The following is a 57,334-nucleotide window of genomic DNA, read 5'->3' as shown; positions in this document are numbered from 1 at the left end:
ACCGGATACCCCTTCCCGTCCTCTTCGGCGCGAGCAACAGTACGTGATCGCTGGTTCGTTCGGGTGATCAGCCGCCGATCCCCGGACAGCGGGCGCGCCCTTCGCCAGGATGCTCGGCTGGAGCCTCGTGTCACCATTTCCCAGGGGGGACAGCACTTGACGCGGTTGACCAAGCGTGCGTTGTTGATCGGCACCGAGAACTACGCCGAGCAGCGATTCGGTTCGCTACCCTGCACGCGCGCCGACACGGAGTTGTTCGCCCAGGTGCTGCGCCACCCGTCGATCGGCGCGTTCGACCTCGTCGAGGTCCTGCAGGACGCCGACGCGAACACCGTGCGCGCGACCATCGCCGACTTTCTCGCGGACTCGCGGCACGATGAGCAGGTCGTGCTGTACCTGAGCGGGCACGGGACCTCGTCGGCCGCCGCCGACGGCAGGTTCTTCTTCCTCGCGGCCGACACCACCGCCGAGCGGTTCGAGGACACCGCGGTCAGCGCGGACTTCGTGAACGAGAGGCTGGAGCAGTGCGCGGCCGCGCAGAAGATCGCTGTGCTCGACTGCTGCCAGAGCGGCGGGTTCACCCGGGGTTTCGCCACCAGCAAGAAGCCGCGCAAGGAGGTCGTGGACGCTGGGCCCCTGCTGCGCAGCCGCGGGGTGTACGTGCTGTCCTCTTCCAGCGCCGACGAGGCGTCCTTCGGTGGCGGCGTCGACCAGGACGGGAGTCCGGCACCGTCGCTGTTCACCGGTGAGCTCGTGCGGGCGCTGCTGACCGGTGTCGCGGACCGCGACGGGGATGGCCGCATCGGTGTGGACGAGCTGTTCCAGCACGTGTCGGAGCGGGTTCGCAGGCAACAAGCGGGCCAGACGCCGGAGAAGTCGTCGTTGGGCGTGAACGACGAGATCATCGTGGCGAAGGCGTGGCGCGGATCCGCGCTGCGACTCGACCCGGTGACGCCCGCGTCCAGGCAACCTCCCGCGCTGCCCACCGCGGTTGCCGAGGGCACGGTGTCCGGCAGGGATCCTTGGCAGGTCCTCCTCGAGTACTACCAAGCCTGCCTGCGTTCCGACGAGGCCCGGCCCGAGCTCATGTTCGCAGGCCAGGCAGGCGACGCGTTCGTCTGCGTCGGCGGGCACGAACGGGTCCTGTCCGGCGACCTCGGGCCGAGCGGGCAGTGCGAGGTCCCGCCCGGGGCCGAGCACCTGGTCGACCTGGTTGTCGAGGAGGACGCGGAACTCTGGTACGGCTACCCGGCTGTCGCGTTCCTCAGTGACGGGAACCGGAAGGCGAACCGGAACACCAGGATCGCGCCGATGTTCGTCCGCCGTGTGGCCGTCGTGCGGACGCCGGGAGGAGTTGTGCTCGAACCCTTCGGACCGGTCGAACCGCACCGCGCGTTCGCGAGCACCTTCCTCAGCGAGGAGGAGGCGGCGGAGTTCGTGGACACCTACACGCCGTCGTGGCACGCGGGATCGCACAGCCAGCTCGTCAAGGACGTCAACCACCACTTGCGTGAGTTGTTCGGCATGCGTGACGTGCAGAGGTTGGACCCCTCGGCGATGGCAGCGGACCTCGACCTCAGCACACCCGTCAGCGGCGCCAGGAACACGGCTCTGCTCTTCACCACCACGCGCGAGGTCAAGGCCACCGAGGGTCTGCTGAAGGACTTGGCCTACATCGACGGCAAACGCGGATCCATCGCCGAGACCGCGCTCGGCGCCCTGCTCCCGCACACGCGCAGGGACGTGCGTGCGCGGGAGTGGCAACCGGTCACCCCCCTGCAGGCCAACGAGGCACAACACCGGGTGATCGCGGCCGCGATGACGACCGTGCTCACCGTGGCCACCGGCCCGCCGGGCACCGGGAAGAGCCAGCTCGTCGGCAACCTGGTCGCCACCGCGGTCGCCAACGGCCAGACCGTGCTCGTCGCCTCGACCAACAACCAGGCCGTCGACGAGGTCGCTGACCGCTGCAACCGGATCGTGCCGGGCTCGGTCGTCCGCACCGGCAGCAAGGGCAAGCGGCAGGTGGAGGCCGACACCCTGGCAGTTCTGATGGGGTCACCGCCGCCCGCGGTCAACTCCACGACCGCGCAGGTGCGCGCGCGGCTCGCGATCGAGCTCCGGGCAGCCGTCACCGCGGAGTTCGAGGCCAAGGCGGGGGTCGAGTCGGAGCTGCTGGAGTCCAGCGGCACCAGGAGCCGCGCGAGGTCGCGGTGGAAGCAGGCGGGCGGGCCCGACCAGCTGCCCGACGAGCGGGAGTGGGCCGCTTGGGAGGCCCGTTCGCGGAAGGTGGTCACCGCGTGGTTCTTCGGCAGGCGCCGCCGCCGGGCGCTGCTGCGCGGGCTCGGCTGGCTGGAGGGAGACGCGCCGCAGACGTGCGCACTGGTCGCCGACCGCTTCGAGGCCGAGCGCGCGTGGCGCACGTTGCACCTCCGCGCCGAGTCGCTGCCGACCGACGCCGAACTCGACACCCGGGCCGCGGACGCCGACCGGCAGGTGCGCGACGCGGCAGCGGAGCGCTTGCGGGTCGCGGTCGCCGAGGGAGGGCGCTCGGGCATCCGCGCGCTGAACGAACTGCTCCAGGCGGATGGTCGTGACTGGAACGAGGTCCGCCGCGTGCTGCCGCACGTGCGCGGGTGGGCGGTCACGAGCCTCAGTGCTCGACGCTTCCCCACGGCTGCCGCGCTGTTCGACCTGGTGATCATCGACGAGGCCAGCCAATGCCTGGTGCCGCACAGCCTGCCGCTGCTGTTCCGGGCGAGGCGGGCGTTGATCATCGGTGACCCCATGCAGCTGCCGCCGGTGCGCAAGCTCGGCCACGAGGACGAACGGCGGGTCAGGTCTCGCATCGGGGTGAGTGCTGCCTGGCTGGAGGGCTTGCGCGCCACCTACCACCGGCATTCCACCTTCCACGCCTTCGAAGCCGCGGCAGGTCGCAGTTTCCTGCTCGACGAGCACTTCCGCTGCCATCCCGAGATCATCGCGCTGCCGAACCAGCGGTTCTACGGTGGCGAGTTGACCGTGCTCACCGACGTCCACGCGCAGCGCGGGGCCGCATTCCCCGCCGTCTCGTGGGCCGACGTCCCAGGTGCGGCCGTTCGACCACCCGGCGGGTCGTGGCGCAACGACGCCGAGGTCGACGAGGTGGTCCAGCGGGTGGACCAGCTGATCGGCCTGCTCCCCGCCGACGCGACGATCGGTGTTGTCACCCCGTTCGCCGGGCAGAAGGACCTGCTGGCGCGCAAGTTCGCCGGTGTCGAGCGGGTCAGGGTCGGTACGGTGCACACCTTCCAGGGCGGGGAGTGCGACGCGATCGTGTTCTCCCTCGTCGTGTCCGCGACCATGCCGCGTTCGACCGTCGGGTGGGTGCAGCGTCAGACCTATTTGTGGAACGTGGCCATCACGAGGGCGAGGGCGCACCTCGTCGTCGTGGGCGACAGGGACCTGTGGGCATCACTCGGGGGTGTCGGCGCCGCGCTGGTCGCCGCCGCTGAGGCGCCACCAGAACCGACACCGGACGGCTCCGCTGACGACCTCTTGCCGCGCCTGTACGAAGCACTGTCCGCACTGGGCACCGGTGCTGTCTCGCTGAACACCCACTTGGACGGCTACGTCGCCGACGGTGTGCTGGACACGGGCGCCCGAAAGCTCGCCGTCCGCCTCGACCTCGCGGCGGACGACGAGCGAGCCCGCCACCTCCGCCTCGCGCTCGCGAAGACCAAGCTCCTCGCCAGCCCTGCGGAGAACCGCTCCGCGACAAGGGTTCCCGCGTGGCGCTTGTACGACGATGCCCCGGTGAACACCTGGCTGCACTGATCGAAGGCATCTAGGGGCCTGCGGTGGGAATGACGGTGGGCCGCTCGACACGTGCGCGAGCCGACCCCTCACTGCGGATGACTCATGCGCGCCGCTCGAGCCGGATCGCGGCCGCGGTGCAGACCAGGGCTATGGCCGCGCAGGCGAACACGGTGGGGTTGAGCCAGGCTGGGATTTCGGCGTAGGTGGTGCCGTTGGCGAAGACGCAGGTGTTTTCCAGGGGGAGCAGGCTGGTTCGCATGTTCTGGAGGTGGGAGTCGGAGGAGGCCAGGCCTTTGGCGCACCATTCCTCGGTCTCGCCGGTCAACAGCATGAACACCCCCGCCCCGTAGGCGAGAAGCCCTAGGACGAACGCCAGAACAGCCCCCACCCAGAGCTTCGTGCGCCCCGCACTTGCCAACCCGTGCCCCCGTCGTGCCCCTCTTACGGCCCCCGGACCCGGCTTCGCGCGCGCACGCCAGTCCTGCCCCAGCCCCCACCCTCTCCGGGGGGCGTCCCAGTGCCAGTCTATCGGTACCCCCCGACAGGTGATCTTGGAACAGGGCGGCACAAGATCCAGATGTGGATAACTTCTGTCGCTGGAACGGGTGAAAGTCGGGTTGGGGCAGGGGAAAGGCGGCGCGCGTCGGGGAAGGGCGCGCGCCGCCTGGGGGTGTGGGTCAGGGAGTGCAGGGGGAGCCGGGGGTGCTGAGCGAGGCTCGGGTGTGGCCGATCACGATGTCGGTGCCGAGGAGGAGTTTGACGTGGATGGCGTTGACGGTGATTCCGTTGGGGCGGGGGAGTTGTTCGTCGGTGGTGATGGTGCCGACCAGGGGGATGGTGATGCGCAGGTTGGGGGTGGGCACGATCCGCCTGCCCGCGACGCGGAGGTTGGACAGGGTGCTGGTGCCCGAGGTGGTGATGGTGCCGTTGGGGGTGCTGGACACGACCGACTCGGCGCGGAGTTCGTCGGCGGTGATGAGGCCGTTGAGCAGGTTGAGGGCCGAGGTGTGCGCGGTGGCGCGGGCGGTGCGCAGGCCGTTGGCGTCGACGGTGCCCGCGGCCTCGTCCGCGATGACGGCGGCGCTGCCGACGAGGGGGATCGGGGTGTCGGCGAGGGTCGAGCCGACCGTGCCGGGGGCCGTGGTGCAGGTCAGGTCGGCGGGTGCCAGCGGCGGGAGGAGCGCGAGCGGGGTGGAGAGCAGGGCGCCGTGGGCGTGGGCGTCGAAGGCGAGGGTCGGGCCGACGACGGTCAGGGTGGTGCAGCCCGGTGGGTCGAGGCCGACGAGCGGGGTGACGTCGTCCGCGCAGGTGCGGTGGGCGCCGACGATCGAGGCGCGGACCGGGACGGTGATGGTGCACGACGCCGCGCCCGCGGGCAGGGTGCCTGCGGCGGCGAAGTCGGCGGCACCGGTCGTCGAGAAGACCATGTCCGCGCAGGTGGTCGCGCGCGGCGGGTTGACGGCGGTCAGACCGGGCGGCACGGCGAACCGGAACGACCACCCCGACTTGGCGCTCAGCTCGCTGGTGTTGGTGACCGTGAAGGTCAGATCGGCGGTCTGACCGACCTCGATCGTGCCCGGCCCGTAGCCGATGTCCAGCCGCGGCGTCACGTCCAGCAGCCGGATGTTGTCGAACGCGCTGTCGTTGCCGTTGCCGCTGGCCTGCTGGTTCACCAACCGCAGGCCGACCGACGTCCCGGTGAACAGCACCGGCGCGTCGCTGTGGAACGTGCCGACCGAGGTCCCGTTGACGACGGTCGTCGCGTCCTCGCACGGGGTGATCGGCCGCTGGAACGTCGGGACCGCGGTGCCGCCGTCGAGCAGGTAGAAGGCGTAGCGGGCGTGCTGGGCGTAGCAGTTCTGCTCGGCGATGTCGACGGAGAACGACACGAAGCGGTTGACCGCGGCCAGCGGGATCGGGGTGACGCTCTGCAGCTGCGTCCGGCCCGCCCCGGGGTCCGCGTGCGTGTAGGCGGTGACGGCGTGGTTGGTCGGACCGGTGCCGTTCGACCAGTCGCCGAGCACCCTGGCCAGGTCCTTCACCCGCGGCCACCACCCGCCGCAGCCCGCGCCGGGCGGGTCGGCGGCCTGGTTGAGCGCGGAGGCGACGATGCCGTTGCACGACCTCAGCCAGACCGGGTCCGCGGTGTAGGTCTGACCGAGCGGACCCGGCCCCACGTAGTCGTCGACCCAGGTCACGGCGGCGCCCTGGCCCCGTTCGAAGTCCTCGGTGAACACCACGACCGGCGCGGTGGGCTCGCCGGGCGCGGCCGCCACCGGAGCGGCACTGGCGGGCGCGGAGATGCCCACGACGGCGGGTACGGCCATCAGGACTGCCGCGACCGGACCACCCCATCGGGGACGGCGGCGCGCTGCGGGGAAAACGTCCACGACAGAACCTCCACTGGCATCAGGGTCGGCACGATCCACCTCGCTTCATCGCGCCGCGCCGGACGCCGGTTGCGGTCGGCGGGGACGCTCACTCCACAGTGGCGGACGTTCACCCGAGCCCGATTCACGTGCGCACCGCGCGCGATCCGGGTTGCGCTGTTCGGGGGCGCCGTCACCCGATGACGTGACTGGCCCGGCCGTGGGACAGTGCGGTATGCCAGTCGAGTTCCCCGCCGTGGCAGCAGGTCCGACGATCCACGACCACCTCCGGCGCAACCTGGACGACTCGGGCAGGCTCACCGATCTCAGCCTGCCCGACGACGCCGCGGTGCGAGCCCGCTCCCGGCTGCCCTGGGCGCCGGGAGCGCAGGACGGCGTGTTCGTCCACCACGCCAGCGGCTCCGGCGGGGAGGACCACGCGGCAGACCTCACCGCGCTCTTGATCGCCGCCAGTGTCGAGCCGTCCCCGCGGCGGTTGCGCGACCTGTACGAGCACACCGCGCAGGTCGAGGTGCTCGACGCCATCGACGACGTGATCGACCGGCTGAAGGACGCCGGTGCGAACCCGGGCGCGATCCACGCGTTGGCGCGCTGGCTGGTCACCACGGCCGCTGACCGGGGCCCGGTCAAGGTCGGCATCGCCCTGCTGGGCGCCACCGGGCTGGACGATCTCCTGGACGTGGTGCGCACGCTCGGTGCCCACGACGAGTTCACGCTGTACGCCGCGGTGGCCGTGTCGAACTCCCTGCCCGATCCGGAGCGCGAGCTCTGGGCACTGGCCAAGGCGGTCGACGGCTGGGGACGCGTCCACTGCGTGGAGCGGCTGCGGGACACCACCGATCCGGCCATCCGCGGCTGGATCCTGCGGGAGGGCTTCCGCACCAGCGTGATGGACCAGTACCTGGCCCACATCGCCGCCACGACCGGCGGGTTGCTGGAAGCGCTGCGCGCCCCGCGGGTCGACCGCGAGGTGTTGACCGCGGCAGGCGCGATCTTCCAGGCCCTGTTCGACATCGGTGGACCGGCCCAGGACATCAGCCACTACACCGACGCCGCCGACGCGATCGAGGCGTACCTGACCCACATGACACGCCAGGCGACCTCACTCACCGACCTCGTCGCCCTCGCCGACATCCACTCCTTCCTGACCGACGACCACTGGTGGGACGACCCCCACGCCAACGGCTGGACCCCGGACCGCCACCAGGCGTGCCTGGACACCGCCACCGCGCTCATCGCCGACCCCCGCTGGACCCGCCCCGTCGAGGACGGCCTCGACTCCCTCGACCCGGCCGAGTTCACCCTGGCCGACCGAGCCGCCCGCGCCCGCGGAACCGACACCTTCACCCAGCACCTGCCCTGGATCGAGCGCGACCCCCTCGACGCCTGGTGGTACACCGCCTGGCTCCAAGCCGACCCCACCCGCGCCGAACAGCTGATCACCCTCGCCGGACACCTCCTCCCACTGGACGACATCGGAACCGGCCCGGCCGACGAACCGGGCCTGGGACAACGGTGGCGTGCGCACAACGCTCTACAGTGGACGATCCAGGCCCTTCAAGACCACCCCGGCCACGGCACCGACCTTCTCATCACCGCCCTGCGCAGCCCGGTCGTCGGCAACCGCACCGGCGCACTGTCCACAGTGTCCACTTGGCCTCCCGACGCCTGGTCGGACGACCTCCGCGCCGAACTCGCCACCGTGGCCACCACCGACCCCAGCGACACCCTCCGCGAGAATGCGACCACCCTGCTCGCCACCACCTGAACCACCTCAACCATTCCGCGTCCGGACCCCGCTTGAGGTCCCACCGACGAATCTATCGACGTTGGCGGCTTGCCCAGAGGGGCAACCGGAATCTGTGGACAACTCAAGGCCATGTGGACAACGGGGAGCTCAGCGGCGGCGCAGCCCGTCGAAGATGATCTCCGCGAGGTGCGCTGAGCGTTCCTGATCCGCCTCCGCGTGCCGAATGGCGGCGAAGGCTCCCGCGACCAGCGCCATGACCTCGTCCACGGTGACATCAGGCCGCACGACACCGGCCGCGTGCGCGCGGTCGAGCAAGGACGCGACCTCGCGGGTGATGTCCGCCGCGACCTCCGGCGCCGCGGTGCGCAGGTCGAACTCGGCCGCCACCAGCGCGCTCTTCACGGCCACGTTCTCCGCCCCCGTGGCCACCATCCGGGACAGCTGGGTGAACAGGGCCGCGGGATCGTCGCCCGCCGCGAGCGCCCTCGCCTCCGCCACCAGCCGTTCGAGCTCGTCGATGGCCACGGCCAGGTACAGGGCTTCCTTGGTCGGGAAGTGCCGGTGGACGGTGCCGGGCCCGACGCCCGCGCGGCGCGCGATCTCGTCGAGCGGGACCCCGAGGCCGTCCCGCGCGAACAGGCGTTGCGCGGTGCGCAAGACCTGCTGGCGGTTGCGGCGCGCGTCGGCCCGCAGGTCCCCGTCACGGGCGCGCTTGGGCGGTGTGCTGGTCATGGCGACCCTAGTGTAACCGGGGCGGCGCACCGTATAGTCCGGAGGCACAAACGGGGCGACGACCCGTTTAGGCCACGAGGAGCGCACGCCGATGACCACACCCGACCCCGGTGACCTGGTTCGACGGATGCAGGAGTGCTTCAACACCCGCCAGTTCGACCAGGCCGACGACCTGCACACCCCCGACTTCTTCAGCCACCCGCTCGGCGCCGGGTTCGAGGCGGGCAAGGCGGCCTGGCGGCGCCTCGTCGCCCACTTCCCCGACTACCGCGTCGTGGCGCAGGACGTCCTGGTCGACCGCGACCGGGTCGCCGTCCGCTCGTCGATCGAGGGGATCCCGACCCCGGCCGACGGCACGCCGCCGATGCTGATCGAGATCTTCCGCGTCGAGGACGGCCGCTTCGCCGAGGCCTGGGGAGTCGACCAGGGGCTGCCGCTGGAGGTCATCCTCGCGGGCTGACGCGACGACGAGAGGGCGCCGCCTGTCGGGTGTGGGCCAGATCCCTGCGCGAGCCGGTCCGCGGGTCTGCGCGTCAGCCCTGGTGCGAGGCCCGGATCATCTCGGTGCGGTCGACGACCTTGATCCGCTCGCGGCCGTGCGGGGCACCCAGGGCCCGCTCGTACGCGTCGAGGTTCTTCCAGCCCTGCCAGGTGGTGAACTCGATGCCGCGGTCGTTGAGGAAGCGGACGACGGCGGTGGGCTCGGGGTGGACGGCGGGGCGCAGGGTGGGGGCGTCGGCGAGCAGCGAGGCGACCGTCTCCGACGAGCAGCCCTTGGTGTGGCCGATGAGGCCGATCGGGCCGCGCTTGATCCAGCCCGACACGTACGCGCCGGGACCAGCGCGTCGTCCATGTCCAGGACGCGGCCCTGGGCGTGCGGGACGGTGCCGGACACGTGGTCGAACGGCAGGTCCGCCAGGTGCGACGACAGGTACCCGACCGCGCGGTAGACCGCCTGGACGTCCCAGTCGTGGAAGACGCCGGTGCCGCGGACGCTGCCGTCGCCGGTCAGCTCGGTGCGCTCGGTGCGCAGGCCGGTGACGTGGCCGCCTGCGCCGAGGATCGCGGTGGGGGAGTGGAAGAAGTGCAGGTGCAGCCTGCGCGGCCGGGTGCCGACATCGCGGATCGCCCACTCCTGCAGGGTCTTGACCACCATGTCGACCTGCTTGGACGCCCGGATCGCGGCGATTGAGCCCTCGTCGAACTCGATGTCCTCGGGGTCGACGATCACCTCGACGGTCGGCGAGTGGTCCAGCTCCCGCAGCTCAAGCGGGGTGAACCTCGCCTGCGCGGGCCCACGCCTGCCGAACACGTGCACGTCGGTGACTGCGCTCGCGGCCAGCCCCGCGTGCACGTTGTCCGGGATCTCGGTGACCAGCAGCTCCTCGGCCGACTTCGCCAGCACCCTGGCCACGTCGAGCGCCACGTTCCCCGCGCCCAGCACCGCCACCGACCGCGCGGTCAACGGCCAGGAGCGCGCCACGTCCGGGTGCCCGTCGTACCAGGACACGAAGTCCGCCGCGCCGTGGCTGCCCGCCAGGTCGACGCCGGGGATGTCGAGCGGGCGGTCGGTGACGGCGCCGGTGGCGAACACGACCGCGTCGTAGAACTGGCGCAGCTCGTCGAGCTTGACGTCGCCGCCGTAGTCGATGTTGCCGAACAGCCGCACCCCCGGCTTGTCCAGCACCCGGTGCAGCGCGTCCACGATGCCCTTGATCCGCGGGTGGTCCGGCGCGACCCCGTACCGGATGAGCCCGAACGGCGCGGGCATCCGCTCGAAGAGGTCCACGCTGACCTCGGCGCCGGACTTGATGAGCGCGTCCACGGTGTAGATCCCGGCCGGACCGGCACCCACCACGGCGACTCGCAACGGACGGCCCACCACGCGCTCCTGATTCCCGACAACGGCGTACCCACCTAGATTAAGGTAAGGCTTACCTAATAAGGGTCGGGCTTGCCGGTGGTGTCCATCACGCGTCGCTGACCAGCACGTACCGTTCGTCCTCGATCGGGTGACCCCAGAGCGCGAGGTCGTCGAGCCCGCGCACGGTGGCCTCTTGGCGCCTACCCAGCACCAGGGCGCGGCACTCGGACGCGGTGAGTCCGGCGCCGGTGAACCAGCGCCCCTCGACGAGCACCAACCGCCCGCCGGGCCGCAGCAACCGTACCCACCGGTCCAGCGCCGCACCCGGATCGGGCAGCGCCCACAGCACGTGCCGCACCAGAACCACGTCGCACGACGCCGGGTCGTACGGCGGTTCGGCGGCGTCCCCGCGGGTGAACTCCACGCGCCCCTTCGCCTTGGCCGCCGCGACGGCGAGCATCCCCGGCGACAGGTCCAGCCCACGCACCTGGTGTCCGGCGTCCGCGAGCAGCACCGAGAGGGTCCCCGTCCCGCACCCGAGGTCGACCACCGACGCGGGCGCGGGCGGCAGCAACGGGAGTAGCAGCTCCGCCCACGCCGCTCGCACGCTGGGATCCCGCAGGCCGTGATCCGCCGCTTCGTCGAACGTCGCCGCTTGCCGGTCCCAGAACTCTTGCACTGTCATGACCGCGATTCTCCTGGCGCGCGTGTGTGTGGTCAGGGCAGCCAGGTGTTGAGGTCGCGGTCCGCGAGGGCACCGGTGGTCGGGTTCTGCGCTATGGGGCGGAATCCGTCGACCAGGCTGACGCGTTCGGTGGGGGACCAGACTTCCAGCCCGTGTTGTGCGGCGACGTACAAGCGGCCGTCGTGGGACCACAGCCTGCCTGGCGGCGCCGCGATGGTTCGCTTGGTCTCGCCGCTGGGGATGGCGACCAGGGTGATGCCGTTCTCGCCCTGGACGGCGATGGTCTCGTCGTCGAGCCAGGCCGTGGGGCGGTTCCAGTCATCGGGGTACGGGCCGACGTCGGTGGCGTCGTGCTTGCCCGCCCGCCACGCGTCGAGGTCGACCAGCAGCTGCGCGCCCACCGGCTGCCAGATCCAGCCGTCGATGACCAGCCACTTCCCGGACGGGCTCACGGTCAGGCCGCCGTGGAAGAAGTCGATGTCGTCGCCGTGGGTGGCGCGCCGCGCTCCGGTCGCCGCGTCGAACAGGCCGAGCTGGTTCCAGTCGGTCGCCGCGACGAACTCCCCGGTGCCGAGGAACGCCACCGGGAAGTCGGTCGACGTCGAGCCGTAGTCGCCCCGGTCGAGTTCCGCGGTGACGGCCCCACTGGCCAGATCCACGACGACACCGCGCGACCCCCGATCGACCACCGCGGCCGCGTACCGCCCGTCGACCGAGGTGTGCAGCCTGGTTCCCTCCGCGGTCCCGACCTTCCAGCGCAGACCGCCTGTGCTGACCAACTCCCCATCAACCAGCGCGATCCACCCTGACGGCAACGCGGCCAGACACCCTTCGGCGATGGGGCCGCCGTCCACTAGCGACATGATCAGGTCAGGGCCCCGATCTGGTCGGTGTACTCGATCCGGTCGACCCACTCACCCGGCCACCCCGCGAGACCGTGCACGGCCCCGACGAAGGCCCCGGTCAACGCCGCGATCGAGTCCGAGTCGCCACTGGTCCGCGCCGCCCGGGTGAGCGCGCGAACCGGGTCGTCGGCGTGCCGGACAGCGCAGTAGAGCCCCGTCCCCAACGCCTCCTCGGCGATCCAGCCCGCGCCGGTGGCCAGGCAGGCGTCCTCGCCGTCGTCCGGGCGCCCGAGCGCGCTGATCACGAGGTCCACGGCGGCGGCGCACTCGTCCCAACCACGGGCGATGAACGCCGCGGGCGTGGTCGCGCCAGGACCCTCCCACAGCGTTCCCAGCCAGTCGGCCCGGTACACGGTTCGCTGCTCCGCGCACCTGTCCCGCAACGCTGCGGCGACCTCGGCGAGCGGCAGTCCGTCCACCAGCAGTCGGGTGGCGTAGGCGGTGAGTTCGGAGGCGGCCAGCGCGGTCGGGTGCCCGTGCGTCATCGCCGCCTGGAGTTGGGAGATGCCCGCGAGGAGGTCGAGGTCGAGCCCGGGCAGCAACCCGACCGGGGTGACGCGCATGTTCGCCCCGCACCCCTTGGACCCCGTGACGGTCGCCTCCACCCACAGCTTGCCCGCTTCCAGCGCCTCGCACGCCCGCAGGCAGGTCATCCCAGGCGCGCGGTTGTTGTCGGGGCTGTTCAGCCAGGTCACGAACCGCTCCCGCAACCTCGGTTCCAGTGCCTGCGCGCTGTACCGGTCGACATCCCGCAGCGCCCACGCCACCGCGAGCGCCATCTGCGTGTCGTCGGTCACCAGCGCGGGATCGCCGACCAACTCGTCCGGCCCGTCCCCGAACCGCCGCCCGATCTCGGCGACGTCGAGGAACTCGGTGGGACGCGCCAGCGCGTCACCGAAGGCCAACCCGTAGAACGATCCACCGACGCGGTCCATGCGCGACACTCTACTGCGGCCGACAACCGGATTGACCGGAAAGTCCCTTGTGGACTACCACAGGCGTCGCCGCACGCGGTGATCACAGGGTGTAGCCGGTGCGGTGGCGCTCGCTCGTTCGGCCGATTGCCGGTGTCCTCCTGGTGGGAGGATTCGACAGATGATCACGGGGGTTCGACAATTCCTCTCACGTCGAGGTGGGGAGGTCGGATGGGTGTCGAGCTGAGCCGTCGGTCGTTCGGGGTGGTCGCGGGGTTGTTGGGGCTTGCGGCGTGTGGGGCGAACACGGGACGGGGTGGGAGCGCGGAGGGGGCGTTGCGGCACTGGTACCACGCCTATGGCGAGGACGGGGTGCAGGACGCGGTGCGCAGGTATGCGGCCGCGTACCCGGGGGCGAGGGTCGAGGTGCAGTGGAACCCGGGGGACTACGACTCCAAGGTGTTGACGGCGTTGCAGACCAGTGGGGTGCCGGATGTGTTCGAGGCGCAGGTCAAGGTCGACTGGGTGCGGCAGAGGCAGGTGGTGCCCCTCGACGACCTGCTCGGTGACACCCGGGGTGACTTCGTGCGGACGCTCCTGGAGTCCCAGACGGTCGACGGGAGGCTCTACGGCATTCCCCAGGCGATCGACACCCAGGTCCTCTACTACCGCAAGAGCCTGCTCGACAAGGCAGGTGTGACCCCGCCCCGGACCGTGGACGAGCTGATCGATGCCGCCAAACGGCTCAACACCGGTGCCGTGCGCGGGCTCTTCGCGGGTAACGACGGCGGGGTCGGCGTGCTCACCGCGCCGCTGCTGTGGTCGGCAGGCCTGGACTTCCTCTCCCAGGACGGCAAGGCCCCCGGGTTCGACGACCCGCGCGCCGCCACCGTGTTCGGCAAGTTGCGCGACCTGAACCAGGCCCTGCTCCTCGGATCCCCGACCGACTGGTCCGATCCCGGCGCGCTCGTCGACGGGCGGGTCGCGATGCAGTGGACCGGCCTGTGGAACCTGCCGAAGATCACCGCCGCGCTCGGTGACGACGTCGGTGTCCTGCCGTTCCCGCGCCTGGACGCCGCGGGCGCGGAGTCGGTGCCGGTGGGGGCGTACAGCGCGATGGTGAACGCCCGCGGTGCCGACGTCGAGGCGGCCAAGGCGTACGTCAGGTGGCTGTGGGTCGAGAAGGCCGAGTACCAGACCGAGTTCGCCACCGCGTTCGGCGCGCACCTGCCCGCCAGGGAGAGCCTCGCCGCGAGCGCCCGACCGCTGCGGGACGGGCCGGGCAAGGACATCGTCGGGTTCGTCACCCGCGGCGGCCGCATCGCCAGCCCGGCCCGCTGGTCCGCTCGCGCCAACACCGCCCTGTCGGACGCGGTCGCCCGGATCGCCAGGCAGGGCGCCGATCCCGCGGCCGAACTGCGCGCGGCCCTGGACGTGGCGAGGGACGAGATCGCGCGGCTGGACCGGTGAGGTCGCGGACCACGCGGACGTTCTGGCTGTTCGTCGGACCGTTCGCGGTCGGGTTGCTGCTCTTCACGTACCTGCCGATCGCCTGGAGCTCGTACCTCAGCTTCTTCGACGCGCGCAACACGGTGACCCCGACCGAGTTCGTCGGCCTCGGCAACTACGTGGACATCCTCACCGACCGCGCCTTCCTCGACAGCATCGGCACGTTCACCGTGTTCGCCGCGTTCATCGTCCCGACCACCGTCGTGCTGTCGCTGGTGCTCGCGTTGCTGGTCAACCGGATCCGGGTCGCGCGGGCGTTCTTCCGGTCGGTGTTCTTCCTGCCGTTCGCGTGCTCGTACGTGGTGGCGTCGCTGGTGTGGAAGATGTCGCTGTTCTCCGGAGTGGACAGTGGGGTGGCGAACACCGTGCTCGGCTGGTTCGGTGCCGACCCGCAGGCCTGGGTCGGCACCGTGGACCCGCCGCTGTACTGGGTCGTGCTCGTCACCGCCCGGCTGTGGTTGCAGCTGGGCTTCTACATGATCCTGTTCATCGCCGCGCTGCAGCGGATCCCCACCCACCTGTACGAGGCGGCCTGGATCGACGGCGCCTCGCCCGGCTGGCAGACGTTCCGGCACATCACCCTGCCCGGCCTGCGCGGCGCACTGGTCGCGGTGCTGACCCTCAACCTCATCAACGCCTACCAGGCCTTCGACGAGTTCTACAACATCCTCGGCGACTCCCGCGGCTACCCGCCGTTCGCGCGCCCACCGTTGGTGTACCTGTACTACACCTCCCTCGGCTCCGGCGGTCAGGACCTCGGTCGGGGGAGTGCGGGCGCGGTCGTGCTGGCGCTGGTGATCGCGCTGGTGACGTTGCTGTCCGGCCGAGTCCTGCGGAGGCCGACATGATGCGACTCCTGCGTTGGCTGGCGTTGATCCCCGCGACGGTGCTGTTCCTGGTGCCGTTCGTGGCCTTGGGTGTGCAGGCGTGGCCCGCGTTGGGGGATGTGTTCTCCTACAAGGAGATCCCCTTCGCGCGGAGCCTGGTGAACTCGACGGTGGTCGCGGTGCTCCAGACCGTCGGCCAGGTGGTGCTGTGCTCGTTGGCGGGTTACGGCCTGGCGCGGATCCCGTATCGCCACGCCCCGAAGGTCTTGTACGCGGTCGTGGCGACGCTGATGGTGCCGACCGCCGTCACGTTCGTCCCCAGCTTCGTCGTGGTGTCGAGCCTGGGGTGGCTGTCGGACCTGCGCGGCCTCGTGGTGCCCGGGCTGTTCAGCGCGGTGAACGTCTTCCTGTTCCGCCAGTACTTCCTGGACTTCCCGGTCCCGCTCGAAGAGGCGGGGCGCCTGGACGGGCTGTCCCGGTGGGGCGTCTACTGGCGGGTCGTGGTGCCGAACTCGACGGGCTTCGTCGCCGCCATCGCGGTCATCGACTTCATCGGCAGCTGGAACCAGTTCCTCTGGCCGCTGGTCATCGCCCAGGACTCCTCGACCTGGACCGTGCAGGTCGCCCTGTCGAGCCTGCTCACCGCGCAGAACCCGCGGACCACCCTGCTGTTCGCCGCCGCCACCGTGTCCATCCTCCCGATCGTCGGGGTCTTCACCCTCTTGCAGCGCTACCTGGTCCGCGGCGTGGCGGAGACCGGCCTCACCGGTCAGTGAGAGCCGGATTGCCTTTCCGGGCAAGTGTTTCGGGCGCGGAGGCTTCGGCCTGCGTTCGGCGCAACATCGTTGGTTCGCGGGGGTGGCCGGTCATACGATGCTGACGTCCCTGTTCCCCTGCGAATGGAAACCCTGTGCTTACAAGGAGAATCGCGGGCGCGGTGGTGGGCGCCGTCGCCGTTGTCGGGTTGACCGCGGTGCCCGCGGCGGCCCAGGTGATGTCGGTCGACGTGACCGGGCAGTGCGCCGACCCGGCGGTGGGGTCGGTGCGGGTGGCGGTCTCGGCCGACGTGGAGAACCCGGCGTACCTCAGCCCGGCCGCCGAGGCGCGGCGGATCACCGGCACCGTCATCCTGCCCGCCGCGGCGGTCGACGCGCTGGTGGCCAAGGGCGCCACCACGGTCGAGGGGAAGGTGAACCTCCAGCTGGCGATCAGCGGGACCTACACCGCCCGGGCCGACAACACCCTGGCCCTCGCGTCGACCCCGATCACCCCCGGCCGCGAGCTCGTCGTCCCGGTGATCGGCTACACCGCGCCGGTCTACTCCAGCTACCTCACCGGCACGAACTACGTCGACGTCACCGGCATCGGTGTCGGCCTGCTGCCCCGGCGTGCCGACACCTCACCCGCCGTGCGGGGCGGGATCAACACCCCGTGCACCATCGCGGAGCCCAAGCGGTGGATGACGATCCGGACCGACAGCATCATCTCCGAGAACCACCCGGCGCCGCGGAACCTGAGGTTCGGCAACATCACCACCGACAGCATCACCGTGTCCTGGGACCCCACCCGCGGACTCATGGGCCCGCCCCTGGGCTACGACATCCTGGTCGACGAGGTGCCCACCCTCCGCCTGATCGGCGCGGGCACCACGACCGGGACCGTCACCGGCCTCAAGCCCAACACGGACTACTACATCCGCGTCAAGGCCGTCGACATGGGCGGCGAGCGCCGCAGCGAGGTGTTCCCCATCCGCACCAAGGACTTCCTCGCCCACCACTACTTCGACATCGGCGGGACGATCGCGATCAAGGACACCGCCCTGCGACTCGTCGGCGAGCAGGCGACCGCGCTCGAACTCGCCACCGGCACCCACACCTCGAACCCGGCCTTCGCCCCCACCCAGGTCCGCCTGGCCACCTACGGCACCGCGAACGTCGAGTTCACCCCGGTGTCCCCGGCCACCGGCACCTTCCGCGGCGGCGTGTTCACGGTGACCACCCGGCAGAAGGTGACCGTCCCCCGCATCACCATCGGCAACCGCACCTACCTCACCCCGAACTGCACCACCACCGTCGACCTCCCCTTGACCTCCGCCCCCGACTTCAAGACCGACGGCACCCCCAACCCGATGACCGGCACCATCACCATCCCCCCATTCCGCGACTGCGGCCAGCCAACCAGCATCCTCAACCGCTTGGTAGCGGGCCCGGGCAACACCGCCGACATCACCTACACCTCATACGCGGGCTGAGGTCCACACAGGACGAACGCCTCGCCTGCCAGACGGGGCGTTCGCCGGTGGAGTCGGATGGTTCGCTGGTCGCCCATAAAGCCACCGCCACTGGCGGGCAGCCTTCATCAGGCGCGTCCCCTGGGTAATGGTTGCCGAGCGCCCTGGTGGCGCGTGATCTTGTTGTCTTCCCACGGACTGTGGGCGCGGCTGAGGACTCCCGTCCAGCGTGAGCGAGTGGGAGTGGGATGTCCTTTGACCCAGGCCCGGACGAATGTCTAGGGGCGGGCGGCCTCGGCGCGGGCCTGGTCGCGGGTGTGCAGGAAGACGCGGCGGGCCTGGCCGGTGAGGGACCAGGGTTCGTTGTCGGCTCGGGCGCCGAGGGCGCGGAACTGGGTGAGGGCGTCGGCGGGGCGGTTGTTGGACATGAGGGCGTGGATGGCCCAGCCGCGTTCCTTGCGGGTGAAGTTGGTCTCCACGGTCTCCGTGGCCAGCCGGGCGATCAGGGCGTCCAGGGCGGCGACGACGTCGGGGGCGCGCCAGCGGTCCTCGGTGTGCTCGAAGGCGCCGAGCAGGGCGATCAGGGCCAGGCGCGGGGACTTGGCGGCGGCGCGGGTGGCGAAGTCGGTCATCAGCTCGTCGGAGCCGTGCCACTTGGCGCACCAGTACTGCAGGGCCTGGATGTGGCCGTAGCGGTGCAGCGGGTCTCTGGCGACCAGCTCGGCCCACACCGCCTCGAACTCCGCGTGCGCGACGGGCAGGCCACGCGCCAGCATGACCTGCGTCCACCACGGCGTCGGGTCCTCCGGCGCGGCCTCGGCGGCCACCCGCGCGGCGTCACGCCCCTCGGTGAGCAACCGCTGGAAGCCCTCGACCTGGTCCGGGGTCGTCTGGTCCGCCTTCTGCGCGCCGCGCACCTCCCAGGCGCGCAACACGGACGACTGCGCCAGCACCGCCGCGTGCCCGGGGTCGTCCGGTCGAGCGGCGCGCCACGCGGTCAGCCACGCGTCGTCCTGCGCGGCCGCGTCCGCGAGCTCGAACACGACATCCGCGCGCGCTTCCCAGTCGCCCCAGGTGGAAGCGACCACCTCCGCGGCGGGCTCCCAGTCGCCGCCGAGCGCGGCCCGGTAGGCGGCCAGCACCCCTGGGTGGTCCGGGATCCGGTTGTCGCTGACTTCCTCATCCGGCACAAGGTCCGGCACCGACTTCTTGCGGGAGAACAACTTCCTCAACGCTTCCCTCCAGAGTGGACCAACGGGCGGTACGGCAACTCCACACCGGACTCGGCGAGCAGCGCCCGCAGGCCCGAGGTGTCCGGCTCCTCGGCGAGCGCCGCCTCGACCAGGGCAGGCAGGACGGTCAGGTCGAACTCACCGGTGTCGAGGCTGGGCAGGAAGGTCCAGTCGACCGACCACCGGCCGTGGCCCGCGTCGATGAGCGCCAGCAGCACCAGCTGGTACAGCTCGCGGCTCAGCAAGACCCGCGCCCGCTCCCGTCGCGCCTGCGGGGTGACGACCGGATCGCCCGGCTTCCGGTCGTGGGGGACGAGGTCGGCGAGGCGGCCCGCGTCGAGTGCGTCCAGCACGGCTCCGAGGCTGGGCGGCCTGCGCACCAGCTTGCCCGCGGCCCGCACCAGCCTGGTGATCTGCTTGACCCACCGGTGGCGGAACCCGACGTGCCCCAGAGTGGCCCAGTCGACCCGCCGCTTGCGGTCGGCGTCGGCGTCCATGGTCAGCATCAGCGACCGGTCCAGCAGCGGCACCGCGTCGTCGAGCAGCTCGATCGCGGGCCGCTCCGCCCACCCGGCCCGCTCCGGCACGGCCATCGCCCCGATCGCGGCGATCCGGTCGGCCATCGGCGGGTGCGAGTCGTACGGCCCGCGGTCGACGTCCTGCGGATCCTGCTGCCGGACGTGGTCGAGCACCGGGTGCGCCTCCGGCGTGGCGCGCAGCTGGGCGAAACCGTCGAACATCGACCGCGGCAGGTACCCGGCCGACCACCCCGCGGCGAGGTGGCGGTGCGTGAAGATCCGCCAGAGGTGGTCGACGACGTGCAGCTCCCGCAGCGCGCTGACGGCCGCGTCGGAACCCGTGATCCGCGCGGACACCGCGTCGGCGGCGAGTTCCTGGCGGCGGCAGAGCGCACTGGACACCCGCGCGTACAGCTTGGTGTAGCCGAGGAACAGCCTGCGCAGGTGCCGTTGCGGCCAGATCTCGGTGGTCATCCCGTCGAGCAGCCGCACCAGGGCGTCCCGGCCGGTCAGCACCACACCGGACAGCCGGGTGTCCCGGTTGGCGTAATGACCCAGCTCGTGCGCGAGGACCGCCGCCAACTGCCGCTCAGTCATCGCCGCCAGCAACGGTGCGCCCACGTACATCCGGCGCCGCAACACAACCAGCCCGAGCACCCTCGTGGTCTCCACCACCCTGGCGTTGACCTCGGCGACCACCCGGATCTCATCCGGCACCCGGGTCCCCACCTCGTCGGCGAGCCGCCGCACCAGCTCCCACAGCCGCGGCTGCTGTCGGGGCGTGACCGGGATCCCGGCCAACTGCTCGTCCACCCGCCGGTCGACGGTGAACACCGCCGCCAGGATCGCGAACACCACCGGTACCACCAGGACCGCGGCCTCCAGTCCGCGCGGCACCGAACTCCGCAGCATCGCGACCTCGAGCGCCACCAACCCACCCAGCAGCCCGAACGCCACCAGGTAGAACCCGGCCAACATCCCCACCGCCACCGCGGCGCGCGCGAACAAGAACATGTCCCCCACAGACCTTCCCCAGTGCCGACCCCCGATGCGGCAGGGCGAGTGTGCCGCACCCACCCGGTAGGTCGCGATAGGGGGTGTTGATCAGGTCGGCCTGGGGGCGGTGTCCAAGCGGGTGAGCAGGGGAGTCAGCAGGGCGTTCAGCTCGCGCACCAGGGTCGTCAGGATCAGGCGGGCGGCTTCGGGGACGGCGTCGGCGGAGTTGGGGGCCGGGGGGAGGTCGGTGAACGGGATGGGGGCCTGGACCAGCAGCGTCGAGCGCAGGTGGGGGACCGTGGCGATGTCGCGGGCCGTGGGGTCGACGTACTGGCCGAACAGGGTGGGCCAGTCGCGCCAGCCGCGGTCGGCCGACCAGTCGCGGGGCCACGCCAGCGCGGCGGGCCAGGGGGCGGCGAGGCTCACCGACGCGGTCAGGGTGCCGTCCCACCCGCTCGGGTCGAGGTCCGCCGACAGCACCCGCGGGTGGCGCCGGAGGTAGCCGGGGTCCACCGCGGGCGGTCCGGCCAGCCGCCACACCGCGCAGGCGAACGGGACCGGGCTGATCTCGCCGAACAGCGGGGCGAGGACGTCCGCGCGCTCCAGCGCGTACCGGTCGAAACCGCCGTCCAACCGCTCCGTCCACAAAGGTCGCACGAGGCCCCCTCCAGAGTCGCCGGATGCCAGCCTACTCCGGTCCGGCCGGTGTGGTATTTCCGCGAATAGCGCTGGAGTTTGCTCCAACTCCAGAAGTTTGCGGCGCGAAACGGGCGGGCGTATAAAGTCCGCATTACCTTCGGAATCTGGGGAGATCATGTCCGACGCGCGAGTGGCATTGGTGACCGGTGGCGGAAGTGGAATCGGCGCGGCGACCGCGGAGCAGTTGCTCCAGCGGGGGTACCGGGTCGTCATCACCGGTCGGGACGGGGAGAAGTTGCGGGCTTTCGCGGCGCGGTTGGGGGACCCGGAGGGGCTGCTGACCGCGCCGGGCGACGCCGCTGATCACGTGGCCGTGCGGGCGGCGGTGCAGCGGGCGGTGTCGGCGTTCGGGCGGGTGGACTGCGTGGTGGCGAACGCGGGGTTCGCGGTGTTCGACGGGCTCGGGGACGGGGATCCCGCGGGCTGGCGCGACATGGTGCTGACCAACGTGCTCGGCCCGGCGGTGCTGATCAACGTCGCGCTGCCCGCGCTGCGCGCCACCAAGGGGCGGATCGTGCTGGTCGGCAGCGTCGCCGGGCACGTCCACTCGCCGGGCAACCTCTACGGCGTGACCAAGTGGGCCGTCACCGGGCTCGCCGAGAACACCCGGCGGATGCTCATCGACGACGGCATCGGCGTCACCCTGGTCTCGCCGGGGGCCACCCGCACCGACTTCTTCGACAAGGCGCCCGGCGGCGTGCCCGACCGCGATTTCCTCTCCGCCGAGAAACTGGGGGAGACGATCGTGTGGGCGTTGACCCAACCCGAGGGCGTTGACGTGAACACCATCATCATCCGGCCCACCGGCATGTTCATCTGAGCTACTTCCACTGCCACATCAACCCGTACACCCCGGGCACGCATTTCGGGAAGTACGTGTGAATGGTGTTCGACGCGTCCGCCAGCAGCCTGCGCCGGTTCTTCTGGGCGGCCGGGACCGAGTCCCGGAAATAGCCGTGGCAGCGGGTGGGCAGCGCGGCGGGGTCGAACCGGACGCGCAGCAGCACGCTCGGCACCGCGTTGCGGAACCGGTGCTCGTGCACCCGCGACGGCACCGCGCTCTCGCCGAGGACGGTGTCGTACTCGACGATGGTCGTCTCGTTCTTCGCCAGCACCCGGCCGAAGCGGATCTCGGCGGCCAGGAAGCCGTTCTCGTGGTCGACCCGCACCTCGCCCAACCGCCCGGAGTGCACCCGGATGTCGGTCGGCATGACGTCGCCCTCGTCGACGCCGTGCACGACCAGGAAGTGGTCCTGGTCCTCCCGCACCGCGCGCAGCACCTGCATGGTCCTGATCAGCCGCAGCGACCGGCTCGCGTCCACGGTGCACGACTCGGTGAGGTTCATCGGCACGATGCCGTTGTTGAACCGCTCGAACGACCCGCCGAGCACCCCGCGGATCGGGGAGTCGTCGCCGTAGAGGCGGGTCCCGGTGACCCCGCTGGGCGCCAGTGGCCGACCGCGGGGTTTCGGCGGGTCGAGCAGGTCGAACAGCGCGTTCGACGGCAGGTTGAGGATCGTCTCCAGCTCCCGCAGCGCCCGCAGCGACTTGGCGCGCTCCGGCCTGCTGCGGCCCTGCTGCCAGTAGCTGAGGGTGGCCAGGCTGATGTCGACACCGCGGTCGGCGAGCCTGCTGCGGATCCGGTCCAGGGTGAGGTCGCGCCGGTGGATGGCGGTGCGCAGCGCGTCGCCGAAGTTCTCCGCGCGCGGCACCGCGCCTGCCTCGCTCTCCTGGCGGAACCCGGTCATGGCGCTCACTCTCCTAGGGCGAGGACGGAGTATCACCCTGATGGCACCGTCGCCGCCACCCCCTCGGGGTGACGGCGACGGTGGGTGAGCGGTGCTGGTCAGCCCACGTTGAGGGTGAGGCCGTAGTACGACAGCGCGTCGCTCAGCGGCTGGAAGTAGGAGGACTTCCCGCTCTGCACGCCGCCGTTGAAGGTGCACTGCTGGCCGGTCGGGCCACCGGAGGTCATGCCCTGGGCCTGGTTGCCGGAGATGTAGGCGCCACCGCTGTCGCCGCCCATGGTGCAGACCGACGAGCTGGCCAGGCCGCGGACCACGGTGTCCGGGCCGCCGTTCTGGTCGGTGTAGGTGACCGTCACGTTGTAGGCCTTGATGGTGCCGCAGGTCCAGCCGCTGGTGGCGCCGGACTTGCAGATCGACGAGCCGACCGAGGCCTTGGTGCCGCCGCGCACCGCGACGTTGGAGGTGGCGCCCCAGGTGCCGACCGTGGTGGCGATCGAGTTACCCGAGTTGATCTTGGCGACGCCCATGTCGACGCTGTTGCTGCCCACCGCGAACCGGGTGGCGGTGCCCTTGGCGAACGCGGCGCCGTTGTTGTAGAGCGACGGCAGGCCCGCGATGCAGTGCCCGGCGCTGACCAGGTACTGCGTGCCCGAGGAGTTGCGGGCACCGAAGCCGACGGAGCAGTAGCCGCTGCCGCCGTTGATGTTCATCTTGCTGCCCGGGTACACCACGGCCTGCGTCTGCAGCGGGGTGCCGGTCCTGACGACCTGCACCGCGGCGCCGAACTTGGCCGCCTCGGCGAGGAACGCCCTGGCCTGCGGCTTCGCCGCGTCGGACACCTCGACCTTGACCACGTCCGCGGCCACGTCGACGCTCCACGACGCCACACCGGCGGGGACCTGCCGGGTCGCGGCCTGGTCGAGCTGCGCCTGCACGCGGCTCAGCGCCGCCTCACCGCGGGCCGGGGCCCGGGTCGCGAGACCGGCCGAGCGCGCCGTGGCGGCCGACGAGGCGTCGGTGGTGTTGACGGTGAGGGTGCCGTTGGCGTCGACGAAGCTGCCGTCGATCCGCAGGCCACCGCGGGTGAGGTCGGCGAGCTTCTGCTGCTGCGCGGCCTCCCGGTCCAACCGGGCCACCGCCGCGCCCTCGTCGATGCCCAGCGACTTGGCCAGCACCGACACCATCTCCGGCTGGTACTTCGGCTGCTGCGCGGGCTGCGCCGCCGTCGCCGAGGAACTGGCCGCCCACAGCACCGCCGGGACGACCGCGCTGACCGCGAGACCCGCGATCAGGCTCTTTCGGAGGGTGATTGCCATAAACCGTGCCTTCCCTGACCGGGTTCACCACACGCAGGGGGGAGGGAATGTCCGAATGACTTGCTTTCACACATTCCCAGTGTGGTGATCCCCGGGCGATCGGGGGGACGCCCGATCGCTGGAAAAGCACTCTCCTACTAGTTCCGCGCCGCCGACAAGACCTGTCGCGGAACGGTTTTTCACAGACAGCCGAGGCTACTCTGAATACACAGAAGGGACCGCCCCGCGGCGGCCCCGTCCCGTGTGGTGCTACCTCAGAAGACCAGCACGGCCAGCAGGATCAGCCCGAGCGCGACGGCGATGATGGTGGGGATCAGTGCGGGCGAGCGGCGGTAGTGGCTCTGCACCGAGGTCGTGCGGAACCAGCTACCCGGCAACCGGCGGCGGTGCTGCTGAACCCGAGGCATCATCTACTCCCAACCCGTGGCGTCTCGTGGCGTCGAGACTGCTTGTCGAACACGATCACCCTTCACGTACCCCCGACCGCGGGCGATCACACATTCGGATCGGGGTGGGAAAGGCGCTGCGGCGGAAATCCGCTTTCGGCGATGGGCGCTGCTGCGGGAACCGGCGGTGGGGGTGGGGTTGATGGCCGGTGTTTGCCGGTTCGGGCAGACGCGGTGCTGGGCAGGTTGACCAACGCGGTCTTGCGCGAGGGGGCCGGACACGGTGCTTCGCGCTCGGGAGAGCCTGCCGTGCGGCGGGCCGTGGTCGGGGGCGTGGGCCGTGCTGAGCAGCCCCCGTTTCCAGCCTTCCGGAGTTCGGGGTCGGGAGCCAGGGTGACATCGAGGGCTGTGGATGGGTCGCGGGGATGTGGACAACTCGCGGTGGGACCATGGACGCCGGTTGAGGGGGGCAGGTGGCGGACAGGGGTGTGCGGGCCCGGCGGATCGCGGCGGGGGCGTTGGTGCTCGGGGTCGCGGCGTGGGCGGTGGTGCAGTTCGGCGTGCCGGGGTGGCTGTCGGACGAGCGGCACCCGCTGCGGCCGGTCCTGGAGGCGGCCTCGTGGGTCGCGGGACTGCTGGGGCTGGCGGTGTCGGTCGCGGCGTTGGCGGTGTCCACACGGGGGCAGCGGGCGGGCTATCGGTCCGGTGTACTCGGTGCGTCCAGTGTCGGTCAGGCGGGCGGTGCGGGTGCTGGGTCGAGCGGATTGGTGTCGGGCGATCCCACCGCGGGGGGTGCCGTAGGAGATTCGGTGCCGGGCGACTCGGCCCTGGGCAACGACCCTGTCTTGGGCAACGACGCCGTCTCGGGCAGCCGTACGGTGTCGGGCGACAGCCTGGCTCCGGGCAGCGGGGCTGCGTTGGGCAACACGATGTCCGGGCATGTCGGCGGGTCGGTGGTGCAGGCGCACACGATCACCGGGGCGGTGACGGTGACCGCGCCGCTGCCGAGGTGGGTGCTGGGCGCGGTGGGGCTCGTGGCTGTCGTCGTGCTGGGGGTGGCGGTGTTGGCGGTGGTGGTCGTGACGGCACCCGCGGACGAGGCGGAGTTGCAGGCCGTGGTCACCGTGAGTCCCGGCAAGTGCGCGGGTGGGTGGGTCGTGCCCACCCCCACGGGTCCGATACCGCTGACCGACCGGCCGGAGGGTGCGATTCAGGCGGACCAAGGGCAGGTAGTGCTGACGTTGCAGGGTTCTGTTCCTGCGGCGGTTGTGTTGCAGTCGCTTCGCGTGGAAGTGGTGTCCCGCAAGCCCGCCGCGTCCGGGGTGCTACTAGACACGCCGTGCGGTGCTGACGTCACACCGCGCAGCTTCGGCGTCGACCTGAACAAGGACAACCCGTCCGCGGTAGGTCTACCGGGCACCGAGGGCGGCCAGACGATCCCCGCGCCGCGGTTCCCGTTCCAGGTCAACGAGTCCGAGGTCGAGCAGTTCGTCATCACCCCCTCCGTCGCCACCGACGAGGTCGAGTGGCGCCTCCACCTCACCTGGACCTCCGGCACCCGCCGCGGCGAGACCACCATCGACGACAACGGCCGCCCCTTCCGCACCACCGGCACCACAGCCGTCACCACCAACTACTGCGCCGACCTCACCGCCATCGAGTGGACCCCCAACTACCTCTGCCTCCGCCTCCAATCGCCCACCGCGGCAGGCTTCGTCGGAACCTGGGAAGGCCCAGGCCCCATCACCATCGCCGCCGATGGAACAGCCGTCTGGAAGACCCCCACCGGCGAGGCCCGCATCCGCCTCTTGTCCGTGATCGGCTACCTAGCCACCGCCGACGTCACCGCAAGCACCACCCCAGAACTCACGCCCGGCGACCGCATCCGCTTCGCGAACAACAACAACGACCTGCGCGCGGTAACCCAACTGGGCAAGGTACTGACCTGGTGCAAACAGGGAGCCGTGTGCCGGTGAGCCCGACGCACGCACCCAGGTGACAGTCCGTGGATGTCAACCGGCAGCTTTGGGCTTCCTTTGCCGAGTGTTTGTTACGGAAGCGGCGGCTCGGTCGAATCAGGGGCGGGGGTCCTTCCGGATGGGGGAGGGGCCTGACACTGGGGAGTGCTGGGGATGCGCCTGTCGTGGTGCAAGGCGGTTGTGGTCGCGGTTGGTCTTGCGTTGGCCGTGCCGGGGGTGGCGGAGGCCGCGCCGCCGTCGAATGATGACTTTGGTGGTGCTACGGCAATCACGGCGTTCCCGTACGCGGGTCCGGTGACGTTCACCGAGGCCACCACCGCGCCGGACGACCCGTGGATATGCAGTTCCAACAACGAGCGTTCCGTGTGGTTCGACTTCACCCCCACTGCGGACGGCGTAGTGCAGATAGGCCTAACGGGCTACGGGTACGGGATGCTGACCGTGTTCACCGGCACGCGCGGGGCGTTGACCGCGGTGCCGAACACCTGCCGCACCTCGAACTACGACGCGAACCTGGTCCCGGTCGTAGGTGGCACCACCTACCACGTGATGGTGATCAGCCCGTTGTGGTCGAACGCGAACCTCGCCTTGACCATCGACAACGTCCAGCCGCCCGCCAACGACAACTTCGCGAACGCGGCTCCCATCACCACGGTCCCCGCCGCCGCCGAGGTAGCACTGGGCGCGGCCACCGCGGAGCCCACCGAGCCCAACCCGTCGTGCGTGCAACAAACCGGCGCGCCGTCTGCCTGGTACTCGTTCACCGCACCGCGCACGGAATGGATCACCTTCGACCAGACCAGCGACGACTACGAGTCCGTGTTCGCTGTCTACACCGGTAACTCTCTCGGCAGCCTCACCGAGGTCTTGTGCGATGCCTACAACCGCCGCGTGTTGGCTGTTACGGCTGGTCAGACCTACCGCGTCCAGGTGAGTAACCGGATCCCTGCCGCTATCCCGACCCGGATCGAACTGGCCGTGGCCCCCGCACTGCGCACCGAGATCGGCCAGCAGCCTCTAGACCCGTCCGTGCTCGACACCGTCACCTTCTCGCAGTACACGTGGGACATCGAGAACGAGGCCATCACCGGCTCGACCTGGACATTCGGCGACGGCACCACCGCCTCCGGCCGCGAGGTGACCCACCAGTTCGCCGCGGACGGCGACTACCAGGTCCGCGTCACGACCACCTCCGCCAGCGGCCGCGTCGCCACCGCCACCCGCGCCGTGGCCGTCCGGACCCACGATGTGCGCGTCGCCGCGTTCACCGTCCCCACCGCGGGCCGCCCCGGGCAGACCAAGCCGATCGAGGTCACCGTGGGCAACACGCGGATCGCCGAGAACGCCACCGTCACGCTGTTCCGCAGCACGTCCACGGGCTTCCAGGAGATCGCGCGCGCCACCCAGTACGTGCCCGCGCGCCCGAACCGCACCGTGACGTTCCCGTTCAACTACACCTTCACCCCCGGCGACGCCACCCTCGGCCGGGTGACCTTCCGGGCCGTGGTGACCCTCGACCAGGGCGTGCGCGACGTCCGGCCGGTCGACAACGAGGCCGTGGCCCCGGCGACCACGGTCCGCACCGGACCGAACGGCCTGGGCTGACCGTGCGACGAGACACCTGGAGAGCCATGACCACGCGAGGAACCCGCCTGCGCCTGGCCGTGACGGCCGCCGTCGCCCTGGCCGCCGCCGCACTGGTGCCCGGCACCGCGCACGCCGCGCCGCCGTCCAACGACGACTTCGACAATGCCATCGCGATCACCCTGCCCTTTACCGAGCAGGTCGACCCGCGCGAGGCCACCCGCGCGCCGGACGACCCGGCGACCTGCGCGCAAGAGGTGTCCGCCTCCGTCTGGTACTCGTTCACCTCCCCTGTGGACACCACGCTGGCGCTGGACTTCCACGGCGGCTGGGCCTACACGCGCGTCTTCACCGGCACCCGGGGCGCGCTGTCGCTGGTGCCGCGCAGCTGCTCCGGGGGGAGTCAGATACGCGAGCTGGACGCAAGCGCGGGGGTGACCTACTACGTCAGCGTCGCCGCTTACCCGTGGACGGCGCCGTTCCAGTTCACCGCCGAGGCGCTGACCCCGCCCGCGAACGACCACTTCGCGAACGCCGAGGTCATCTCGGAGCTGCCCTTCACCGGGACGGTCAAGCTGGCGGCGGCCACGGTCGAGGCGGGCGAGCCGACGGCCACCTGCGACCACAACCCCGGCTCGCCGTCGGTCTGGTACCGGTACACGCCCGCGGTGACCGGGGCGCTGGTGTTGAGCGCGGACGCGTGGGCCGACCACAACGCCGTCGCCGCCGTGTACGCCGGGTCCGAGCGGGCCGAGGTGGCGTGCGTCCACAGCCACACGTCCGTCGTGCGCGCAGAGGCGGGCCGCACGCTGCACATCCAGTTCAACGCGGCGAGCGCGGGCGCCGACGACGTGGTGCTGGGCCTGCGGGCCGCGGCGGACTTGCGGCCCGCGCTGCAGGTCTCGCCCGAAGGCGCCTCGATCCACGACGAGGTGCGGTTCGACAACACCTCCCAGGACCCCGAGGGCTACGGCACGAGCATCGAGCGGCTCGACTTCGGCGACGGCACCGTTGTCACCCCCGACCGCGGTTACGTCTACCACCGCTACGCCGCTGACGGGGACTACACCGCGCGCTTGACCGTCGCCAGCCTCGGCGGCCGCACCGCGACCACCACCAAGACCATCCCCATCCGCACCCACGACGTCGCGATCACCGGCTTCGACGTGCCCACCGCCGCCAGGGTCGACGTCACCAAGCCGATCGACGTCACACTCGCCAACGGCCGCTACACCGAGACCGTCAAGGTCACCCTCTACCGCGGCACCTCGGCGGGTTTCCAACCCGTCACCTCGCTGACCAAGACCGCCCGCCCCAACCGCACCACCCGCTTCCCCTTCACCTACACCTTCACCGCCGCGGACCTGACCGAGGGCACCATCGTCTTCAAGGCCGTCGCCGAACCCACCACCCGCGACGCCCTCCCGAGCGACAACACGGTGATCGCCCCCGCCACCCGCGTCCGCCGAGCCGCACCCCAGGGCGCGAGCTGACCACCACCAGAACGGGAGACACCCCAACCCGGGGCGTCTCCCGTTCGGCTGTCAGGCCGCGGAAGCACAGCCCAGGACACCGGACACCCGGTCCGAGGTGGACACCCGGACGTCCATTCGGGTGATCAACTCCGGTGGGGTGATATGCCGGGGCGGGTGGGGGCGATCGGGTGGGTGGTCCACCTGTCGGTCCCAGTCTCGGAGTTCGCGCATGATGCCTCTCGACCTGTCGCCGTACCGCAGCGAGTTCGCCGGGCCCTCGGTGGGGACGGAGCAGGAGCTGCTCGGGGTGCGGATCGGCAGGAAGGCGTCCGGGGGGTCGGAGATCGCCGACGTGGTGTCCGGTGGGCAGGTGTTGGTGCAGATCACGACCGACATCGGTGGTGGTGGGGACGCGCCGTTCGGGTACCTCGGGTACACCATGGAGATCAAGACCAGCCCGACCGAGGTGACCGACGTCGCGGGGTGGGAGCTGCGCCGCGGCGCCATCCGGGAGGTCATCGCCGCGATCGCCGACATGGTGCTGGTCAAGGGCGGCTCGTTCACCGGGGGGAAGTTGGGCGCGTACGACCTGGTCGTGCACAACGGCGACCACGTCGTCTACGGCGCGGACACCCTGTCGACCGGGGTGAGCGGCAGCAGCAGGCACGCCACCTTCGGCCTGCCCTTCGCGCTCCTGGGCACCGAGCACGCGGCGCTGGTCAGCAAGGCGGGCTGGTACGAGGACTGGTCCGAGGAGTTCGACCTGATCGAGGGCAGCAGCCCGTGGGTCGACCGCGACCGGTCCCTGCGGGTCTACAACTACCTGCGCTCGGTACTGACTCGGCTCGCCAGGCTGACCTCCGACTACTCGCTGGCGGTGCACGACCTGTACGACCTCAAGGGCTTCACGGGCAACCTCTACGACAGCGCGATCAAGAACCGGTGGGGCGTCCTGCCCAGGACCTCCCCCTGGGTGGCGATCGAACTCCTGGCCAAGAGCGACCGCGAGCGCATCCGGCCGACCCTGCTGAAGTGCCCGTCCCGGGTCACCGACCCGGTGATCTGGAGTGCCGCCGTCAGCCACATCACCCAGCACCGGTCGCTGGCGGGCCACACCCCCAAGGCGCCCACCTACACCGAAGAGGAGTTGCCCGGCACCCTGTTCGAGTTCCGCACCGGGATCCCCTTCGCCTTCAAGCACGCCTTCGTCCTCGTCGACGACGAGCTCGGCGGTTTCGACGGCGAGCCGCCGCCGCCCAGGCCGAACGCGCCCCAGGAGCAGGGCGACCTGCACAGCGTGATCAAGGGCCGCCGCCAGTCCACCGAGATCTTCGAGGACTCGGACTCCGACGACAGCAGCTTCGACTGACCGCCCCCGCGCTCGGCCCGGTAGCATCGCCCGCGATGACACAGACCGCGTCGATCGGCGGGTTGCTCCGGGAGTGGCGCCGGATCCGCGACGTCAGCCAGCTCGCGCTCGCGTCGCGCACCGAGATCTCGACCAGGCACCTGAGCTTCGTGGAGACCGGGCGGTCGGCGCCGAGCCGGGCGATGGTGTTGCGGCTGGCCGAGCAGCTCGACGTGCCGCTGCGCGACCGCAACCGGATGCTGCTGGCCGCGGGGTACGCCCCCGCCTACCCCGAGAGCGCCCTGGACACCCCGCGGCTGGAGTCCGTCCGCGCCGCCGTCCGCCGGGTCCTCACCAGCCACAACCCGTTCCCGGCGTTCGTCGTCGACGGCGGCTGGGACATGGTCGACGCGAACGCCGCGGTCACCCTGCTCACCGAGGGCGCCCCGCCGGACCTGCTCGCGCCGCCGTTCAACGTGCTGCGCTACAGCCTGCACCCGCGGGGGCTCGCCGCGCGCATCGTCAACCTGACCCAGTGGCGCCGCTACGTCCTGACCCGCCTGGAACGCCAGCTCCGCGCGGGCCTGGTGCAGCTGACCGACCTGCACCGGGAGCTGCTCGCGTACCCGTCGACCAACTCCCTGGCCGACCCCGGCGACACCCCGACCGACCCCTTCGACGTCGTCACCCCGCTGCGCCTGCGCCACGACGGCCACGACCTGTCCCTGTTCGGCACGGTCACCACCTTCGGCACACCCCGCGACATCACCGTCGAGGAACTCCACGTCGAGAACTTCTACCCCTCCGACGAGGCGACGGAGCGGTACCTGCGCTCCCGTTAGTACCTGTCCAGGAACCCGTACACCGCCGCGAGCCGCCCGTCGTCGTCGACCACGGCGACGTCGAACCCCACCACGATCGCCTCGGCCCCCGCCGCCGGGATCAGTTCCCAGCTGAACCGCGCGACGTTGTGGTGCTCCTCGAAAACCTCCCCCCGCACGAACCGCATCCCGGTGAACCGCGCCTGCGCTTGCGCCACCACCCGATCAACCCCCGCCCACCCCCTGACGTCCACCAGGGGATCCACATACCGCCCTTCCTCGCTCCAGACCCCCTCCACCATCTCCCGCCGAGCCGTCGCGTCCGTCCGGTTCCACACGGCCAGGTACGCGTCCACAACGCTGCTGAGATCGCTCACTCGAACCCCTTGGGTCAAGGCCGACATGACCCCTCAAGTCTCACCAAAGCGCTGCCCCGCGGTCGATTACCTCGCAGGTAATGCGCCCCGGGGAAGCACGGCAGGCAGCGAGTGGTCAAGGCGTGAAGTAGCCGGCGACCAGGGGTTCGTCCACTTCGGCCAGGGTGGCGGGGGACCAGTGGGGTGAGCGGTCCTTGTCGATGATCTGGGCGCGGATGCCTTCGACGAGGTCCGGGGATCGGAGGGCTCGGCTGGAGGTGTGGAAGTCCTGTGCCAGGACGGCTTCCAGGTCTGGTAGCAGCGCCGCGTTGCGCAGGGCTCGCAGGGTCACCTTCAGGGCTGACGGTGACTTTCGCTCGATTTCCCTTGCCGCGGCGATCGCTGCCTCGCCGTTGTCGCGCAGCCGGTCGAGTACTTCCTCGACGGTGTCCGGCGCGTAGCAGTGGTCGATCCATTCCCGTTCCGCCGCCAGCGCGCTGGGTGGGGGAGTGGTCGCGACGGAGGCGATGGCGTCGTCGCGGGATTCGAGTGCTTCCAGCAGGTCCGGCAGCCGATCGCTGGGTGCGTAGTGGTCCGCGAGTCCACAGTGGATCGCGTCAGGACCCGACATCGAGGTGCCCGTCAACGCGATGTGCGTGCCCAACTCCCCGGGGGAGCGGGACAGCAGGTACGTGCCGCCCACGTCGGGTGCCAGGCCGATGCCCACCTCGGGCATCGCGATCCGGGACCGTTCCGTCACCACCCGGTGGCTGCCGTGCGCGGAGATCCCGACACCGCCGCCCATCACCACGCCGTCCATGAACGCGACGTACGGCTTCGGGTACCGCGCGATCAGGGCGTTCATCCGGTACTCGTCGGCCCAGAACGCCAGCGACGCCGCACCACCCGCGCGGGCGTCCTCGTGGATGAACCGGATGTCGCCGCCCGCGCACAGTCCCCGCTCGCCCGCGCCCAGGACGACCACCACCCGCACGGCCGGGTCGGCGCGCCACAGTTCCAGGTGCTCGGTGACCGCCAGCACCATCGCGTGATCGAGGGCATTGAGCGCCTGCGGCCGGTTCAACGTGATCCGCCCAACACCTCCGCGGACGACGAACTCGACATGGCTCACAGCGCCTCCAGCAGGTTCCAGGTCAGCCCACCGTAACCGCTCCAGCCCGGCGGCCTGAACAAACCCTCCGGCGAGTGGTGCCGGTCACGGGTGTCACCCGGATGCCCGGGTTTTGTGCGGTTTTTGTTCAGTTCGGCCACCAGGTGAAACGTTCTTGACCGGCGGTTCCGGCCGGCTACGGTTCGTGCTTGTCGTACCACGTCGGGGACGCACAAAGCAGGGGAGCAGGGATGGGCCACACCGCGCAGACGCCGGTGCACTGGCTTGTCAACCGGGTGCGGGATCGGACGGCCAAGGGGATCGCGGTGGCGGTGGGGGAGCTGATCCGGGATGGGGAGTTGCCGCCCGGTACCCGGTTGCCGACGGTGCGGGCGCTGGCTGCCGGGTTGGGGGTGAGTCCGGCGACGGTCGCGGACTCGTGGGGGCAGTTGCGGGCCGAGCAGCTGATCTCCACCGGTCGACGTCGTGGGACGACCACGCTCGCGCCGCCGGACTCCACTCCGCGCGACTGCTTCCCCGGGTGGTCGGCGATCGACCTCGAACAGGGCCTGCCCGACCCGGTGTTGTTGCCGCCCTTGGAAGATGCCGTCGCGGCAGGGGTGCGCACGGAGCGGCTCAACGGGTTCGAGCACGACTACATCACCCCGCGCCTGCAAGCGGCGGTCGCGACCACCTGGCCGTTCGCACCCGAGGCGTGGACGGTCGTGGCAGGCGGCTACGAGGGCACACTGCTGGCTTGCCAGGCCGTCGCCGCCCCCGGCGAGCTGGTCGCCGTGGAGGAACCGACCGCCCCGCGGGTGCTGGACACGTTGCGGCGCTCCGGCATCCGCGTGATCGGCGTGCGGTGCGACGAGGAAGGCCCGATACCCGCGGCGCTCGCCGAGGCCCTGACGCACAATCCGGTCGCGTTCATCTACCAACCGCGCGCCCACATCCCCTTCGGGCACACCGTCTCCGCCGACCGCGCCGCACAACTGGCCGACGTGCTCGAGACCAACCCCGATGTGTCCGTTGTGGAGGACGACAACCTCGGTCCGCTCGCGTCGGCCCCCGTCGCCAGCATCGGCGCGCACATCCCGGAACGGCTCCTGCTGGTCCGCTCCTACTGCAAGGCCTACGGCCTGGAACTGCGCAGCTGCGTGGTGGCCGGGGCCGAGCACCTGGTCGAGCAGGTCCGGCACAAGCGCGGGTTCGGCCTGGTGTGGGCCAGCCGCATCCTCCAGGACGCGCAGGCGTACCTCATCAACGACCCCGCGACGGGTGTCCTGATCAGACAGGCCAGGGAGCGTTACACCCACCGCCGCACGACGCTCGCGGACGCCCTGCGCGACAGGGGTTTCGACGTCCACTCCCGCGACGGGCTCGTGCTCTGGGTGCCCGTCCCCGATGAGACGCGCGCGATGGTCGCCCTGGCCGGGTTCGGGGTCGCCGTCGCGCCGGGCAGCCGGTGCTACATCGACCCGCCCGCCGAGCACCACATCCGGATCGCCACCAGCCACCTGCCCGACGACCCGCCGCGGGTCGCCGAGCTGGCCGACCTGGTGGCCCGCGCCGCGGCAACCGCACCGCGCGACGAGTTCGACTGACCTGGAGGAACCTTGAGCACGCTGCGCGAGTACCTCGCCCAGAAACGCCGCGCCTGGCTGTCCAAACAGGACACCATCGCCACCGCCGACGTCATCACCCCGACCGCGAAGGTCAGCGCCGAGGGGCGCAGCGGTGTCCGCCGGATCCGCATCCGCGACCACCAGGTCCTCAGCGACAGCGGCCCGGACTACGCGGGCTACGACCTCGGCCCCAGCTCGCCCGAGCTGCAGCTCGGCGTCCTGGGCAGCTGCGTCACGCACATCTTCCTGATCCAGGCAGCGGCCGCCGACCTCGTCCTGGACTCCGTCGAGGTCGAGGTCACCGCCACCATCGACCCGAAGGCGGGCACGCCCGGTTTCGAGGACGTCCCGCCGTCGCCGCAGGACATCTCCTACACCGTCCAGATCGGATCGCCCGCGAGCGACGAGGAGATCGACGCGCTGTTCGCCGCCGTCGAACGGGCCTGCCCCATCTTGAACCTGTTGACCAACCCGCAGACCATCACCGGAACGGTGGTGCGGGTGCCCGCACAAAGTGAGGAAAGCGCACGATGATCAGCAGACGTGGTCTATTCACCGCAGCCGCCGGAGTGGGCGCCACCGCGGTGCTCGCCAGTTGCGGCAGGCTCTCCGGCGACCAGGCCGCCGCCGCGCCCGCCCCCGCGGCGGGCCCGATCTTCTTCGGGGTGTCGGCTCCGCTGTCCGGCGCCTCCGCCGAGTACGGCAAGATCTGGCGCACCGGCTTCGACCTCGCCCTCGACGAGATCAACGGCGCGGGCGGGGTCAACGGCCGCAAGATCGAGCTGCTCTGGGAGGACACCCAGTCCGACCAGAAGCAGTCCGTGCCGGTCGCGCAGAAGTTCGCCGGGGACAGCAGGGTGCTCGCCGAGCTCGGCGACTTCGCCAGCCCCGCCTCGATGGCCGCGTCGCCGGTGTACGAGAAGGCGCACCTCGTGCAGTTCGGCTTCACCAACTCGCACCCCGACTTCACCAAGGGCGGCGAGTACATGTGGAGCACCTCGACCACCCAGCAGGACCACGCGCCGGAGCTGGCCGAGCTGGCGAAGTCGTTGGGCACCAAGCAGGCGGTGTACTACATCAACACCGACTGGGGCAAGACCACCTGGAAGCTCTACGAGGAGCACGCCAAGAAGTCCGGCTTCGAGATCGTGCACAGCGAGGCCGTGCAGGCCGACGGGTCCGACTTCCGCCCGAGCCTGATCAACGGCCGGGACAAGGGCGCCGACGTGCTCGTGTTCATCGCCTACTACCAGGCGGCCGCCCTGCTGACGCAGCAGGCGAAGAACGTCGGACTCGGCCAGGCCAAGATCGCCCTGCCCAGCTCGGCGTACTCCCCGCAGTACATCGCGCTCGGCGGGGAGGCGACCGAGGGCGCCCAGCTGATCGTCCGCTTCCACCCCGGTGACCCCCGGCCGCAGGTGCGCGAGTTCGTCGACAAGTACCAGAAGCGCTACGGCAAGCAGCCCGACGACTTCGGCGCGGGCGCGTACGACGCGCTGAAGATCCTCGCCTGGGCGGTCGAGCACAGCGACGGCACCCGCGAGGGCGTGCGCAAGGCCTTGCTCGAGGGCAAGGACATCCCGAGCCTGCTCTACGGGCCGTTCGCCTTCCGCGAGGACCGCCGGGTGACGACGCCGAAGTCGACGCGGCTCGTGGTCAAGGGTGGCGCCTTCACGCTCGCGGGGGCGTAAGTGCTCGACACCGCCCTGGCAGGCCTGGTCAACGGCAGTTCGTACGCGCTGCTGGCGCTCGGGCTGTCGCTGATCTTCGGCGTGGCGAACGTCATCAACTTCGCGCACGCCTCGGTGTTCGCGGTCGGCGCCATGTCCGGCTGGTGGTTCTCCGTCGACCTCGACTGGCCGTTGTGGACGGTGCTGCTCGGGGTCGTGGCGGTCACCGGCCTGCTCGGGTTGGTGATCAACCTGGTCGCGGTGACCCCGCTGGCGAAGGCGCCGCCGATCGCGGCGCTGCTGTCCACCTTCGCGGTGTCGGTCGTGGTGGACAACGGCGCGCAACTGGTCTTCGGCCCGGAGACGCGGCGGTTCCCGGCGCTGCTGGCCACCGACAACCTCGGCCTGGGCGGACTGCGCTTCGGCACCCTCGACGTGACGATCCTGGTGGTCGCGATCGGGTTGATGCTGCTGCTCGGCTGGTTCCTGCGCGCCACCCGCTACGGTCGGGCGATCCGGGCGGTGGCGCAGGACCGGGACGCGGCGGCGCAGATGGGCATCCCGCTGGCCCGCGTGCAGAACCTCGCGTTCGTGGTCGCCTCCGTGCTCGGCGGCGTCGCGGGCGTGCTGGGCGGGATGTACCTGAACAACATCTCGCCGACGGTCGGGTCGACGGTGGGGATGTCGGCGTTCGCCGCCGCCACCCTCGGCGGGTTGGGCAGCCTTCCCGGCGCGGTCGCGGGCGGATTGTTGCTCGGCGTCGTGGAGGCGTTCGGGGTGTCGTGGTGGGGCGGGAACGCGCGGACGCTGATCACGTTCGCCGTGCTGCTGCTCGTGCTGTGGGTGCGGCCGTCCGGGCTGTTCGGCAAGCGGACACCGCTGGCGGCGGAGCCGATGACGGGGACGTTCTTCGGTGCCGCGCGCACCGTCCGGCTCAAGCCGTGGCAGGTCGCGGTGGCGGCTGTGGCGGCGTATGTGGTGCCCGCGGTGGCGTTGGACGACTACACGGTGCAGATCGGCGTACAGGTCGTCGTCTACGCGATCCTGGCGTTGTCTCTGACGCTGGTGTCCGGGCAGGCAGGGCAGATCTCGCTCGGACAGGCCGCTCCGCTCGCCATCGGCGCTTACACCTCTGCGCTGCTGACTACCGCTACCGGGATGGACTTCTGGTTGAGCCTGCCTGTCGCGGGTGTGGTGGCCGCGGTGCTGAGCGTGGTGTTGGTGTCACCGTCGTGGCGGCTGCGTGGGCACTACGTGTCCATCGCGACCCTCGCGACCGGGCTGCTGGTGGCCGCGGCGGCGGTGAACTTCGACTGGCTGACCAACGGGCCGTCCGGGGTGTCGGCCATCCCGCCGCCGTCGCTGTTCGGGGCCGAGGTGAGCGCGCCGCTAGCGGTGTACTTCCTGGACCTGACCATCCTGCTGGTGGTGCTGCTGCTGGTCGTGCGGCTGCGGCGGTCCACCCTCGGCCGGATCTGGTCGGCGGTGCGCGAGGACGAGGTCGCGGCGCGCTCCAGCGGCATCGCGGCGGCGGACTACAAGTCGCTCGCGTTCGGCATCGGCGGGTTCGTCGCCGGGATCGGTGGCGCGTTGTTCGCGCAGCAGTACGGCTACATCGACCCCAGCGTGTTCGGCATCTCGGTGTCGCTGCTGGCGCTGACGATCGTGGTGCTCGGCGGGCTGAACTCGCCGCTCGGGGCGGTGGTCGGCGCGATCGTGCTGGTCGGGCTGCCGGAGGCGCTGCGGATGCTGGAGGAGACCCGGATGCTCACCTACGGCCTGCTGCTGCTCGCCGTGGTGCTGTTCCGCCCGCAGGGCCTGATGGGGAAGGTGGCGCGATGACGGTCCTGGAGGTCACCGGGCTGCGGCGCTCGTTCGCCGGGCTGCGCGCGGTCGACGGGGTGTCGTTCACGGTCGGGCAGGGCGAGGTGGTGAGCGTCATCGGGCCGAACGGGTCCGGCAAGACGACCGCGCTCAACCTGGTCAGTGGCGTCCTGCGGCCCGACTCCGGTCGGGTCGGGTTCCTGGGACGCGATGTCACCGGGTGGCGACCCGAGCGCCTGGCCGAGGCCGGGTTGTCCCGCACGTTCCAGAACGGGCGGGTGTTCGGCAACCTGTCGGTCGCGGAGAATGTCCTGATTGGACTGACGTCGACGCTGGAGGCCGCCCGACCGTTGGCGCGGTGGCGGAACGTGCCCGTCTTGCGGTGGGCGTCGTTGCTCGCCGAGACGGCGGTGGCACTGGTCGAGCCGCCCTCGGTGCGACGGGAGTCGGCCGAGCGCCAGGCCGAGGTCTCGGCGCAGCTCGACCGGTTCGGCGACCGGCTGACCCCACGCGCCTCCGACGCGGCACACACCTTGTCGTACGCGAACCGGCGCCGGACGGAGATCGCCCGCGCCCTGGCCGCGAGCCCGGCGCTGCTGGTGCTCGACGAGCCGACGGCCGGGATGAACCCGGCGGAGACGGCGGAGGTGCTGGAGCAGCTGCTGGCGCTGAAGGCGACCGGGCAGACGATCCTGCTGGTGGAGCACAAGATCGACCTCGTGATGCGGCTCTCGGACCGGGTGCTGGTGCTCGACGCGGGCGCGGTGATCGCCGCGGGCACGCCGGACGAGGTCCGCACCGACCCCCGGGTCATCGAGGCCTACCTCGGCAAACGACGAACGGTGGCGCGCCCATGAGCCTGCTGGAACTGGACTCGGTGTCGGTGTTCTACGGTCAGACGCAGGCGCTGTACGACGTGAGCCTGGTGGTGGAGCCGGGTGAGATCGTGTGCCTGCTCGGCGGGAACGCCTCCGGGAAGTCCACGACGATGAAGACGATCCTGGGGTTGACCACGCCGCGCACCGGGGAGGTGCGGCTGGCGGGGGAGCGGGTGAGCAGGCTGGCGCCCGCCGGGCGGATCCGGCGCGGGCTGGCCTCGGTCCCGGAGGCGCGGCGGGTGTTCCCGGAGATGTCGGTGGAGGACAACCTGCTGACCGGCGCGTTCACCCGCCGCAGCGGGGTCAGGGCCGAACTGGCGTCGGTGTACGAGTCGTTCCCGCGTCTGGCCGAACGCCGCCGCCAACCCGCGGGGACGCTCTCCGGCGGCGAGCAGCAGATGCTGGCCTTCGGCCGCGCCCTGATGAGCGCCCCGACGCTGATCTGCATGGACGAGCCCACCATGGGCCTGGCCCCGATCTTCGTCGACCGCGTCCTCGACCTCATCGCCGCCCTCAACCGCGACCGCGGCCTCGCCGTGCTCATGGTCGAGCAGAACGCCGAGCTGGCCCTCTCCATCGCCCACCGCGGCTACGTCCTCAACACCGGCCACATCGCGCTCTCCGGCCCGGCCGCCGCCCTCATCGACAACCCCGCCATCCGCACGGCGTACCTGGGCGCCTGACCGGTCAGCAGCCCAGGGTGAGCGGGGTGGTGGGGCGGGCGGTCGCGGGGTCGAGGGTGATGTCGATGTCGTCGGGGCGGGAGACGAGGACGCGGACGGTGTCGGCGCCGGTCCACCGCACACCGTTGAGGGTGGCGGTGTCGGAGTTGACGCAGCCGAGGTCCCACGAGCGGGCAGTGGGCCAGCTCCCGGTGGTCACGCGGAGTTGCCACGACGGGGTCATCCCGGTGTAGCCCTGGGAGACGACGACTTCCCGTTCGCCGTTGGGAGAGGCGTGCCGGGACTGTTCGACGGGCGCGACGGTCATGGAGGCGACGAGCGCGCCGAAGGCCGCCCAGCAGAGCGCGAGCGCCGAGAACGCGCCGATCAGGAACGGCCGCCAGGCGTTGTGGTCGACCACCAACCAGCACACGAACGCCACCATCGCGATCGCGATAGTCCCGAACAGCACCGGCTGGTCCAACCACCCCAGCACGACGTACCCACCCGGTCGCCGCCGCCCGACCACGACGGCCGCGACCACCACCACCGCCACCGCGGCAGGCAAGATCCACTGCCGGTTCCGCACCGAGGTCTCACTCATGGTGACCGGATGCTACGGCAGCACGGGTGCCATCCCCGGCAGCGCCGAAGGCGTGTCCCGACCGCCACCGGAATCCGCCGACGCCGGAAACAGCGGAATTCGAAAAGTGCTTCCGATTCCCGATCCGAGAAGGACTTCGGGCGGACCGAATGGTCGCGGAATCGCGCGCGCGGATACCGGACACCGGGTAACGCGAGCGCGAGCGCGCCGACGTTCCTGGTTGTGAAGGCAGAGGGGTTGGTCACCCGGCTGGTGGCCTCGGTCGTCTACCGGAAGATCGGCGCGTCCGTCCGCCGGGTGCGGGAACTGCGCGAGGGGTACGCGGAACTGCCCGACGACAAGGTGATCGGCGCGGTCCGGGCGATGCTGGACACCCCGAAGGTCGGCCGCGGGGTCGCCGACGACCTCGACGTCACCCGGCTGATGGGCTACGAGGTGGGCGAGGCGGAGGTCGAGGCCGTCGCGCTGGCGTGCGAGTGCTTCACCCGCTTCCCGCCCGCCCCACTGGAACGCGGCGCGCAACCGCACGAGCAGCAGGTGCTGGCCGCGCTGTACCTGGTCGGTGGCGCGCTGGTGCAGATGGACACCGGCGAGGGCAAGACCTTCGCGCTGATGTTCGCCGCGGTGGCGCTGTTGCGCGAGCACCGGCAGGTCGTGATCATCACCGCCAACCCCTACCTGGCCGCCCGCGACGCCGCGGCGTGCGGCAGCTACCTCGGCGCGCTCGGCGTCAGCACCGGCCTCGTCCTGCCCGAGCGCTACCCGACCGAGGACTGGCCGGGCTGGGACGCCTCGGTCGTCTACACCACCACCGAGATGTACCTGTTCACGGTCATGGAGTCGGACATGGCCGCGCTCTCCCGCGACCGGGACACCACCGACGCGGCCGTGCTGCTCGACGAGGCCGACTCGGTCCTGCTGGAGAAGGCGAGCTGCCAGGCGAGCAAGACCCGCACCGTCGCCCCGCACCTGAAGGACTGGCGGATCGCCCTCGACGTGGCCGCCCGGCTGCGCCCGGAGCACGTCGAGGTCACCCCCGGCGAGGTGCAGGCGGTGCTCACCCCGGCGGGCGAGATCGAGGTCGACCGCCAGGTCAGCCCGTCAGCGGCCGACGAGGGGCCGCTGGTCCTGCTGCGCGATGTCGAACTCGCCTACGCCGCGCTGCACCTGGCCGTCGAGGGGCACGACTACCAGGTCAACGACGGGGCGCTGGAACCGCTGGACGCGGGCAGCGGGTGGCCGGTGCTGTTCTCCGCCCCCGGCTGGGCCGCGCCGCTGGCCAAGCACCTCGGAGTCCTGCCGCGGGCCACGACCAGGACCATGCACATCGTCGACGGCATCGACGTGCTCGCCCGCGGCCCGCACGTGGCGGGCGCGTCCGGGACGCTGATCGGCGAGGCGCTGGAGTACCTGCTGATGCTGTCCATCCCGGTGGTCGCCATCGAGCCGAGGGTGCCGCGCAGGCAGCGCGACCTGCCCGACCGGTACTTCCCGACCGCGGCCACCGCGGCCGCCCACGTCGTGCGGACGGCGCGGGAGCACGTGCCGACCCGGCCCGTCCTGGTGCTGACCGGCTCCACCAAGGACGCCGCCCTCATCGCCGCCGAGCTCGCCGCCACCGCGCCCGCCGGGGTCGAGGTCCGCTACGCCACCGCGGAGACCGTGGCCGGTGAGCGCATGTTCGCCGACGCGGGCCGCCCCGGGGTCGCGGTCGTGTCCACCAGGGCCGCGGGCCGCGGCGTGGACATCCGGCTCGACGAGGCGGCCCGCCGGGGCGGCGGGGTGCTGCTGATCATGGTCGGGCACGCGGTCGAGCGGCGCGTCGACCGGCAGATGCTGGGTCGGGTCGGGCGGAGCGGGGATGAGTACAGCGCGTACTTCGTCAACTCTCTCGAGGACCCGCTGATGCGGTCGCTGTCGATCCCGCTGCGCTCGGTGTGGGACGGCGCGGGCGACACCGGCCTGACCGGGCCCCACATCACCAGGGGCCTCGCGTCCCTGCAGCGGGTGCGCCGCCGGGCCCGGCTGCAGGAGTTCGCGTTCAAGGTCAACCGCAGCCGCGCCGACGCGGACGGGCACCTGTTCATCAGCCGCTGGTACCGGAACCTGCAATCCAGCGGCACCCCCACCCAGGTGGGCACGGACTTCGTCGCCGCGCTCACCTCGGCCGTCGCGGAGCGGCTGGTGCCCCAGTTCGGCGACGGCGTGCTGAGCGCCGAGCAGGCCAGGTCCGTCGCCCAGCTCGTCGCGACGCTCACCGGGGTGCCGGACGCCGCGCCCGCGGTCGAGGTGTCGCTCACCGGCCAGGAACGCGACGAGGCCCTGCGCCGCGTCGAACGCGGGCTCGCGGATCTGCTCGTGGAACCTTTGGCGCGCAACGAGTCCGTGTGCCGGGAACGGGACCGGTTCCAGGGAGGTGAGGTCAGGCGGGTCATCGGACCGCGCGTGCGGCGGATGCTGGTGGCGATGACCGCCCGCCTGGTCGACTCCGCGTTGGACGACCCCACACCGGACGGTTGGGCTCGCCTGCGCCGGTGGTACCCCGTTCGGATCCCGGCCGACGTCGTCACCCGTCCCGCGGCGGGGTGGGACGAGCCGGGAAGGGCGCGGGCGCACGAGGTCTACCGCGAACAGGCGCTCGCCTACTACGCCTCGCGCGAGGCCGCTGTCGAGAGCCGATTCGGTCCACTCGGGACGCGAGCCGTGGAGTGGTCGCTCCTGCGCGACGCCGCCGACGCCTGGACGGAGTGGACCACGGCGAACGCCCCGGCCGTGTGGGTCCCCTGGTTCGTGGAGTTCTACCTCCGTTTCGTCCTCCTGTACCTGCGCGATCTCGACGGCCCGGACCTGTCCGCGGTGATCCGGGCCGCGACGCCGCGGTGGCACGAGGCCGACGAGCAGTGGCCGCTACCGCTCGACCACTCCCCGGCGGTCGCCGCGATCGAGCCCGCGGCCGCCGAACAGGGAACCGACGCCGGGTGCTCCGTCCTCGTGGACCCCGCTGGTGGACCTGACAACCCGGAAGCACCGGCCCGGACCGAGGACGTCGAGCCTCTACCTCCCGCCGAGTCCTACGACGAGTGGCTGGCTGAGACCAGGGAGCTGTTCGTGCGGGCCGGTAACGCCATGCGGGCGGCCACCCCCGAGCAGGCGGTCGGCGACTGGGCCGACACCGAGGAGTTCCTGGCGCGGGTGGCGACCGCGGCCGCGCCCCGGCGCACGACGCGGTCGATCGCGTACGAGTCGATCGCCGCGGTGCCCGAGTCCTACCTGTCGGACGCCCTGCGGCGGATCCACCAGGTGCGCAACCGGCACCTGTCGCAGGCCAAGAACGAGTACGCCTACCGGGAGGCCCGCCAGGACGCCGCGGTCGAGGCCGAGGGCAGGCTGATCGAGCAGGTGTACCGCAACCTGCTGCGCGCGGGCGACCCGGACGGCCTGGACGACCTGTTCGCTGGCCGGGAGCACCCGGTCGACACACCGGCACCACGTCCCGACCCGGGCTGGCGGGTGGCCCCACCCCCGACCGGGGCCACGACGCCGCGGTCGGACGCGGTGCCGGTCGACCGGGCCGGGGTGGTCCTGTACTTCGTGGACGCGCTGGTCGCCAGGGAGGGGGACCGGGTCCCGCCGCGCGAGCAGCTGCTGCCCGCGCTCGACGCCATCCTCGACGAGTGCCCGCTGGAGACGCTGGGCGACCCGGCCAGGGTCCGCACCGCGGTGGACAGGTGGGTGCACAGCGAGCAACGCCGCAAGCTCGCCCCCTGGCGCAGGCGCGCGCTCGACCGGTGCGTCCGCGAGTTCCTGGACTTCCTCTTCGAGCGGGGACTCGCCGCGCGCCGTCCACGGGGGTTGCGCGCCTCGGCGACCGCGGCGCTGCGCAGGTTCGCCTCCCGCTTCACCAGCACCAAGGGCGTCATGGGGTTGGCCGCGGCCTTCGGCGTGTTAGCCCTGTCCGGCGTGCTGAGCGCGTTCACCATCGCGGAACCGGTGGCGTTGCCCGCGGGCCTGGACCTGCTGGACCGACTCCTCACCGGCGGGCTGCTCGCCGAAGGCAACGCCCTCGGTGTCGCCATCATCCCGATGGTGCTGGCCGTGGTCCTCCCGTGGACCTTGCACGGGGTCGAGAGCCTGCGCGGCCAGCACGGCATCGAGCGCGCGACCTTCATCGTGCTGCTCGTGCTCGTCGAGGCGTGGACGTTCTGGCGGGTCGACGGCCCGTTGTCCGCCGTGGGCGTGGTGCTCGCCACCGGGTTCGCCGCGGTGACGCTGCGGAACCTGGCCTGGCTCGCCGAGAACATGATCCAGTTGCGGGTGCTCGCGGGCATCGTCGCGATCTGCGTCGCCACCACCGTCCCGGCGTACCTCTCCGGACCCGGCGGCGCCCTGGTGGTGCCCGCGGTGACCGCGGTGTCGGTGCTGCTCCAGGTCGTCACCACCCGGGTGCGGCGCGACGGGGTGCGGGTGAAGTCGCTCGTGGTCGACGGTGAGCAGGGCGACGTGGTCCGCACCGAGCGCCGGGTCGCGATCCGGCTGACCTGGCAGGCGTACGGGCCCGCCCTCGCCGCCGCCTGGCTGACCGGCTGGGCGTTCGACGGGGTGGAGCCCGCCGCGGCCGCCGCGGTGCGGGTCGTGGTCTACGCCGTGGTGCTCGTCGTGTTCGCGATGGCCGTCGCCAAGTCCGCCACCGGCCTCGAGCACTGGCAACGCCGCATGCGCGCGGCCGACCAGGAGTACCTGCCCACCCGCGCCGCCCCCACCCTCGACACCCGCCTGCGCCTGCTGCGCCGCCGGATCCGGCTGCGCGAGATCGCCCTCGCCGCCGTGATCACCGGCGTGCCCCTGGTCGCCCTGGCGGGCACACCCGGTCTCGTGCCACCCGCGGGTCTCACGCCGGTCCTGCTCGCGCTGACCTGCACGACCCTCGCCGTCGTCCTGGTCGACTTCGCCGCCGTCTTCCTGCGCAGCGCCGCCGCCGTCCTCGGCGTCAGCGGCGCGGCCATGTCCTCGGTGGGCGACGGCGAGGACCCCGAGCTCAAGGAAGGCGTGCGGTACGTGCTCAAGCGGACCGCCCGCAAGCTGAGCATCGCCCTGTTCGCCTTCCTCGCGCTCAAGCAGGTCTCCGACGTCCTCAGCGTCTGGGAGCTCGTCGGCGACCTGTGGAAGTGGTTCACGGGGTAGCGACCGGGTTCACCGGCTCACCAGGCCGCGCGGATCTGGGTGGCGTTCTCGCGGAGGAAGGTGTCGAAGGTGCTGGGGGAGCGGGAGGTCAGGGTTGCCACGTCGGTGCTGACGGGGGCGAGGCGGCCGGACGCCACTTCGGCGAAGAGGGTGGCCACGTCGGTGGCGAAGGAGTCGGGGAGGCCGAGTGTGGTGAGGTGGGTGGCGAAGTCGGCGGCGGGGAGGTCGAGGTAGCGGATCCCCCGGCCGACGAAGGCGGACAGCTTCTCGGCGATCTCGCTGTGGGTCAGCGATTCCGGGCCGGTGAGGACGAAGGTCTCGCCGGGGCGCGGGTCGGTCAGGGTGGCGGCCGCCGCGGCGGCGATGTCCTCGCAGTCGACATAGGACACTCCGGCGTCGCCGTAGGCGCCGAGCAGGTGGCCGTCGTGGGTGGTGACCGCGGTGCCGGTGCTGAAGTTCTGCATGAAACCGTTGGGCTGCAGGATGGTCCACGCGAGGCCCGAGGCCTTCAGGTACTCCTCGATCACCCCGTGCGCGCCCTCGGCCAGCTTGCCGCCCACCCGCGCGTGCCACACCGACAGCTTCACCACGTGCGACACGCCCGCCGCCACCGCCGCGTCGATCACGGCCAACTGCTGGCGGACCATCGGCTGCTCACCGGCCGCGGGCACGGCCCCGCCCGCGTTGAGGAACACCCGGTCGACGCCCTTCAACGCCGCGGACAGGGTCGCCGGGTCGTCGAAGTCGCCGACCGCGTACCGGCCGCCCAGGGCGTCGCCCTTGGCCGGGTCGCGCACGAACGCCGTGGTCGGGGTGCCCGCCAGGCGCCGCACCAGGCGGCGGCCGACCGAACCCGACGCGCCGGTTACCAGGATCATCGTTCCTCCACTAACCTGAGGGTGCCTCGAACTACTAAGTCGAGGCTACCTCGAATTAGCCCGGAGCCGACAGTGCCCCCTTCCGGACGCCCCCGCGCGGACGCCCGCGCCAACCGCCTGCGCCTCTTGACCGAGGCCGACGCCGTGTTCCGCGAGCAGGGCACCGGCGCGTCCCTGGAGGCCATCGCCAAGCGGGCGGGCGTCGCGATCGGCACCCTCTACGGCCACTTCCCGACCCGCCGGGCCCTGCTCAGCGCGTTGATGACCGAGCGCAACGAGGCCGTCTTCGCCGCCGGGGACGCCCTGTCCGCCGAACCGCCCGACCGCGCACTCCGCACCTGGATCCAGCTCACCGTGACCCACGCCGCCACCTACAGCGGCCTGGCCGCCCTGCTGGCCGACGGCACCGACGACGCGTCCTCGGAACTGCATGCCTCGTGCGTCCGCATGACCGAGATCGGCGACACGCTCCTGCGCCGTGCCATCGACGCGGGCACGATCCACCCCACCACCACCAGCGCCGACCTGAACACCCTCACCACGGCCTGCGCGCTGGCCCGCGAACACACCACCGCGGAACAGGCGGATCGCCTGGTGGCCATCACCTTCACCGGCCTGCTCGTGCGGACGTCCCAGTAGTGGTTGTGCGCCAACGGTTGTTTATTCCCCACGCCCGGCTGGTGAGACGGCGGTCCCGGCCTGCCTAGCATCGGGAGGAGACCGAGAAGGGGAGTGCGATGGGGACATTTCGCGCGGTGGAGTTCGACGAGTTCGGCGCGCCGGAGGTGCTGCACGTCGTCGAGCGCGACGTGGTCGAGCCGGGGCCGGGGCAGGTGCGGATCAGGGTCCGGGCCGCCGGGGTCAACCCGGTCGACTGGAAGATCCGCTCCGGGCTGCTGGCCGGGGTCAGGGAGACGCCGTTCCCGTACGTCGTCGGCGGTGACGTCGCGGGCGTGGTCGAGGCGGTCGGGCCGGACGTGACCGGGTACGCGGTGGGCGACGAGGTGCTGGCCGCGACCGGCCGGGGTGGCTACGCGGAGGTCGTGATCACCGATGTCGCCACGGTCGCGGCGAAGCCCGCCGAGGTCGGGTGGGAGCTGGCGGCGACGCTGCCGGTGGCGGCCAACACGACGTACGCGGTGTTCGACGAGATCCGGCCGGTGGCGGGGGAGACGATCGTCATCCACGGTGCCGCGGGCGGGGTCGGCACGGTGGCCGTGCAGATCGCGGTCGACCTCGGCCTGCGGGTGATCGCGACGGCGAGCGAGGCCAACCACGACTACCTGCGCGGTCTCGGCGCCGAACCCACCACCTACGGCGACGGCGTCGTGGACCGCGTCCGCGCCCTGGCCCCGGACGGCGTGGACCTGGCCTACGACGTCTCCGGCCACGGCGGCGCGCGGTCCCTGGTGGACCTGGTCGGCGACACCGACCGCGTCGTGACCATCGCCGACTTCGAGGCCCCCGAATACGGCGTCCGCTTCATCCGCGGCATCGACGAGGAGAAGGTCAGCGACCGCCTCACCGCCGCCGCCACCCTCGCCGCCAAGAACAAACTCTCAGTTCCGATCGCCGCGACCTACCCCCTCACCGACGCCGCCGAAGCCCACCGCGTCAGCGCGGAAGGCCACGTGCGGGGCAAGCTGATCCTGCTCCCCTGACCGAACACCGTGCCTCCGCCGGGAAGTGTGTCTCCGCCGGGAAGTGCTCGAACTTCCCGGCGGAGCCCGACTACTGTCCCGGTTGCCAGCCGAGGGCGGGCCCGAGGTGGGTGGCGATGTCGGTGAGGATCTGGGTGTAGTCGGGTGGGTCGAAGGCGAAGGGGAGGGCGAACGCCACCTCCGAGACCTCGCGGAACGCGGCGTGGGCGTGCAGGCGGTCGGCGATTTCCGTTGAGGTGCCTACGATGTCCGGGGCGAACATCATCCGTTGTGGACCCTGGGGCGTCGTGGTTCGAGGGGTGCGGCTTTCCGCGTACGCCTCGTACTTAGCCCGCTGCTCCGCGGTGGCCGAGTCGGTGGGGATCACGACGAGGCCCTGGGAGACGCGCGCTTTGTCGCCTTCTGGGTGGTGGGCGCGGAACTCGCGGATGTGGGACAGCTGGACCTCGGCGAAGTCCTCGGACTGCTCGGCCTTGACCACGCTGCTGGTCAGGAAGTTCATCCCGTTCTCGCCCGCCCACCGCGCCGAACCCAAGCTGCCACCGCCGTACCAGAGTCTGCTGCCGAGACCGGGGGAGTGCGGTTGCACGCGATCGGAGAACACCTCGAAGCCCTCGTCGCCACCGAACGTCGACGCCCTCTCGCCGCGGACCAGGTCGAGCAGCCTGCGCACGCGCGTGTAGCTGAAGTCCTCCGCCTCGGCGGTGTCCGGGTACAACGCTTCCTTCACCGCGTCGTAGTGGATCGGCGGGCCGACGCTCACGCCCGGGTTCAGCCGCCCACCGGACAGGACGTCCACAGTGGCCAGGTCCTCCGCCAGCCGCAGCGGGTTCTCCCAGCCGAGCGGGATGACGGCCGTGCCGAGGTGGATCCGGCTGGTGCGCTGGGACGCCGCCGCCAGCACCGCGACCGGCGAGGAGATGCCGTACTGCAGGTGCCGGTGCCGCACCCACGCGCTGTCGAACCCGAGCCGCTCCCCGAGCTCGATCACCTCCAGCGTCGTCTCGTGCCCCGCCCGCGGATCGGCCCCGTCGAACAGCCCGATCGTCAGGAATCCCAGTTTCCGCAACGCACCCACGCGACCCTCCCACGCTCCCGGTACCGCCGAGTCTGCCCGCGTACCACCACCCGGGCGCGCCGGTTCCACCATTCGGACACCGGATCAGTGAGCCTGGGCAGCGTTGTGGCGGGGAGTCCAGCATGCGAACTCGCGGTCCGCCCGGCCCGGGCTCTGTGAGCATGGGGTACGTGCGCACAGCGGATGATCGGGCGTCCTGGCGGGTGTTGGTGGTGTGCCTGGCGGCGGGGGTGACCACGTTGCTGGACCAGTCGGTGTTGACTATCGCGTTGCCGTCGTTGCGGGAGTCGTTGCACGCTGGGGCGACGGACGTGCAGTGGATCGTGTCCGGGTACTCGCTGGCGTTCGGGTTGGCGCTGGTGCCGGGTGGGAGTCTGGGGGACGCGCGGGGGCGCAAGGGGCTGTTCCTGGTCGGGTTGGTGACGTTCGTGGTGTTCGCGGTCGTGGCCGCGACTGGGGCGAACGCGGGGGTGGTGATCGTTGCGCGGCTGGTTCAGGGTGCGGGCGCGGGGCTGGTGAACTCGCAGGTCATCGGGACCATCCAGGACGTCTTCCACGGGGTCGGCCGTACCCGCGCGCTCGGGATGTACGCGGTCGTCGCCGGGGTGTCGAGTGCGCTGGGGCCCGCGTTGGGCGGGGTGCTGGTGTCGCTGGCCGGACCGGGCGCCGGGTGGCGGTGGTGCCTGCTGCTCAGCGTGCCGTGCGGCGTGGTGACGCTGGTGTTGGCGGCTCGACGGCTGCCCCAGCCGCGGCGGGTCAGTGAGGGGCGGCTCGACGGGTGGGGGCTGCTGTGTGTGGCAGTGCTGACCGTGTCGTCGATGATGCCGTTCATCACCGGGACGCACGTCGGCTGGTGGGTTGCCGGGGTGGTCGGGTCGGTGGTGGCGCTGGTGGTCCTGCACCGCAGGCGGGTACGGACCGGGAAGGTGCCGCTGGTGCACCCCGCGTTGACCCGCTCCGCGCCGTTCGTGCTGGGCACCGTGGTCGCGATGGCCCAGTTCGGGTCCGCGATGGCGGCGAGCCTGGTGCTGGTGCTGTTCCTCCAGAGTGGACTGGGGATGTCCGCGCTGACCGCGGCGGCGGTGACGTTGCCCTCCGCTGTGGCCATGGTGGCGTCCTCCGCGATCGCGTGGCGGGTGGTGCGGCGGATCGGTTCGCACGCCGTCACCTTGGGGACCGGACTGGGGATCGTGATGCTGCTGGCCGGTGCCCTGGTGGTGGCTGTGGTACCCGTGCCGGTGTTACCGGTCGCGCTGGCGGTCGTGCAGCTGGCTTGGGGAGCGGCCAACGGGCTTTCTTTGTCGCCCAACCAAGCCCGGGTGTTGCAGCACGCGCCAGCCGAGGCCGCGGGTGTCGCGGGCGCGATCCTCCAGATGTCCCAACGCGTCGCGGCGGCGGTCTGCCTCAGCGCCATCTCCGGGGTGTACCTGCGGGCTGAGACGCCAGAGGCGGCGTTCATCCACGCGTCATTGGTGTGCGCGGGACTCCTGGTCGGCGCGTTGGTCGCGTGTGTCGTCCTGGCCAGGATCGACGCCAGGTCCACATCGGACGGAGCACCGCGCCCGCCCCGGCTCGTGGCCGGAACGGGCGCGACCGGGAGAGGTCAGGCTCCGGTGTAGACGAGGTTGTTGGGGCTCTTCGGGTCGGTGATCTTGTTCTTGGTGGCGGCCGCGACCAGGGCGTCGCGGACCTGGGCCGGGGTGGCGGTGCGGGTGGTCAGGTACAGCGCCGCCGCGCCCGCGACGTGCGGGGTGGCCTGCGAGGTGCCGCTCACGGTGTTGGTCGCGCTGTCCGAGGTGCGCCACGCCGACGGGATGTCCACACCCGGGCCGAAGATGTCGACACCGTTGCCGTAGTTGGAGAACGAGGCCCGGCGGTCGGTGTTGTCGGACGCGGCCACGGTGATGGCCTCGGGGACGCGAGCGGGGGAGGCCGTGGAGGCGTCCGCGTTGGAGTTGCCCGCCGCGACCACGAAGGTGACGCCCGCGCGGATCGCCTTCTGCACCGCGGTGTCCACAGTGGTGTTGGTGCCACCGCCGAGGCTCAGGTTCGCCACGGCCTTCTTGCCCGCCGCGTCCTTGGCGACCCAGTCGATGCCAGCCACGACACCGGCGATGCTGCCGCTGCCGTTGTTGCCGAGCACGCGGACCGCGACGATGCTGACCTGCTTGGCGACACCGTAGGTGCGGCCGCCGACGATGCCCGCGACGTGCGTGCCGTGGCCGTGTCCGTCCTGCGCGACGGTGTCGTTGTCCACCGCGTCGAAGCCGTTGCGCGCGCGGCCGCCGAACTCGGAGTGGCTGATCCGCACCCCGGTGTCCACCACGTACGCGGTGACGCCGCTGCCGCCGTTGTCCGGGTAGGTGTAGGACTTGCTCAGCGGCAGGTTCCGCTGGTCGACCCGGTCGAGCCCCCACGGCGGGTTGGACTGGGTGCCCTGGATGGACACGACCTCGTCCTGCGCGACGTAGGCCACCGCCGGGTCGGCCGCGATCCGCCGCGCCGCCCGCTCCGACAACGTGGCGGAATAGCCGGACAGCACCGTGGAATAGGTGTGGCTGACCGTCCCGCCGTAGCGCTTGGCGTGCTCCGCCGCCGCCGCGTGCACGGTCCCGTCCTTGAACACCACCACGTACGACCCGCTCACGGCGGTCCCCGACGCGGCCCTGACCTGGCCCTCGGCCGCCGCGGCAGGCGAGGCGAGTGCACCGGCGGTCGCCGCGGCGGCCACCGCGGCAATGGCGAGTTTCACGCGGAAATGAGCAGACATTGAGGCGCCCTCCGGTTCCGGCCCCCCGAGTGGGGCCACCGGGAAAAGCCTGACAGGACTTTCCCCGCGTTTTCCCGGTCGGCTTTCCCATTTCCCACTGTGTAACAGTTTCCGGGGTGCGTGGTCTGCGGCTATGACGCGACCATTGCCGGAAAATCACCACCGCGGCCGCCGTTCGCCGTTTCACGGCATGAGATCACCCGTTCGGAGTCTCCACAAGCGACCCACCACCCCGGGCGGTCCGGCCGGTGTTCGACTCGTGTTCGCCCAGTGGAATAGTGCTGTTCGGGCGCTGGTGGGGACACCGAACGTGGTGGGGGCCGGGCCCGCCGTACCGCCCGATAGGGTGACGGGGTCATGTTCGACGCTCGGTGTGGAGGGGTTTCCGCGATGGCTGTCTCGGTGGATCTGGACAAGCAGCTCGACAAGGCGTACGAGGGCCTGGGTGTGTCCGAGGTGCTCGACGCGCCGGTGGCCGCGCTGGCCGGGGTGAGCGAGGGCGACGCCGAGAAGTTGGCGGCGGCTTTCGGCATCAAGACGGTCCGCGACCTCGGGAGCAACAAGTTCTTCGCGCTCGCCGCGGCGCTGGTGGCGCTGGAGCAGGCCGCCAAGTAGGTCCGCCGGTGATGACGGGGGTGCGGTTCGCGCGCCCCCGTTCTCGCTGTCGCGACCACGACGCCGCGGCAACCGCCTGCGCGGTTGCGGCGCGAATGGTCGACGACGTGGTCACGCCGTCGTCGAGTGCCGCGTCCGTCGGGTAATTGCCTTGCACCGGCCCGTTCGACCCTGGCACGCTATCGGCATGTCAACGCGTAAAGGCTGTGCGGCCCTCGCTAGCTGAGCCTCCCCGGCGCGGCATCGCCCGCGCGAGGCTTCCCCCGCTCTCCACTGCCCGGACGGCATCGGTCCGGAGTGGACAACGCGCCCCAGCCCCCGGCGCAGCCGTGCGTTCACCCTTGCCTGGCATCCACATCGGACTCCGCTCGGCTCCTGTCGCACACCACCGAGATCCGAGCCCTCCGCGGCGATAACGCACGCCTGAAACCCCACCTCGGCCACATCGCCGAGTCCTGCACCGCGCCGATCGACCGGTGGTCGACGCGTGGCCACCCCATGCCCTGCCACACCACCACAACACACAGAAAAGGTGAATCCGTTGAACTACAAGCCCTTGCCCGTCATCGTGCGCGACGTCGACCAGGACCGCGAGTGGTGAGCCCCTGCGCGACCCACCCGATCACCCGGACCCCACGTCGGCAGCCCGCATCCACTCCGGCGTGGGGACCCCGGTGAACTCGTTCCACCAGAGGCAGTACTTGCGCGACTCGGGTCCCACGTACGGCCAGATCGACCTGAGGTCGAACCCGGTGTCCCAGGCGTTCAACACCGCTTCGAGGAAGCCCGTCGCCGCCGCGCTCCGCTCCTCCTCGTCCCCGTCCTTGAGCGTCTGCTCGACGAGGCGGAAGGCCTTGCGCACCGCCGAGTCGTCGAGCCGGTCGAAGACCTTGATGAAGTGCCTACCCGCCTCACCCGCCTGCGATACCGGCAGTTCCTCGGTCAGGTAACTGGGTGTGTACTCGGTGTCCTCGCTGATCTCTCGCAACCATGCGTGCTCGATCATCACACGTCCCTCAGGGCGTTCTTCATGTCCAGAACAACGTTCACGGCGGCCGCCCTATCGCTGGCCGAGGCGGTGGGGTTGTTCCGCAACCACTTCTCGATGCTGCGGATCTCGTTCTGCGCTTTGATGGAGTGGAGTTTCTCGCCTACTTTCTCTCCCGTCTGTCGTTCGTGGCGAACAGCCGCCGCGCTGCTGCCGCTGCCGATACGCGCTCCGTGACGGTACAGCCCGCTCACTGTCTCGGCCAGGTTCGGATCCTGCACGAGCGGTGGTGACATTTCCCTGCGCTTGTCCGCCTTGTAGGCCTCGAAACGGGCGCTGCTCTGCGGATATCCTCGGGAGCCTGGCGGACTGTCTGCCCCGGTGTCACCCGATAGGCGGACAACCACATCGGGTATGCCGTGCTTGGTTTTGCCCTGGGGGCTACTCCGTTCGCCCGCGGCCGGGGCGGGTCGGAGCGGGTGCTCGGCGGACGCCTTCTCCGGCTTCGCCGGGGTACCAGGGGAATCCGTCCGGTTCTGAGCGACCTCTGGCGCCTTCGCCGTTCTGCCATTCTTCGATTCGCTGTTGCCCGTCGTTGTCCGTGCCGCGGAATCGGTGGATCGAGCAGGTTCGCCCGGAGCCGTCCCCGCCTGGCGCGACGTGATCTCGCTCATGGGTGCTCACCCCCGGCGTACAACAACTCCGCGGGATTCCATGCCAGGTTGAGGAAATCCGCGGCCTTCACCACCCGGTCGGCCGGATCGCCGGTCGGGCTGATCCTGGTGGCCGCCCGCTCGAAGTAGGCGGGCTCGACCCGTCCACGGTGGACGATCGGCGTGTCCAGCAGGAGCTCCGGCATCGCCAGCAGCGCGTCCAACTGCTCCCGGCACGGCGCGTCCGGCAGCCGGAGACCCCGCAGGCGCCACTGCCGGGTGTCCGGGTGCGGATCGGGGGAGTCCTCAGTCTCGGCTAGCGCGACCAGTACATCCGACCACCGGTGTTGCCCGGCTTGCCACCGCGGATCGAGTCCACTGTCGACTGTTCTACCAGCGAGGACCCCGTCGCACACCGACCGGAGGTGGCGGGCGAGGCCCTCCGGTTGGTAGTGCTCGACCAGTGCCGGGTATCTCGTGTGGACAGCGTCCTGGATGACGCCGCTGATAGCGCAGTCGAGGACGGGCCGGTCGGTGCCCGCCTTCAACCGGGAGATCCACTCGCGCTCGGGCCGGGGCCTGGCGACCCCGGTCACCAGGGCGATGGTGGTCAGCTCGATCCACAGCACCAGTCGGGGAGTGCTCTCGGCGAGCCGCTCGGCCTCGCGGATGCGTCTGCGGGTGCAGGGTTCGGCGGCGCACCGCGCTGGGCAGGCCGGGCTGCGGGGAGCGCTGATGGCGGGGGTGCGGTCGACGTGGTCGGCGGACTCGCGGGCGTTGCCGAGCGGGACCCGGGTGAGGATCGGGTGGTCCATGCCGCCCGCGAAGAGGGCCGCCTGGCCGGGTGGCAGGGCGACGACGTAGCGGGACTGCTCGTCGGTGAGGTTCATGGTGGCGCCGACCAGGGCGCGGTCGTCGGCGGCAGGCAGCCGGTGCACGATCTTGAGGGCAGAGTTCTTGACCACGTCCGGGGTGACCTTGCTCGGGATCTGCTCGGCGACGATGATCCCCTCGCCGTAGGCGCGGACCTCGGCCAACAGCGTCGCGAACAGCTCGACCGCGTGCGCGGCGGGGCTGCCCGGCTCGACCTTCTTGAGCAGCCGGTGCGCCTCCTCGATCACGGTGACGTGCCGCAGGTGCTCGCCGGACGGGGCGGCCGCGTGGCGCTGCCGCAGGTGTTCGTTGATCCGGATCAGGACCGCGCCGATGAGGAACGCCTGGTCCTGGTCGCTGCCGACGTCCTCCAGTTCCAGCACGGTGTTGCGACCGAGCAGCCCACCGACGTCGAGGGCGTGGCCGCCGTGGAAGAACCGGCCCGGCGTGCCGAGGGTGAGGCTGCCCAGCCGCACATCGATGAACCCGCGCACGTTGTCGGTGATCTCCCGGCCGTACCCGATGTCCTCCACCACGTCCAGCGCGATGTCCCGCGGCTCGCCGAGGGTTGGGTAGCGCGGCGTGACGCCCGCGGTGCGCGGCTCGCCGAGCGCGAGGTCCCAGCCCAGGTCGCGGTAGGCGCGGTCGAGCGCGTGGCTGAGCACCTGGGGGAACGGCTCGAAGGCGTCGAACGCGGCGAGGAACAGGGCCCGGACCAGGTCGATGTGGGTCTGCAGCGGGAAACCCGGCTCGGGTTCGAGCGGGTTGAGGCAGCCGGGGACGGCCAGCGGGTCGCCGGGGCGGATCGCCAGCACCGGCGGGTCGAGGTCGCGCAGCCGTCCGGCCATGCCCGCGTACTCGGCCTTCGCCGGTTCGATCACCAGCCAGGGGACCGGTCGCGGTGCCCGCGCCAGTTGCTCGAGGATCGCCCGGACGGTCTGGGACTTGCCGGAACCGGTGGCACCGCTGACGAAGGTGTGCCGGTTGAGGGTGTCGAACCCGACCCGCAAGGCCCCGGCGGGTAGGCCGTCGTGGTCGAGCACCTGTCCGACGAGGACGGTCTCGGCGTCGGCGACGTGCTCCGGCGTGACGTCGAAAGTGGACCGTTCGACGAGCCGGATTCCCGGGATCTCCGCGGTGGGGACCTGCGCCAGGCTGGTCACCAGGCGCGGGTCGGCCAGGAACGGCTCGTGCTGGGTCGCGGCGTCGAGCCCGTGCACCGGTTTGGTGGGGATGAGCGCGTACGGGGTGCCCCGGAAGTCCTGCCCCGCCACGAGCAACCCCGCCACGGCGGTGGCGGACGACTCGTCGGCACCGCCTGCGAGCAGCCTGACTCGCCACAGGCCGGTGGAATTGCCCGCGCTGACCTCCCGGTAGCGGCGCGCGAGCCGCTCGGCGTTCACCAGGTCTTCGGGGTTGGAGGCGTAATCGCGGCCGTACTCTCCTGATCGGCCAGCCAGGCGGCCTCACGGTCCATGTCCTCCCCGGACACGGCCTCGGCGAGCAACAACCACGCGAACGGCCCGTGCCACGCGGCCAGCAGGCTCCGTTCCAGCCCGGGCGGCGGTTCCGCGCTGTGATCGGGGTGCAGCGCGGGCACCAGGGCGTCCACGACACCTGCCACGGGCACCCACCAGGGCATCGACTCCAGGTCGGCACGCAGGCCGTCCGCGTCGATCGGGCTGCCCCGCGTGCCGGGCGGGAACACCAGCGCCGACGGGTGGTCGTCCGACGCGGCGGTGGTGGACACGGCCACGGTCACCCGCGCACCCGCCCGCTGCCGATACCACCCGACCAGCAGCGGCTCCCCACTGACCAACCGCTGGTGGTACGCCGCCACCACCGCCGGATACCGCGGGTGCGCCACCGGTTTCCTGCCCGACGCCCGGTACACCTCCTCGACCCGGCACAACGTCCCCACCGGCCCCGACCACCCCGTCATGGGCGTTGCCAAGGGGACTTCCCGGTGGCCAGGAGGGCGATCTCCGGGTTCAGCTCGACCGGGCGTACCTGCCGTGGGGTGCCGTCGGTGGAGGGGTCGATGACGAGCATGGCGTAGTCCGGGAGGTTCTTGATGACCTCGGGGTCGACGCGGTGTTCGTGGACTCGTTGGCGGGTCTCGCCGTCGGACCAGCTCTCGGTGGTGGCGTCGGAGACGGTGGTGCCCCAGGTCCTGGTGCGGCTCCAGGACTGGGTGT

Annotated in this window: 48 protein-coding genes and 1 pseudogene (1 of these 49 only partly in view); 24 read left to right on the top strand and 25 right to left on the bottom strand. The window is 71.3% G+C overall.

What is annotated here, in order from left to right; translation table 11 throughout:
• Nucleotides 1-156: 156 nt before the first annotated feature.
• Complete coding sequence (locus BMY07_RS05045) at nucleotides 157-3,816, top strand: caspase, EACC1-associated type (RefSeq protein ID WP_177215450.1); 3,660 nt, start codon at nucleotides 157-159, stop codon at nucleotides 3,814-3,816.
• Nucleotides 3,817-3,898: 82 nt separating this feature from the next.
• On the opposite strand, the gene BMY07_RS05040 is transcribed toward BMY07_RS05045, so the two are convergent.
• Together BMY07_RS05040 and BMY07_RS05035 are read right to left on the bottom strand one after the other, a co-directional pair.
• Entirely contained in the window at nucleotides 3,899-4,186 is a 288-nt protein-coding gene (locus BMY07_RS05040; RefSeq protein WP_092775252.1) for a hypothetical protein, read from the bottom strand.
• A 289-nt stretch (nucleotides 4,187-4,475) separates the two neighbouring features.
• Nucleotides 4,476-6,188 carry a choice-of-anchor P family protein gene (locus tag BMY07_RS05035; RefSeq protein ID WP_143073361.1) on the bottom strand — a complete coding sequence of 571 codons (1,713 nt, stop codon included), beginning with the start codon at nucleotides 6,186-6,188 and terminating at the stop codon, nucleotides 4,476-4,478.
• A gap of 214 nt (nucleotides 6,189-6,402) precedes the next feature.
• Between BMY07_RS05035 and BMY07_RS05030 the strand changes: the two genes are divergently transcribed.
• Complete coding sequence (locus tag BMY07_RS05030) at nucleotides 6,403-7,956, top strand: hypothetical protein (RefSeq protein WP_092775250.1); 1,554 nt, start codon at nucleotides 6,403-6,405, stop codon at nucleotides 7,954-7,956.
• A gap of 129 nt (nucleotides 7,957-8,085) precedes the next feature.
• On the opposite strand, the gene BMY07_RS05025 is transcribed toward BMY07_RS05030, so the two are convergent.
• Complete coding sequence (locus tag BMY07_RS05025) at nucleotides 8,086-8,670, bottom strand: TetR/AcrR family transcriptional regulator (RefSeq protein ID WP_092775249.1); 585 nt, start codon at nucleotides 8,668-8,670, stop codon at nucleotides 8,086-8,088.
• A 91-nt stretch (nucleotides 8,671-8,761) separates the two neighbouring features.
• Here BMY07_RS05025 and BMY07_RS05020 point away from each other — a divergent pair, with 91 nt between their 5' ends.
• Nucleotides 8,762-9,130: an ester cyclase gene (locus BMY07_RS05020; protein ID WP_092775248.1), complete on the top strand. Its 369-nt coding sequence runs from the start codon at nucleotides 8,762-8,764 to the stop codon at nucleotides 9,128-9,130.
• A 73-nt stretch (nucleotides 9,131-9,203) separates the two neighbouring features.
• Here BMY07_RS05020 and BMY07_RS05015 read toward each other — a convergent pair.
• From BMY07_RS05015 to BMY07_RS05000, 4 genes and pseudogenes are all read right to left on the bottom strand, one after another.
• Nucleotides 9,204-10,525, bottom strand: a pseudogene (locus BMY07_RS05015) (FAD-dependent oxidoreductase).
• 115 nt (nucleotides 10,526-10,640) lie between these two features.
• Nucleotides 10,641-11,219: a class I SAM-dependent methyltransferase gene (locus tag BMY07_RS05010; protein WP_092775247.1), complete on the bottom strand. Its 579-nt coding sequence runs from the start codon at nucleotides 11,217-11,219 to the stop codon at nucleotides 10,641-10,643.
• Nucleotides 11,220-11,251: 32 nt separating this feature from the next.
• On the bottom strand, nucleotides 11,252-12,073 hold the full coding sequence (locus BMY07_RS05005) for a hypothetical protein (RefSeq protein ID WP_143073360.1): 822 nt from the start codon (nucleotides 12,071-12,073) through the stop codon (nucleotides 11,252-11,254).
• 11 nt (nucleotides 12,074-12,084) lie between these two features.
• On the bottom strand, nucleotides 12,085-13,059 hold the full coding sequence (locus BMY07_RS05000; protein WP_092775245.1) for an ADP-ribosylglycohydrolase family protein: 975 nt from the start codon (nucleotides 13,057-13,059) through the stop codon (nucleotides 12,085-12,087).
• A 210-nt stretch (nucleotides 13,060-13,269) separates the two neighbouring features.
• On the opposite strand from BMY07_RS05000, the gene BMY07_RS04995 reads away from it, so the two are divergent.
• From BMY07_RS04995 to BMY07_RS04980, 4 genes are all read left to right on the top strand, one after another.
• Nucleotides 13,270-14,508: an ABC transporter substrate-binding protein gene (locus tag BMY07_RS04995; RefSeq protein WP_092775244.1), complete on the top strand. Its 1,239-nt coding sequence runs from the start codon at nucleotides 13,270-13,272 to the stop codon at nucleotides 14,506-14,508.
• Nucleotides 14,505-15,395 carry a carbohydrate ABC transporter permease gene (locus tag BMY07_RS04990; protein WP_092775243.1) on the top strand — a complete coding sequence of 297 codons (891 nt, stop codon included), beginning with the start codon at nucleotides 14,505-14,507 and terminating at the stop codon, nucleotides 15,393-15,395. The genes BMY07_RS04995 and BMY07_RS04990 overlap by 4 nt, the downstream gene beginning before the upstream one ends.
• Nucleotides 15,392-16,150, top strand: coding sequence for a carbohydrate ABC transporter permease (locus BMY07_RS04985; protein ID WP_092775242.1), 759 nt, complete (start codon nucleotides 15,392-15,394; stop codon nucleotides 16,148-16,150). The genes BMY07_RS04990 and BMY07_RS04985 overlap by 4 nt, the downstream gene beginning before the upstream one ends.
• Nucleotides 16,151-16,284: 134 nt before the next feature.
• Nucleotides 16,285-17,625 carry a fibronectin type III domain-containing protein gene (locus BMY07_RS04980; RefSeq protein WP_143073359.1) on the top strand — a complete coding sequence of 447 codons (1,341 nt, stop codon included), beginning with the start codon at nucleotides 16,285-16,287 and terminating at the stop codon, nucleotides 17,623-17,625.
• A 257-nt stretch (nucleotides 17,626-17,882) separates the two neighbouring features.
• Here the strand turns inward: BMY07_RS04980 and BMY07_RS04975 are convergent, their stop codons facing one another.
• From BMY07_RS04975 to BMY07_RS04965, 3 genes are all read right to left on the bottom strand, one after another.
• Complete coding sequence (locus BMY07_RS04975) at nucleotides 17,883-18,836, bottom strand: hypothetical protein (protein ID WP_092775240.1); 954 nt, start codon at nucleotides 18,834-18,836, stop codon at nucleotides 17,883-17,885.
• Nucleotides 18,833-20,368, bottom strand: coding sequence for a M48 family metallopeptidase (locus BMY07_RS04970; RefSeq protein ID WP_092775239.1), 1,536 nt, complete (start codon nucleotides 20,366-20,368; stop codon nucleotides 18,833-18,835). The genes BMY07_RS04975 and BMY07_RS04970 overlap by 4 nt, the downstream gene beginning before the upstream one ends.
• Before the next feature lie 90 nt (nucleotides 20,369-20,458).
• Nucleotides 20,459-21,007: a hypothetical protein gene (locus BMY07_RS04965; RefSeq protein WP_143073358.1), complete on the bottom strand. Its 549-nt coding sequence runs from the start codon at nucleotides 21,005-21,007 to the stop codon at nucleotides 20,459-20,461.
• A 157-nt stretch (nucleotides 21,008-21,164) separates the two neighbouring features.
• Here BMY07_RS04965 and BMY07_RS04960 point away from each other — a divergent pair, with 157 nt between their 5' ends.
• The gene (locus tag BMY07_RS04960) at nucleotides 21,165-21,869 is read left to right on the top strand and encodes an SDR family oxidoreductase (protein WP_092775237.1); all 705 of its coding nucleotides are present in this window, start codon (nucleotides 21,165-21,167) and stop codon (nucleotides 21,867-21,869) included.
• Between the two features lies 1 nt (nucleotide 21,870).
• On the opposite strand, the gene BMY07_RS04955 is transcribed toward BMY07_RS04960, so the two are convergent.
• From BMY07_RS04955 to BMY07_RS34140, 3 genes are all read right to left on the bottom strand, one after another.
• Nucleotides 21,871-22,797: a helix-turn-helix domain-containing protein gene (locus BMY07_RS04955; protein ID WP_092775236.1), complete on the bottom strand. Its 927-nt coding sequence runs from the start codon at nucleotides 22,795-22,797 to the stop codon at nucleotides 21,871-21,873.
• Between the two features lie 98 nt (nucleotides 22,798-22,895).
• Nucleotides 22,896-24,113, bottom strand: a complete 1,218-nt coding sequence (locus BMY07_RS04950) for a S1 family peptidase (RefSeq protein ID WP_092775235.1) — start codon at nucleotides 24,111-24,113, stop codon at nucleotides 22,896-22,898.
• A 254-nt stretch (nucleotides 24,114-24,367) separates the two neighbouring features.
• The gene (locus tag BMY07_RS34140; RefSeq protein ID WP_177215449.1) at nucleotides 24,368-24,520 is read right to left on the bottom strand and encodes a hypothetical protein; all 153 of its coding nucleotides are present in this window, start codon (nucleotides 24,518-24,520) and stop codon (nucleotides 24,368-24,370) included.
• Between the two features lie 452 nt (nucleotides 24,521-24,972).
• Here BMY07_RS34140 and BMY07_RS04945 point away from each other — a divergent pair, with 452 nt between their 5' ends.
• From BMY07_RS04945 to BMY07_RS04925, 5 genes are all read left to right on the top strand, one after another.
• On the top strand, nucleotides 24,973-26,475 hold the full coding sequence (locus tag BMY07_RS04945; protein WP_143073357.1) for a hypothetical protein: 1,503 nt from the start codon (nucleotides 24,973-24,975) through the stop codon (nucleotides 26,473-26,475).
• 156 nt (nucleotides 26,476-26,631) lie between these two features.
• Nucleotides 26,632-28,083 (top strand): PKD domain-containing protein, encoded by a 1,452-nt coding sequence (locus BMY07_RS04940; RefSeq protein WP_092775233.1) that lies wholly within the window; start codon nucleotides 26,632-26,634, stop codon nucleotides 28,081-28,083.
• A gap of 26 nt (nucleotides 28,084-28,109) precedes the next feature.
• Nucleotides 28,110-29,555, top strand: a complete 1,446-nt coding sequence (locus tag BMY07_RS04935; RefSeq protein WP_092775232.1) for a PKD domain-containing protein — start codon at nucleotides 28,110-28,112, stop codon at nucleotides 29,553-29,555.
• Between the two features lie 211 nt (nucleotides 29,556-29,766).
• On the top strand, nucleotides 29,767-30,906 hold the full coding sequence (locus tag BMY07_RS04930; RefSeq protein WP_092775231.1) for an actin cross-linking domain-containing toxin: 1,140 nt from the start codon (nucleotides 29,767-29,769) through the stop codon (nucleotides 30,904-30,906).
• Between the two features lie 35 nt (nucleotides 30,907-30,941).
• Complete coding sequence (locus tag BMY07_RS04925) at nucleotides 30,942-31,727, top strand: helix-turn-helix domain-containing protein (protein ID WP_092775230.1); 786 nt, start codon at nucleotides 30,942-30,944, stop codon at nucleotides 31,725-31,727.
• On the opposite strand, the gene BMY07_RS04920 is transcribed toward BMY07_RS04925, so the two are convergent.
• The 3 genes from BMY07_RS04920 to BMY07_RS34135 all read right to left on the bottom strand — a co-directional run bounded on the left by BMY07_RS04920 (nucleotide 31,724) and on the right by BMY07_RS34135 (nucleotide 33,334).
• On the bottom strand, nucleotides 31,724-32,083 hold the full coding sequence (locus BMY07_RS04920; protein ID WP_092775229.1) for a nuclear transport factor 2 family protein: 360 nt from the start codon (nucleotides 32,081-32,083) through the stop codon (nucleotides 31,724-31,726). The two genes, BMY07_RS04925 and BMY07_RS04920, sit on opposite strands and share 4 nt — an antisense overlap.
• Before the next feature lie 115 nt (nucleotides 32,084-32,198).
• A complete protein-coding gene (locus BMY07_RS04915; RefSeq protein WP_092775228.1) occupies nucleotides 32,199-33,194 on the bottom strand; it encodes an enoyl-CoA hydratase/isomerase family protein in 996 nt (331 codons plus the stop codon).
• On the bottom strand, nucleotides 33,191-33,334 hold the full coding sequence (locus tag BMY07_RS34135) for a hypothetical protein (protein ID WP_177215447.1): 144 nt from the start codon (nucleotides 33,332-33,334) through the stop codon (nucleotides 33,191-33,193). Before BMY07_RS34135 ends, BMY07_RS04915 begins: the two co-directional genes overlap by 4 nt.
• Nucleotides 33,335-33,424: 90 nt before the next feature.
• Between BMY07_RS34135 and BMY07_RS04910 the strand changes: the two genes are divergently transcribed.
• Genes BMY07_RS04910 through BMY07_RS04885 form a run of 6 tightly spaced genes read left to right on the top strand, consistent with a single transcriptional unit; the run spans nucleotide 33,425 to nucleotide 39,856 of the window.
• Nucleotides 33,425-34,780 (top strand): aminotransferase-like domain-containing protein, encoded by a 1,356-nt coding sequence (locus BMY07_RS04910; protein WP_092775227.1) that lies wholly within the window; start codon nucleotides 33,425-33,427, stop codon nucleotides 34,778-34,780.
• A gap of 12 nt (nucleotides 34,781-34,792) precedes the next feature.
• Nucleotides 34,793-35,335 carry an OsmC family protein gene (locus tag BMY07_RS04905; RefSeq protein WP_092775226.1) on the top strand — a complete coding sequence of 181 codons (543 nt, stop codon included), beginning with the start codon at nucleotides 34,793-34,795 and terminating at the stop codon, nucleotides 35,333-35,335.
• Nucleotides 35,332-36,492: an ABC transporter substrate-binding protein gene (locus BMY07_RS04900; protein ID WP_092775225.1), complete on the top strand. Its 1,161-nt coding sequence runs from the start codon at nucleotides 35,332-35,334 to the stop codon at nucleotides 36,490-36,492. Before BMY07_RS04905 ends, BMY07_RS04900 begins: the two co-directional genes overlap by 4 nt.
• The gene (locus tag BMY07_RS04895) at nucleotides 36,493-38,313 is read left to right on the top strand and encodes an ABC transporter permease (RefSeq protein WP_092775224.1); all 1,821 of its coding nucleotides are present in this window, start codon (nucleotides 36,493-36,495) and stop codon (nucleotides 38,311-38,313) included.
• Complete coding sequence (locus BMY07_RS04890; protein ID WP_092775223.1) at nucleotides 38,310-39,152, top strand: ABC transporter ATP-binding protein; 843 nt, start codon at nucleotides 38,310-38,312, stop codon at nucleotides 39,150-39,152. Before BMY07_RS04895 ends, BMY07_RS04890 begins: the two co-directional genes overlap by 4 nt.
• Entirely contained in the window at nucleotides 39,149-39,856 is a 708-nt protein-coding gene (locus BMY07_RS04885) for an ABC transporter ATP-binding protein (RefSeq protein WP_092775222.1), read from the top strand. The genes BMY07_RS04890 and BMY07_RS04885 overlap by 4 nt, the downstream gene beginning before the upstream one ends.
• 4 nt (nucleotides 39,857-39,860) lie before the next feature.
• On the opposite strand, the gene BMY07_RS04880 is transcribed toward BMY07_RS04885, so the two are convergent.
• The gene (locus BMY07_RS04880; RefSeq protein ID WP_092775221.1) at nucleotides 39,861-40,439 is read right to left on the bottom strand and encodes a hypothetical protein; all 579 of its coding nucleotides are present in this window, start codon (nucleotides 40,437-40,439) and stop codon (nucleotides 39,861-39,863) included.
• Between the two features lie 222 nt (nucleotides 40,440-40,661).
• Between BMY07_RS04880 and BMY07_RS04875 the strand changes: the two genes are divergently transcribed.
• Nucleotides 40,662-45,620, top strand: a complete 4,959-nt coding sequence (locus BMY07_RS04875; RefSeq protein WP_177215446.1) for a preprotein translocase subunit SecA — start codon at nucleotides 40,662-40,664, stop codon at nucleotides 45,618-45,620.
• Between the two features lie 17 nt (nucleotides 45,621-45,637).
• On the opposite strand, the gene BMY07_RS04870 is transcribed toward BMY07_RS04875, so the two are convergent.
• Nucleotides 45,638-46,498, bottom strand: coding sequence for an SDR family oxidoreductase (locus BMY07_RS04870; RefSeq protein ID WP_092775219.1), 861 nt, complete (start codon nucleotides 46,496-46,498; stop codon nucleotides 45,638-45,640).
• Between the two features lie 72 nt (nucleotides 46,499-46,570).
• Here BMY07_RS04870 and BMY07_RS04865 point away from each other — a divergent pair, with 72 nt between their 5' ends.
• Both BMY07_RS04865 and BMY07_RS04860 read left to right on the top strand, forming a co-directional pair.
• On the top strand, nucleotides 46,571-47,137 hold the full coding sequence (locus BMY07_RS04865) for a TetR/AcrR family transcriptional regulator (RefSeq protein ID WP_092775218.1): 567 nt from the start codon (nucleotides 46,571-46,573) through the stop codon (nucleotides 47,135-47,137).
• 98 nt (nucleotides 47,138-47,235) lie between these two features.
• Nucleotides 47,236-48,159: an NADP-dependent oxidoreductase gene (locus BMY07_RS04860; RefSeq protein ID WP_092775217.1), complete on the top strand. Its 924-nt coding sequence runs from the start codon at nucleotides 47,236-47,238 to the stop codon at nucleotides 48,157-48,159.
• A 70-nt stretch (nucleotides 48,160-48,229) separates the two neighbouring features.
• Here BMY07_RS04860 and BMY07_RS04855 read toward each other — a convergent pair whose 3' ends face one another.
• The gene (locus BMY07_RS04855; RefSeq protein WP_245782211.1) at nucleotides 48,230-49,237 is read right to left on the bottom strand and encodes an LLM class flavin-dependent oxidoreductase; all 1,008 of its coding nucleotides are present in this window, start codon (nucleotides 49,235-49,237) and stop codon (nucleotides 48,230-48,232) included.
• A gap of 170 nt (nucleotides 49,238-49,407) precedes the next feature.
• On the opposite strand from BMY07_RS04855, the gene BMY07_RS04850 reads away from it, so the two are divergent.
• Nucleotides 49,408-50,856, top strand: coding sequence for an MFS transporter (locus BMY07_RS04850; protein ID WP_218150596.1), 1,449 nt, complete (start codon nucleotides 49,408-49,410; stop codon nucleotides 50,854-50,856).
• On the opposite strand, the gene BMY07_RS04845 is transcribed toward BMY07_RS04850, so the two are convergent.
• Nucleotides 50,841-52,007 (bottom strand): S8 family peptidase, encoded by a 1,167-nt coding sequence (locus BMY07_RS04845; RefSeq protein ID WP_092775214.1) that lies wholly within the window; start codon nucleotides 52,005-52,007, stop codon nucleotides 50,841-50,843. The two genes, BMY07_RS04850 and BMY07_RS04845, sit on opposite strands and share 16 nt — an antisense overlap.
• A 390-nt stretch (nucleotides 52,008-52,397) precedes the next feature.
• Between BMY07_RS04845 and BMY07_RS04840 the strand changes: the two genes are divergently transcribed.
• The gene (locus tag BMY07_RS04840) at nucleotides 52,398-52,622 is read left to right on the top strand and encodes a hypothetical protein (RefSeq protein ID WP_092775213.1); all 225 of its coding nucleotides are present in this window, start codon (nucleotides 52,398-52,400) and stop codon (nucleotides 52,620-52,622) included.
• A gap of 622 nt (nucleotides 52,623-53,244) precedes the next feature.
• Here the strand turns inward: BMY07_RS04840 and BMY07_RS04835 are convergent.
• The 5 genes in view from BMY07_RS04835 to BMY07_RS04815 are tightly spaced (each overlapping or abutting the next) and all read right to left on the bottom strand, a layout consistent with a single transcriptional unit that may run on beyond the window.
• Nucleotides 53,245-53,628, bottom strand: coding sequence for a DUF7674 family protein (locus tag BMY07_RS04835; RefSeq protein ID WP_092775212.1), 384 nt, complete (start codon nucleotides 53,626-53,628; stop codon nucleotides 53,245-53,247).
• Nucleotides 53,628-54,284, bottom strand: coding sequence for a hypothetical protein (locus BMY07_RS34795; RefSeq protein WP_143073356.1), 657 nt, complete (start codon nucleotides 54,282-54,284; stop codon nucleotides 53,628-53,630). Before BMY07_RS34795 ends, BMY07_RS04835 begins: the two co-directional genes overlap by 1 nt.
• Nucleotides 54,281-56,539, bottom strand: a complete 2,259-nt coding sequence (locus BMY07_RS04825; protein WP_092775210.1) for an ATP-binding protein — start codon at nucleotides 56,537-56,539, stop codon at nucleotides 54,281-54,283. The genes BMY07_RS34795 and BMY07_RS04825 overlap by 4 nt, the downstream gene beginning before the upstream one ends.
• A complete protein-coding gene (locus tag BMY07_RS04820; RefSeq protein WP_143073355.1) occupies nucleotides 56,536-57,078 on the bottom strand; it encodes a hypothetical protein in 543 nt (180 codons plus the stop codon). The genes BMY07_RS04825 and BMY07_RS04820 overlap by 4 nt, the downstream gene beginning before the upstream one ends.
• Nucleotides 57,075-57,334 carry the final stretch of a hypothetical protein gene (locus BMY07_RS04815; protein WP_092775208.1) on the bottom strand. It continues 1,714 nt past the right edge of the window, so the window shows 260 of its 1,974 coding nt (coding positions 1,715-1,974); its start codon lies beyond the right edge, outside the window — the gene reads right to left on this strand; its stop codon occupies nucleotides 57,075-57,077. The genes BMY07_RS04820 and BMY07_RS04815 overlap by 4 nt, the downstream gene beginning before the upstream one ends.

The organism is Actinokineospora terrae (assembly GCF_900111175.1).
Lineage (GTDB): Bacteria > Actinomycetota > Actinomycetes > Mycobacteriales > Pseudonocardiaceae > Actinokineospora > Actinokineospora terrae.
Note: the sequence above shows the minus strand (reverse complement) of the source record. Positions and strands in the feature narration are given on the sequence as shown.

Coding starts and splice junctions, on each gene's coding strand:
- BMY07_RS05030 (WP_092775250.1), top strand. CDS start 6,403: ATGCCAGTCGAGTTCCCCGCCGTGGCAGCAGGTCCGACGATCCACGAC.
- BMY07_RS05025 (WP_092775249.1), bottom strand. CDS start 8,670: ATGACCAGCACACCGCCCAAGCGCGCCCGTGACGGGGACCTGCGGGCC.
- BMY07_RS05020 (WP_092775248.1), top strand. CDS start 8,762: ATGACCACACCCGACCCCGGTGACCTGGTTCGACGGATGCAGGAGTGC.
- BMY07_RS05010 (WP_092775247.1), bottom strand. CDS start 11,219: ATGACAGTGCAAGAGTTCTGGGACCGGCAAGCGGCGACGTTCGACGAA.
- BMY07_RS05000 (WP_092775245.1), bottom strand. CDS start 13,059: ATGGACCGCGTCGGTGGATCGTTCTACGGGTTGGCCTTCGGTGACGCG.
- BMY07_RS04995 (WP_092775244.1), top strand. CDS start 13,270: ATGGGTGTCGAGCTGAGCCGTCGGTCGTTCGGGGTGGTCGCGGGGTTG.
- BMY07_RS04985 (WP_092775242.1), top strand. CDS start 15,392: ATGATGCGACTCCTGCGTTGGCTGGCGTTGATCCCCGCGACGGTGCTG.
- BMY07_RS04970 (WP_092775239.1), bottom strand. CDS start 20,368: ATGTTCTTGTTCGCGCGCGCCGCGGTGGCGGTGGGGATGTTGGCCGGG.
- BMY07_RS04960 (WP_092775237.1), top strand. CDS start 21,165: ATGTCCGACGCGCGAGTGGCATTGGTGACCGGTGGCGGAAGTGGAATC.
- BMY07_RS04955 (WP_092775236.1), bottom strand. CDS start 22,797: ATGACCGGGTTCCGCCAGGAGAGCGAGGCAGGCGCGGTGCCGCGCGCG.
- BMY07_RS04950 (WP_092775235.1), bottom strand. CDS start 24,113: ATGGCAATCACCCTCCGAAAGAGCCTGATCGCGGGTCTCGCGGTCAGC.
- BMY07_RS34140 (WP_177215449.1), bottom strand. CDS start 24,520: ATGCCTCGGGTTCAGCAGCACCGCCGCCGGTTGCCGGGTAGCTGGTTC.
- BMY07_RS04940 (WP_092775233.1), top strand. CDS start 26,632: ATGCGCCTGTCGTGGTGCAAGGCGGTTGTGGTCGCGGTTGGTCTTGCG.
- BMY07_RS04935 (WP_092775232.1), top strand. CDS start 28,110: ATGACCACGCGAGGAACCCGCCTGCGCCTGGCCGTGACGGCCGCCGTC.
- BMY07_RS04930 (WP_092775231.1), top strand. CDS start 29,767: ATGATGCCTCTCGACCTGTCGCCGTACCGCAGCGAGTTCGCCGGGCCC.
- BMY07_RS04925 (WP_092775230.1), top strand. CDS start 30,942: ATGACACAGACCGCGTCGATCGGCGGGTTGCTCCGGGAGTGGCGCCGG.
- BMY07_RS04910 (WP_092775227.1), top strand. CDS start 33,425: ATGGGCCACACCGCGCAGACGCCGGTGCACTGGCTTGTCAACCGGGTG.
- BMY07_RS04900 (WP_092775225.1), top strand. CDS start 35,332: ATGATCAGCAGACGTGGTCTATTCACCGCAGCCGCCGGAGTGGGCGCC.
- BMY07_RS04890 (WP_092775223.1), top strand. CDS start 38,310: ATGACGGTCCTGGAGGTCACCGGGCTGCGGCGCTCGTTCGCCGGGCTG.
- BMY07_RS04885 (WP_092775222.1), top strand. CDS start 39,149: ATGAGCCTGCTGGAACTGGACTCGGTGTCGGTGTTCTACGGTCAGACG.
- BMY07_RS04880 (WP_092775221.1), bottom strand. CDS start 40,439: ATGAGTGAGACCTCGGTGCGGAACCGGCAGTGGATCTTGCCTGCCGCG.
- BMY07_RS04870 (WP_092775219.1), bottom strand. CDS start 46,498: ATGATCCTGGTAACCGGCGCGTCGGGTTCGGTCGGCCGCCGCCTGGTG.
- BMY07_RS04860 (WP_092775217.1), top strand. CDS start 47,236: ATGGGGACATTTCGCGCGGTGGAGTTCGACGAGTTCGGCGCGCCGGAG.
- BMY07_RS04845 (WP_092775214.1), bottom strand. CDS start 52,007: ATGTCTGCTCATTTCCGCGTGAAACTCGCCATTGCCGCGGTGGCCGCC.
- BMY07_RS04840 (WP_092775213.1), top strand. CDS start 52,398: ATGGCTGTCTCGGTGGATCTGGACAAGCAGCTCGACAAGGCGTACGAG.
- BMY07_RS04835 (WP_092775212.1), bottom strand. CDS start 53,628: ATGATCGAGCACGCATGGTTGCGAGAGATCAGCGAGGACACCGAGTAC.
- BMY07_RS34795 (WP_143073356.1), bottom strand. CDS start 54,284: ATGAGCGAGATCACGTCGCGCCAGGCGGGGACGGCTCCGGGCGAACCT.
- BMY07_RS04820 (WP_143073355.1), bottom strand. CDS start 57,078: ATGACGGGGTGGTCGGGGCCGGTGGGGACGTTGTGCCGGGTCGAGGAG.